This is a genomic window from Neobacillus cucumis (assembly GCF_023715505.1).
Genome location: NZ_JAMBOH010000036.1, coordinates 1 through 42359, shown reverse-complemented (window position 1 = coordinate 42359; position 42359 = coordinate 1). Strand labels below are relative to the sequence as shown.

Genomic DNA, 42359 nt, shown 5'->3' with positions numbered 1-42359 from the left:
TTAGTGGATTTGGACGGGTTACCACCTGACTTATTCATTATAAAGGACTTTTTCTTTGCACAAAATAAAATTAGTGAAGATTTAGAGTGTTTTTAATATTGAAATTTAATTAACGCAACACTAGTGAAATTGTATTAAATAATAAAAAAGGCATAAAGGACTTTTTCTACAAAAGATCCTTTATGCCTTTCGATTAATTATAAATAGGGTGATTAATATAGTACTTTTCCAATACTTCCAAGGTCGTTTCTTTTGCTTTTTTGATAACTTCTTCAGGATCCATTTGATAATATTCTGGTCGGAATAACTCAACGGATGCGACAAAATCATAATTCAATTCTTTTAATCTTTTTAAATGTGCTTCCAAATCAATCACACCGTGTCCAGGCCATACTCTATCACTATCACGCATTTGGCCAATCGGATAACCCTCAACATCGTTGATATGGAAGATAAACAATTTATCTGCTGTCTCCTCTGTTACATCTTCTAATCTTGACCCCATCCCAGTGAATTGGAAAGTATCATACACTAGACCCACATTATCTCGATCAATCGCTTTTACAATACTATATGCTTGGGCGAATGTATTCACAGTATTCTCCTGAATTCCGATAAACTCCATCGCAATCTTTACTCCGTATGGTTTTGCTAAATCAGATAGATGGGTTAAAACTCGAATACAACTTGCATTTATTTCTTCCGTCAATGTTTTTCCTTTTTCAGTCACATCAATATTAGAAGGTACCACGCAAATATATGGACAATCTATTTTTTTACAAATCTCCAAGTATTCTTTGAATTCCTCAATTATCTTCTCTTCGTCTTCTTTGGTACGATTATTAAAAAAGCATAATGCATTCAAAGACAGTGGTTTAATATGGTGGTTATCAAAATAGGCTTTTAAATCATCTAATGTATATTCTTTAAGATAATCTTTTAACTGATCGATTGAACGAATTTCGATAAAATCGTAACCGTGTTTTTCACAAAACTCTAAATTCTGTTGAAGAGAAGCACTTTCGAATGTTGTTCCTTCATTAAATGATAATTTCATGGGTAAACCTCCATTTTTTTAACTTATGTATGCGATTTCAGTTTAATAGAAAAGTTCTTTCCTTACTCTATATAATCTTGCTCTAAAATTGTGTTTTGGTGCTATTTTATAATTTATTTGATAACTTTTGGTAATGAAATGGGCGTTTGTATGGAATTCAGAGGATATTCACTGAGTTTTGTATGAAATATTGGAATAGTAGCAAAAAATAGACCATTCCCTTTTGAGTTAGTATAAAATAGATATATTATTATTGTTTACAATTAGTGAGGTGAAAAAATGAATTTCTATATTCCGAAGGTAGAACCTGGCATCAAGTCAAAAAAGGGATTATTTTTTTATGAACCTTCCGCTTTAACGAAAGAATTATATCATTATGTCCTATGGGGCGGTGAATATATAGTAGATGTACCCTACAGCATTAAGCGTGACTACATGAATTCCTTTATTATTTTTTATATAAAAAAAGGATCGATGCATTTCCACTACCTTGACCAATCATTTGTGGCCTCGAAAGATGATATTGTTCTGTTAGATTGCAAAGAAAAAAATAACTACTATGCCGCGGAAGAAACGACCTTCCAATTTTTTCACTTTACAGGTAGTCACACACAAGCTATGTATAACGAGTTATACAAAAGAAAGGGTTGTCTGTTTAAACTGCCTGCAGAAAAAAATAATATCCCGAATATTTTATCCCTTATAGCTTCAAACAGGGAAATAGACTTTAAGATATCTTTAGAAATTTATGAACTGCTGGGTAATTTAGTAGAAAGTACCCGTAATACGTTTGAAAACAGAGCTGCAAACGTGGCAAAAGCAGTACCACCCGAAATGCAAGCCGTACTGACTTATATAAGTGAGAATTACTCATCTAAAATAACCGTCGACCAGTTAAGTGAGATATCCAATTTAAGTACCTATCATTTTTGCCGTACGTTTAAAAAGTATATTGGAACCAGTCCTCACCAATATGTACTAAATTACCGATTGATCCAAGCTAAGAATCAATTAGTGGAAACCAATCTTTCGATCGAGCAAATAAGCATGGACTGTGGATTTAATAGTATTGGTCATTTTATTAAGGTGTTCTCCCAATCTACTGGAGGCATCACTCCTGGGAAGTTTAGAAAACAATGTTTTTAATAACATCTTTCTAAAAGATATCCATTTATGTGGGTATCTTTTTGTTAGATTCTGATAAACTAATTAAATTTTAGCAAGAAATGATAATTTGATAGCAATTTTTTATAATACATTGAACCTCGATTACTTATAAAATAGGGACAACCGGTTAAACAGTCCTACTTTTAAAAGGAAGAAGGTTAAACGATGGAAAATAAAAAAATTGCATGGGGGATTGCTCCGATTGGCTGGCGCAATGATGACATTCCGGAAATTGGGGCAGAGAATACCTTATCACACTTACTAAGTGATATTGTAGTTGCAGGATTTGAGGGAACAGAAGTTGGCGGATTTTTTCCAGAACCTAACGTATTGAACAAAGAGCTTCAACTTCGCAACCTAAAAATTGCGGGACAATGGTTTAGCAGTTTTATTATTCGTGACGGTGTGGAAGAAGCCTCGAAAGCTTTCCATAAACATTGCGAGTATTTGAAAGCGGTTAACGCAGCTGTTGCTGTCGTATCAGAGCAAACCTATAGTATTCAAGGTACTGATAAAAACGTCTTCAAAGAAAAACCATTCTTCACAGATACGGAATGGGATCAATTAGGCCAAGGACTAAACGAATTAGGAAAAATTGCTCAAGAATATGATTTGAAGCTAGTTTTTCACCATCATATGGGGACGGGTGTACAAACATTAGCCGAAATTGATCGTCTTATGGAAAACACCGATCCTAATCACGTTCATTTGCTGTATGATACCGGCCATATCTATGTATCAGATGCTGATTATATGACTCTATTAAATAAGCATATCAATCGTATCCATCACGTTCATTTTAAAGATGTGCGTCAAGCAGTAAAAGAACAATGTGAAAAAGAAGGAAAGTCCTTTTTACAATCCTTCTTGGCAGGAATGTTTACCGTTCCTGGTGACGGTTGCATTGATTTTACAGAAGTATACAAGAAGCTTCTTGCAACGAATTATTCAGGCTGGATTGTCATTGAAGCAGAACAAGACCCCTCAGTTGCACATCCGTTGGAGTATGCCTTGAAAGCCCGTAATTATATTAATGAAGAATTACTGCCATTAGAAAATGGTTCATTGATTAAAGCTTAATAAAAAACGAACCCTGGGGAGGGAGAATATGAGTAATCAGGCGATTAAAAAAACACGTGATTACGAAAAAGCTTTAAAAAAGATTACGGTTATATCTACATTTGGGGGACTTCTTTTTGGATATGACACCGGTGTTATTAACGGGGCATTACCTTTTATGGCAAAACCTGACCAGCTAAACTTGACACCAGCCACGGAGGGTCTCGTTACAAGTTCATTACTTTTTGGAGCTGCGTTTGGGTCTGTATTTGGCGGGCGTTTATCCGACCGTTTTGGCCGCCGCAAAATGATTTTAAATCTCGCGTTACTATTCTTTATTGCCGCAATTGGATGTACGCTTTCACCGTCAGCCGGTGTTATGATCGTCTTCCGATTCTTGCTGGGATTAGCCGTTGGGGCGGCATCCGTCATGGTGCCATCCTTTTTAGCAGAGATGTCTCCGGTCGAGAAGCGGGGCAGGATGGTTACCCAGAACGAATTAATGATTGTTTCCGGTCAGCTGTTAGCGTTTGTATTTAATGCCATCCTAGGAAATACGATTGGTGAGGGAGCTTCACATGTTTGGCGTTATATGTTAGTGATTGCGTCACTTCCGGCCGTTGTCTTATGGTTTGGAATGTTAGCGGTTCCGGAGAGCCCGCGCTGGCTTGCATCCAAGGGAAAATGGGGAGATGCACTAAGGGTCCTTAAAGAAATACGGGAAGCAAACGCTGCGGATTCTGAACTTAAAGAGATGAAAGAAAATATTGCTCATGAATCAGAAATTAAACATGCCACATTTAAGGATTTAAACGTACCATGGGTTCGCCGGATTGTTGGAATTGGAATCGGGATTGCCATTGTGCAGCAAATTACAGGTGTTAACTCGATTATGTATTATGGTACTCAAATTCTTGAAAAATCTGGTTTTTCAACCAATGCAGCGCTTATGGGGAATATTGCCAATGGGGCCATCTCAGTCATTGCCACTTTCGTTGGAATCTGGTTATTAGGGAAAATTGGCCGTCGTCCGATGTTAATCGCTGGATTGACGGGTACAACCGCTGCTCTTGCTTTAATTGGGGTGTTCTCATTAGTACTTAAAGGGTCACCAGCACTTCCGATGGTCGTACTTAGCTTGACTGTTACCTTCCTTGCATTCCAACAGGGAGCTATTTCTCCGGTAACCTGGTTAATGTTATCAGAAATCTTCCCGTTAAAATTACGTGGTATTGGAATGGGTGTAACAGTATTCTGCTTATGGATCACAAACTTCCTTGTTGGACTGTTTTTCCCAATCTTACTAAGTGCAGTGGGCTTATCGATCACATTCTTCATTTTCGCAGTGTGTGGTATTGCCGCTATTATATTTGTGAATAAGATTTTGCCAGAGACAAGAGGAAAATCACTGGAGCAGTTAGAAAGCGATTTCCGGAGCTATGGACAAAAAAGTCATAAACAAGCTTCTAATCAATAATGTTATAAAACTATAATTGAATTATGAATTAACTGAAAAATGAAAGCGTTGCCTAGGTTTATCCATTGAATATGTAAACATAAAAGGAGAGTATCAACATGACTTTAAGATTTGGTGTAGTAGGAACAGGAGCAATTGGAAGAGAGCATATTGATCGAATTACCAATAAATTATCTGGTGGAAAAATAGTAGCCGTAACAGATGTTAATCAAGAGTCTGCAAAGCAAACAGTCGAAATCTATCAATTAGATGCGATAGTTTATCCAGACGATAAAGCGCTCATTGCGGATGAGAATGTGGATGTTGTACTTGTCACAAGTTGGGGTCCTGCCCATGAAGCAACAGTTGTCGCTGCAGTTGAAGCTGGTAAATATGTATTTTGTGAAAAACCTTTAGCAACCACAGCTGAAGGCTGTATGCGAATTGTTGAAGCAGAAATGAAGCAGGGCAAAAAATTAGTTCAGGTTGGATTTATGCGCCGTTATGATAGCGGATATGTACAATTAAAACAAGTGATCGACAATAATGAAATAGGTGCGCCGTTAATGATTCGTGCTGCACACCGCAATCCAATCGTTGGTGAAAACTATACAACGGATATGGCAGTAACGGATACATTAATTCACGAAATTGATGCACTTCACTGGTTAGTTAATGATGACTATAAATCCGTTCAAGTTGTTTTTCCAAGGAAGACCAAATATTCCCATGACAAACTGCAAGATCCACAATTATTTACGATTGAAACAAACAGTGGCATTGTCATGAATGTAGAAGTATTTGTAAATTGTAAATACGGCTATGACATTCAATGTGAAGTGATTGGTGAAGAGGGAATTGTAAAATTACCTGAATTCTCCAGTGTTGTGATGAGAAAAGATGAAAAATTAAGCACAAGCATTTTAAATGATTGGAAATACCGCTTTATGGATGCGTACAATGTGGAAATCCAAGATTTTATTGATTCCATTACAAAAAAAGGTGAGCCAGAAGGACCAACTGCATGGGATGGATATATTGCAGCAGTAACATCTGATGCATGTGTAAAAGCCCAGCAAACTGGTGAAAAAGAAGCCATTACACTTCAAGAAAGACCAGCATTTTATAATGAAAAAGAACTTCAAACGGTGTAATCCTTTAGAGCATATTACAGTTAAATAGTTTATAAAAAGGAAATGGAGTAATCCATTTCCTTTTTATTGATTTGGGTTAATCTTGAAAGTTGTTTTAAATGGTATCTGCCTATTAGGAGAGAACCTCACAATTCTGCGCAAGAAGTCGATTTCAATCCATAAGTTAAATCAAACGCCCCCTTCTCGAACACCCACTACATATGCTATACTACATAAGTTATGTTGAAAAATGTGGAGGACTTCATGGTGAAAGAAGCGAAGGCAAGAATTCAAAAGGGAAAACTATTATCATTTGTTCCAACGGGCGAATATTATTTTAAGAAGGGTGTCAAGGCATACCATCGACGAGATTTTATTAAAGCCAAAAAATATCTTGGGCGGGCGATTCAGCTTGAGCCGGGTGAACCAATGATTACTTGCCAGCTGGCGATTGTATCGACAGAACTTGGCGAATTCGAACATTCCAACCGACTCTTGCATCAAATCCTTGAAGAGCTTGATCCAGAAATGGCGGAATGCCACTACTTTTTAGCAAATAATTATGCCCACATGGGATTTTTTAAAGATGCGTATCATCATAGCAAATTATATCTTCAGCTAGATCCGGATGGTGACTTTTCCGAAGACACCGAAGATTTATTAGAAGTCCTTACCTTGGAAGCGGAAGAATTCGAGGATGAGCTATATGAGCAGGATGACTTAATCTTCAAACAAGAACAGGCGCGGGAACTGCTGGAATCCGGCTATTTCCCAAAGGCAATTGAGCTCTTGAAAGATGTCGTTAAGGAATACCCGGAATACTGGTCGGCTTATAATAATTTAGCATTAGCCTATTTTTATTTAGGAAAAGTGGAAAAAGCGGAAGCGATTCTAGTAGATGTATTAGACCGTAATCCTGGCAATCTACATGCCCTCTGTAACAAGCTTGTGTTTGCCCATTACCAAGGGCAAACAGAGAAAGTGACGGAAATGCTGCTGGTTTTGAAGAAAATTCAGCCCCTTTTAAGTGAGCATCAATATAAACTTGGCGCGACTTTTGCGTTAGTGGGTGAATACGAACTGGCCTACCAATGGCTGAAAAAACTATATAAACATGGCTTTGACGGAGATGGTCCATTTTATTATTGGCTTTCTTATTCCGCTTTTTACACAGGCTACGAAAATTTTGCAAAAAGCATTTGGAAAAAGGCGCTGGAGCTTAGTCCTGGTAAAGAAGGTTCAGAACCATGGAACCTAGAAAAGACAGCAGTAAACGGATTCGAAGAACTGTCAGAATCGATTTATCAAAAGCTTGAAAGTGACTATGTCGAGGAGCGGTTATTTGCTCTTTTTTTGACAACTGTTTCAAGTAAAAAAGAAGAAATCATCAGTTCCAAGCGGCTGTTTCAGAATCAGAAGTTTACCAAGTTGGAAAAAGATTATCTCTCCATGATTCGATTGGGGAAATCATCAAAGACCGAGGATGCTCAAGAAGTGGCTGAAATATTTTATGAAAAACACCAACCCATTGGGACGATTGAGTCCGGGTTGTATCTTCTCTGGTTTTCTATTTTTGTGGAAGCTTCGAAAGCTGGAGTCGATTTAAAAAATAAACGTGCCTGGGCTGGAGCGGTTGAATATTTGTGGCATAAACTGCGGAGCGAGAAAGTTTCTCAGCAGGAAGTGGCTGACCGTTATGGCTTGTCTACTGCCACAATCGGTAAATATGTAAAATTGGTTAACAACTATCTGAACTAAGCATATTCGTGGACTATAATTCAATTGTTTTATACGATTAAGTGGGAATACTAATACTTAATCGTATTTTTTTATATAGGAGTGAGTTTTACATGACTGAAGAAAAAATTTATGATGTCATTATTGCCGGCGCTGGTCCTGCAGGGATGACGGCTGCTGTTTATACATCTCGTGCAAACATGTCGACACTTATGATTGAGCGCGGTATGCCTGGCGGTCAAATGGCCAATACCGAGGATGTTGAAAACTATCCAGGCTTTGAGAGCATTTTAGGGCCGGATTTATCAACCAAGATGTTTGAGCATGCGAAAAAGTTTGGTGCTGAATATGCTTATGGTGACATTAAAGGAATTGAAGACCATGGCGATTACAAAATTGTCAACGCTGGTTCAAAACAATATAAAGCCTACTCTGTCATCATCACAACAGGTGCAGAATATAAGAAAGTCGGAGTTCCAGGTGAAAAAGAATTAGGCGGACGCGGGGTTTCTTATTGTGCGGTTTGTGATGGTGCTTTCTTTAAAGGAAGAGAATTATTTGTAATTGGCGGTGGCGACTCTGCAGTAGAAGAAGGCGTTTATTTAACCCGTTTTGCCTCAAAAGTAACGATCGTCCACAGACGTGACCAGTTACGTGCTCAAAAAATCCTTCAGGACCGTGCCTTTGCGAATGAGAAGGTTGACTTTATTTGGAACCATACGATTAAATCGATTAATGATAAAGATGGGAAAGTCGGCAGTGTAACGCTTGTTTCAACGCAAAACGGCGAAGAACAGGAATTACCGGCAGATGGTGTTTTCATTTATGTCGGAATGGTTCCACTGTCAAAACCATTTGAGAATCTTGGCATTACTAATCAAAATGGCTATATCGAAACAAATGACAGAATGGAAACCAAGGTGCCTGGTATTTTTGCGGCGGGAGATATTCGTGAAAAAATGCTTCGTCAGATTGTAACCGCGACAGGTGATGGCAGTATCGCAGCTCAAAGTGCTCAGCATTATGTAGAAGAACTTAAAGAAGAATTGAAATTAAAAAAGTAATATATAAATTAAAAGCGTAACCTTTTTATAACTCTCCTGTAACAGTAGTGAAATATAGATGGTGTATGATAAAGGAAATTGACCCCCTTTAAAATATATACCTTTCTGCACAGGCCCAGCAGCTTGTGCTCTTTTTTTGTTTTCTAGATGTGAATTCGGGACGTTCAGCACTAGTCCATCCCTATTCTAAGAATTGTCTAGCTCCAGCGCCTAGCCCTCGATGGTCATAAGCTTATCCAGTTGCGGCTCCTTGGGACGCAAGTCTAGCCATCCCCTGAAGAAGGCAAAAGGCGCCTTCTTGCAGGGAACCTCTTAGCCTGGAGTCCCAGGACAGTCGTCTCCACATTTAGGACAATCCGTCCAAACGGTTAAAAAGCAACCTTTCGGCCGGCTCGTCTTATGCTTTCTGTACGCATTAAGAACGACTAGTTTTTGGCCTTGCTTTAACTGGGCAGTCGACAAGATGCCCTATAGCGGGCCTGACCAAGGCGCTTGCGCTTTTCTAAAATATTTAACAAAAATATCAACTTTGTATTCATTGTGGCGGTTTCCTAAAAATAGTATAATGAAAAGAATAAATTAATTTATCTAGCCAAGCTCCAAAACAAGGCGCTTGTTCTTACTAAATTTTACATGCATCAGATTGAGCATGTGCACTTCTAAAGAGGTGAAAAAAGTGCAGCGGGTTACCAACTGTGTATTAATAAGAAATGATCAAGTATTACTACTGCAAAAACCGCGCCGTGGCTGGTGGGTGGCACCAGGCGGGAAAATGGAACCGGGCGAATCGGTCCGTGATTCCTGTATTCGGGAGTTCCGTGAAGAAACGGGCATCTACTTGAAAAATCCACAATTAAAAGGAATTTTTACGATGATTATGAAGGATGCCGACGAGCTTTTGTCCGAATGGATGATGTTTACGTTTGTCGCAACTGATTCAGACGGGATTGATTTAGATGAATCAGATGAGGGTAAGCTTGCTTGGCAGCCAATTGAGCAAATCAAGAGTCTGCCTATGGCAGCGGGTGATCTACATATCATTGATTATATGATACATGGAAAAGGCATTATTTATGGTACGTTTACTTACACAAGTGATTTTCAACTAATTAGCTATCGATTAGATCCAGGTTAAAAGAATAGGGGGAATAAAAATGAGTACAGGTTCGACAAGCGAAATCCAGATGGTCATTATTACAGGAATGTCTGGGGCTGGAAAAACCGTTGCCATTCAAAGCTTTGAAGATTTGGGTTTCTTCTGTGTTGATAATTTACCTCCTACTCTTCTGCCGAAATTCCTTGAACTTATGAAGGAATCGGGGAATAAAATGAATAAAGTGGCCCTTGTGATGGACCTGCGCGGCAGAGAATTCTTTGATTATTTGTTTAAAGGATTAGATGAGCTGGCAGAAACCTCCTGGGTAACGCCACAAATTTTATTTTTGGATTCAGATGATGCCACATTAGTGCGAAGATATAAGGAGACCAGAAGGACCCATCCGCTTGCGCCAACAGGACTTCCGCTTGAAGGAATTACATTAGAGCGAGAACTGCTGGAGGAGTTAAAAGGCAGAGCACAGTTGGTTTACAATACTTCCCAGATGAAACCGCGTGAATTACGTGAGAAAATATTAACGGAATTCACAACCAATAAACAATTAATGTTTACTGTCAATGTCATGTCGTTTGGCTTTAAATATGGAATCCCAATTGATGCCGATCTTGTTTTTGATGTACGCTTTTTGCCGAATCCTCATTATATTGATCATATGCGGCCCAAAACAGGTTTGGATGAAGAGGTTTCCAGTTACGTTTTGAAATGGAATGAGACACAGAAGTTTTTGGAAAAGGTGACGGATCTGTTAAGCTTTATGCTTCCACATTACAAACGGGAAGGGAAAGCACAGCTTGTCATTGCGATCGGCTGTACTGGCGGACAGCACCGTTCTGTTGCACTAGCAGAAAATATTGGCGGCTTTTTCCAAAATGATTATAAAACCATTGTTTCGCATCGTGACATTGAGAGGAGAAAGGAAAAAACAACATGAGTGAGTTAGGACAGCCTCGCATTGTCGTAATTGGCGGTGGAACAGGATTACCCGTTCTATTACGTGGACTAAAACAGTATCCTGTGGATATCACCGCCATCGTGACAGTAGCGGATGATGGTGGCAGCTCGGGCCGCTTGCGTGAGAATCTGCACATTCCGCCTCCTGGCGACATACGCAACGTGTTAGCCTCACTTTCAGATGTTGAACCGCTCGTTGAGGAGATGTTTCAACATCGCTTTAAAACGGCGAATGAACTATCCGGTCATTCGCTCGGTAATTTAATCCTGGCAGCTATGACATCTATTACCGGTAATTTTGTCCACGCCATTCAAGAAATGAGCAAAATCTTAAATGTACGTGGAAAGGTGCTGCCCGCAGCCAACCAGAGTGTTGTCTTAAATGCTGAGATGGAGGACGGTGCTATCGTTTCAGGGGAATCAAAAATTCCTTATTCGGGGAAAAAAATCAAAAAAGTTTTCCTAACCTCTAAAACCAGTATTCGGCCTTTACCGGAGTCTATTCAAGCTATTCGTCAGGCTGATTTAATTATTATCGGACCTGGCAGTTTATATACGAGTATTTTGCCGAATCTACTTGTTCCGCGCTTAGGTGACGAGTTGTGCCGCTCCCATGCGAAAAAGGTTTATATCTGTAATCTAATGACGCAGGCTGGGGAAACGCATGGCTTTGCTGCGAGTGATCATGTGAAGGCGATCTATGACCATATGAGCTGTGCCTTTATAAATACGATTTTAGTTAATAATGAAGAAATCCCGCCAGATATCCAGCTTCGCTATAATGAAGAACTGGCAGACCCTGTTCAATATGATTTACCGGAGTTATCTGAGCTAGGTCTTGAAGTCGTTCATGCAGATATCGCTTATCAGGAAAATGGAGCATTAAGGCATGACCCGAAAAAGGTCGCCAAAATTTTATATAATTTACTGATTAATGAAACTAAAGAGCGTTATGAATCGTAATTACTAGTACACTTGTGTTTTTGCAGTTTTATAAGGTGGTGAGGGGATGTCTTTCGCTTCGGAGACCAAAAAGGAATTAACTAACTTGGAAGTGAAAACTTGCTGTAATCTTTCAGAACTATCAGCATTGATTCGCATGAATGGTTCCCTTTCCTTTTCGAATCGTAAGTTAGTTGTGGATATTCAAACTGAAAATGCGGCGATTGCCAGAAGAATTTATACATTATTAAAAAAGAGCTATCAAGTACAGGTAGAGCTTTTAGTTCGAAAAAAGATGCGCTTAAAGAAAAATAATGTTTACATTGTTCGCTTAGCCGAGCAGGCTAAGGAGATCCTAGAGGATACGAAAATACTCGGTGAAGGATTTACCTTCATTCATGATATTTCGCCTGAACTGATCAAGAAGAAGTGTTGTAAGCGTTCTTACTTACGAGGCGCGTTTCTTGCAGGCGGGTCGGTCAATAATCCTGAAACTTCTTCCTATCATTTGGAAATTGCTTCGCTTTACAAAGAACATAATGATTCTTTATGTGAATTAATGAATACATTTGGATTGAATAGTAAAACGCTTGAACGAAAAAAAGGTTTTATCACCTATTTAAAGGAAGCCGAGAAAATTACGGAGTTTCTTAATATTATTGGTGCCCATAATGCCCTGCTTCGTTTTGAGGATGTAAGGATTGTCAGGGACATGCGCAACTCCGTTAACCGCTTAGTAAATTGTGAAACGGCCAATCTAAATAAAACGATTGGTGCATCTATCAGACAGGTCGAAAACATCCGCTTCATTGACTCAATCGTTGGCCTGCAAGTTTTACCTGATAAGTTGAGGGAGATCGCTGAGCTTCGGGTTCAATATCCTGATGTCACTTTAAAAGAATTAGGGGAAATGGTATCCGGTGGTACCATTAGTAAATCCGGAATTAATCACCGCTTAAGAAAAATTGATGAGATTGCTGACAAGCTCCGTGTAGGAGAAATAAGGTCAAAAAATCCCAGTTTGTAAATGTGCAATGATTAACAAGTATAAAAAACTCGAGGAGGAATTAAGTTATGTTGGTAAAAGAAATAGAGGTTAAATTGAAAACGGGTCTTCAAGCACGTCCTGCCGCCCTTTTTGTTCAAGAAGCAAATCGCTTTAATTCAGATATTTTTCTTGAAAAGGATGGCAAGAAGGTTAATGCAAAAAGTATTATGGGATTAATGAGTCTTGCTGTCGGTTCAGGGGTTTCGATTAATATAATTGCAGATGGCGAAGATGAAGAGAAAGCTATTGTGGTGTTATCAGATTTTATTCAAAAAGAACATTAATAAAGAAGGATTCGGCACAGGCTGAATCCTTTTTTTAAAAGATAAGAAAGTATAAATGTTTTTGACTTCGAGAATTGTCCAGCTCCAGCGCCTAGCCACTCGAGGTCACAAGCTTATCCAGTTGCGGCTCCTTGGGACTGAAGTCATAAGCCACCCCCTGAAGAAGGCAAAGAACGCCTTCTTACAGGGTGCGTCTTATGCATTCGTCCCAGAACAGTCGCCTCCACATTTAAATCAATCCGTCCAAAAGGTTAAAGAGCAACCTTTCGGCCGGCTCGTCTTGTGCTTGGCTACAGAAAGCTATCGCTTTCTGTACGCATTAAGGGCGACTAGTCTTTGACCCTGCTTTCGCTGGCCAGTCGACAAGTCGCCCTATATCGGGGCTAACCAAGGCGCTTGCGCTTTTCTAAAAAAAAGAAAGCAACCGACGTGACGACGGTTGCTTTACTTTTATTTTTTCTCTATAGCATCAGTAGGTTTACGAGTGATGATGCTGTCGATAAGGCCGTATTCCTTGGCTCTTTCGGCAGTCATAAAATTATCACGGTCTGTATCGCGTTGAATCACTTCAAGCGGCTGACCTGTGCGCTCTGCTAAGATGCCATTTAATTTTTCACGAAGGAAAAGAATACGCTTGGCCGCAATTTCAATTTCAGTTGCTTGACCTTGAGCGCCGCCTAGTGGCTGGTGGATCATTACTTCAGCATTTGGCAGGGCATAGCGCTTTCCTGCTTGACCAGCTGATAGTAAGAATGCTCCCATGGAAGCAGCCATCCCGATACATACGGTTGATACATCCGCTTTAATATATTGCATGGTATCAAAAATCGCCATACCGGCTGTAATGCTTCCGCCTGGGCTGTTGATATAAAGGGTGATATCTTTTTCAGGGTTTTCGGCTTCAAGGAATAATAATTGTGCTACAATGCTGTTAGCCACATTGTCATCGATTGCGCTACCTAGCATAATAATCCGGTCTTTTAAAAGACGGGAGTAAATGTCATAGGCTCTTTCACCGCGATTAGTTTGTTCAATAACTGTAGGAATCAAATTCATTTTTCTTCCTCCTTTGATTAGAAAAGGTAAAAGCTTATGTAATAGTATCATACACTGATGGTCAATAAAGGTCAAACAGTTTGCCTTTATATTTGTTCGACAACTTTCCCAACATCAGGATAACCATTTCTGGCAAATTTAAAACCTATTCTCCCCTTGCAATTAAGAAGTATTTAGCATATAATATAAAAGTCGCTAATAAATATATGCGCTCGTGGTGCAACGGATAGCACGTAAGCCTCCGAAGCTTAAAATGTGAGTTCGATTCTCGCCGAGCGCATCATAAATTCAACATCGATAAAAAACACGAAGCATTTTGTCTGCTTCGTGTTTTTTATCGTGCTTTTATTTTTCGATAGTAGCCGTCCAGTTACCATCTGCGATAATTTGTAACAGATACACTCCGTCTGTTCCTAGTTTTTGACGCATAGAACCAGAGTAGTTGCCGATTACATTCACCATTAATCCTGAGCCGTTTAATTTAACCGCACAGTTACTTTGACCTTGGTGGGTAAAGCTGAATTTATAATTGCGGCTATTGGCATTAAAGAATACTACGTCATCGCCTGTTCCCTTTAAAGTCGTAGGAGCATTTGGTACATAACCGGGAAGGTTTGATACGGTAAAATTCCGGGTTTTCATGCAGCCATTACAAAAGGAATGACAGATAGGAATTTTGAAAAGGCAAAAGCGAAATTGTCTGTAGAACACCCCAAAAGCATTTCAGTTGGAAACGGGAATGTGGGATACGTGTTACAAGCCAAAGATGGACTTCTTGTCGCTTCGAAAGACGGTAATACTGAGGTTGCCACCTTTAAAACAATGGCAGAAGTAGATAATTACGAAAAACAAAAACTAGCACAGGCAGAAGCAGCAAAAAAAGAAGCAGAAAGAAAAAAGTTGAAGCCTCTAAGATTCCATTGAGCTGTAGAGGTGATACTGCCTCAGGTGGAATCAAGTTGAAAAAGGGCTTCGCTATCTTTGATGGCTCTCATTCAGGAAGTTCTAATTTTCAGTGAAGTTACAGAATGAAAATGGACGTTCATTCTTTATTAAAGTAACCCTTAAAGGTGTTTATATAATTACCACTTTTTTTAGAAATGTTGTGAGTGTGATATGGGAAAAGAAAAAATTTAAAAAAATAATTATATTAAAAAAGCTAACGAGGAACTGCATTAAAATTGTAGTATAGAAATTGATCGGCTTATGATCAAATAGGCCGCGTCATTGTAAGCGATTTCCAATTCTCTTCCATTAATTTCCCCGAATGACAAAAACCAATCGTCATAATGATTAGGCCTTCCATACTAATAAAATTCCGATTTTGAGTTGCTTCGTCCATTAAAATTATTTTCAGTATTATAGTTTTACTCATAAAAATTTTTCAAAAAACTAGCTTAGCGTTTAGTACAAATATTTTGTGTTGATTTCATAACATTTCATGTTAGAATAGTTAACATGAATAAATATTCTGAATTTTAAATTAAAAATTTTAGTGAATTTTCATTAATAGATTACTATTGAATACTCTTTAAGCTAAAAATTTCAATATCAATGTCAGGAAATATGACGCAGCTTTATTGAAAACTTTATAGTCCAACTTGGCAGGAGGGAATAGTAGTGGACAATAATCAAACATATCGTGATAAAAAGGTGATGGGAATCGGAATTGTGACGGAAATAACAGGGTTATCCAATCGAAAAATCCGTTATTATGAATTGCGAAAATTAATCTTTCCAGAACGAACCCCTTCAGGGACACGTAAGTACTCTTTTTCGGATGTTGAAAGACTCATGGAGATAGCCGAAAAAATTGAAGATGGTGTTCAGACGCATGAGATACGCAAAGATATAGTAAAAAAAGAAAAACATAAGATGATTATTGGACAAATCAATTCACATTTTCATCATAACGGTTATAAGTAACTACTCACGTGAAGGTTGTAACAATTTCAAAAAGGAGAAAAACCAGTGATAAGAGCTAAATCACTGGTTTTTTCTTTAGTTAACCAATCTTGAGGAATTTACGGAATTACTAATCCAGTTCTTCTGTTTCCAGTTGAGGGTTGGTAACCTAAATAATTTATACACGAATCCCCTTTCATCGTGTAGAATAAAAAAAGGAGGGGTGAGCATGATGGATTTAAAAGCGGGTCTATGGCAGCAGCAAACCTTAAAATTAGCGATGACTCAGGAGTTATCGCAGGCAATCGCCTTACTGCAGTACTCAGCACAGGAGCTGGCAGCTTTTTTAGAAGATAAGGCATTAGAAAACCCACTTCTTAAAATCGAAAATGGAAATGTCAAACCGATGAATCCCCAGATCGACCGGAACCGTCGCAAACATCAGAAGTCGGAAAAAGACTGGATTGAACAGATCGCGGACAAACCATTCTCACTTGAGGAACACCTAATCTCTCAACTTAAGATTACACACTTAACAGCTGAGCAAATGAAAGTGATTCGGTATTTAATTAAAAATTTGGATGAAAACGGTTACTTTATTGGTGATCTTACTGAAATATCTGATAGATTGCAGGTTGATCACGAAATAGTAGAAGACTGTCTAGCCATAATACAAACCCTTGAACCAGCTGGTATTGGGGCAAGGGACTTGCAAGAATGCTTAATGATGCAATTTTACTATAAAAACCCGAACAATGACCTAGCCCAAACCATTCTATCAAAATATTTTATTCCGTTTGCTGAAAAGAAGTGGAAGCTAATCGCAAAAGAATTGGGAATTAGCATGAAGGATTTACAAGATGTGTTTGATGAAATCCAGCAGCTAAACCCAAAACCAGGAGCATTACTGCGAAATGAACCAACCACCTATATTATTCCTGATGCAATCATTGAGCAAACAAATGAGGGACTAACAGTACGTATGGTTGATGAATCCCTGCCGCGGATTAGTTTTAATCAGCCATACTATCAAAAGTTTCATAATCAGAACCCGCAGGTCAGCCGTTTTTTACAGGATAAAGTCCAAGACTACCAATGGATTTTAAAAAGTATTGAGCAGCGGAAAGAAACCCTCACTAGGGTAGTGGCGAAGATTGTTGAAAAACAACCGGCCTTTTTTCAAAAAGGAAGTCAATATCTAGTTCCAATGACCATGAAAGAAATAGCGGGAGAACTTGATATCCATGAATCAACCGTTAGCCGGGCGGTTCGCGAAAAATATGTGCAAACACCAATCGGGACTTATCCCTTAAAAACCTTTTTCACTAGTACCATACAAACTCTAACTGATGAAGAAAGTACATCCTCTACCCAGGTGAAAAATGAAATCCATTCATTAGTCTCCCAGGAAAATAAACAAAAACCACTGTCGGATCAAGACGTGGTGGAGCAATTAAAGCTGCAAAAAGGAATCATTGTCTCGAGGAGAACGGTGGCAAAATACCGAGAACAGCTTGGAATTCCATCTTCATCTAAGAGAAAACGGTTTATCTAGAAAGGATAGGAAAAAATGCATACGATCACGTTATATACTAGGAACCACTGTCCTCTCTGCGACAAAGCGAAGGCTGCTATAATAGAATTGCAAGCTCAATGGAAGTTTCAACTTGAAGAAATTGATATTGAAACAAGTGATGAGTTAACAGAACGCTATGGTCTAATGATTCCAGTTGTTCATTTGGACGGAGAAGAAGTAGGATTCGGATTTGTTGACAAAAACGACATAAGTAACCGTTTGCAAGAAAAAAATCAAATTAAATGAGTTGAAATCGATTTTTACTCCTGTTACAATAAAAAACGTAATAGGGGTGATTTTTTTTAGTGTAGGTGGGACATAATATGTCTAGGGTGGACTTTTTGTGACCAACTACATATAATAAAGGAGCATGCAGTTCATGCAGTCATTTATTGATATACAAAAAAGATTATTACCCGATCTCCTTCAAGTCCTGCAGAAACGACACACAATTTTACGTTACATAGGACACATGCAGCCAGTAGGAAGAAGGAGCTTAGCTGTCAGCCTTGGGCTTACCGAAAGAATACTTCGTAGTGAAGTAGAATTCCTCAAAGAACAAAATCTTATTAATACAAACAATGTAGGAATGAGTTTAACATCGGAAGGGAAAAATTTACTTGAAGATTTAGAAGGTTTAATGCGTGAGCTAAAGGGTATAGACGTCATGGAACTAGAATTAAAACACCGGCTCGGCATTAAAAAGGTGATGATCGTCCCTGGTGATGGTGATGAATCACCGATGGTCAAAGGTGAACTCGGCAAGGCGACTGCAATTTGCATGAAAAAGCTTCTTAGCGGGAAAAATATCATCGCTGTGACTGGCGGTTCAACTATGGCTGCTGTTGCGGAAAGACTTTCACCCGATTTAACCCAGAAGGAATTATTGTTTGTTCCGGCAAGGGGAGGGGTTGGTGAAGATGTACATAATCAGGCAAATACCATTTGCTCGAATATGGCACACAACACAGATTCCCGGCATCGAGTTTTATATGTTCCAGATCAGGTGAGTTCGGAAATTTACGAATCCTTGATCAAAGAGCCTGATATCCACGAAGTCTTAACTTTAATTCAATCAGCCAGCATGGTTCTCCACGGTATTGGGGAGGCTATTACAATGGCTGAACGGCGAAAAAGCAACCCTGAAATTAAGAAGAAGCTTGAAGAAGGGAAGGCTGTCGGCGAGGCATTTGGGTATTATTTTAATGAAGAAGGCGAGATTGTTCATAAGGTATTAACGATTGGACTTCAGCTTGAAGACCTTGAGCATATCCCAAATGTAATTGCGGTTGCAGGCGGGACATCAAAAGCTAAGGCAATTAAGGCTTATTTAAAACAAGCACCAAAGTCGACGATTTTAATTACCGATGAAGGTGCAGCAAAAAGGTTATTGAAAGGGTAATTCCTTTTAAAAAATATAGCTTTACCCAAACAAAGGAGGAAATTTATTATGACAGTAAAAGTTGGTATTAATGGATTTGGACGTATTGGTCGTAACGTATTCCGTGCGGCTTTAAACAATAGTAATGTGGAAATCGTTGCAATTAACGACTTAACAGATGCAAAAATGCTTGCACATCTTTTAAAATATGACACTGTTCACGGAACTCTTTCTGAAGATGTAACAGTTGACGGTGAATACCTAGTAGTTGGCGGCCACAAAGTAAAGGTTATCGCTGAGCGCGATCCTGCACAACTTGGCTGGGGCGACCTTGGTGTAGAAGTTGTTGTTGAATCTACTGGCCGTTTCACAAAGCGTGAAGATGCTGCGAAACACCTTGAAGCAGGCGCTAAGAAAGTAATCATCTCTGCTCCAGCAGACAATGAAGATATCACAATCGTTATGGGTGTTAACCAAGATAAATATGATGCAAATAACCACCATGTAATATCAAACGCATCTTGTACTACTAACTGCTTAGCTCCATTTGCAAAAGTATTGAACGATACATTCGGTATCAAGCGTGGTATGATGACAACTGTTCACTCATATACAAATGACCAACAAATCCTTGACTTACCACACAAAGACTACCGTCGTGCACGTGCAGCTGCAGAAAACATAATCCCAACTTCAACTGGTGCTGCTAAAGCTGTTGCGCTTGTATTGCCTGAATTAAAAGGTAAATTAAACGGTATGGCAATGCGTGTTCCAACTCCAAACGTATCAGTTGTTGACTTAGTAGCAGAATTAGAAAGAGACGTTACAGCTGATGAAGTTAACGAAGCATTAAAAGCAGCTGCTGAAGGTCCATTAAAAGGCATTCTTGCATACAGCGATCTTCCATTAGTTTCTACTGACTATAATGGAGCAACTGTTTCTTCAACAATCGATGCATTATCAACAATGGTTCTTGAAGGAAATATGGTAAAAGTATTATCTTGGTATGACAACGAAGTTGGTTATTCTAACCGCGTAGTTGACCTTTGCGATTACATCGCTTCAAAAGGACTTTAATCCTTAAGATTATATAATTTAATGTTTTCCAATGGGGAGCGGGGAAGATTCCCCCTCCTTTTTTATTTGATTTATGAGCTTTCGACAATATTCGAGCGGCTGTCATGACACCGCTCATAATGGAGGTCCTTTACAGATGAACAAGAAAACACTTAAGGATATCGATGTAAAAGGCAAACGCGTTTTTTGCCGGGTAGATTTTAACGTTCCAATGCAGGATGGACAAATCACGGATGAAACACGTATTCGTGCAGCCATTCCAACCATTCAATACTTAATGGAACAAGGGGCAAAAGTAATCTTAGCCAGCCATTTTGGTCGTCCAAAGGGTCAAGTGGTAGAAGAAATGCGCCTTACTCCAGTTGGTGTAAGACTTTCTGAAATTCTTGGCAAAGAAGTCAAGAAGGCTGATGAGGCTTATGGTGATTCTGTTAAAGCTATTATTGAAACGATGAATGAAGGCGATGTTCTTCTTCTTGAAAATGTTCGCTTCTATCCTGGCGAAGAGAAGAATGATCCTGAATTAGCTAAAAACTTTGCTGAACTTGCTGATGTCTATGTAAACGATGCATTTGGTGCTGCTCACCGTGCACATGCTTCAACAGAAGGTATTGCTCATAACTTACCTGCAGTTTCAGGCTTTTTAATGGAAAAAGAACTTGATGTTCTTGGTAAAGCTCTTTCTAATCCTGAACGTCCTTTTACAGCAATCATCGGCGGTGCAAAAGTAAAGGACAAAATAGGTGTAATTGAAAACCTTCTTGAACTAGTTGATAACTTAATCATTGGCGGCGGCTTAGCTTATACATTTGTGAAAGCTCAAGGCCATGAAGTGGGTAAATCATTACTAGAAGCAGACAAACTTGACCTTGCAAATTCTTTCATTGAAAAGGCAAAACAAAAAGGCGTTAATTTCTATATGCCGGTTGATGTTGTAGTAGCGGATGATTTCTCTGCTGATGCCAATAAAAAAGTCGTATCGATTGAAGAAATTCCTGCTGATTGGGAAGCTCTTGATATCGGACCAAAAACAAGAGAAATTTATAGTGATGTTATCAAAAATTCAAAGCTTGTCATTTGGAATGGACCAATGGGCGTATTTGAAATTGATGCATTTGCCGGCGGTACAAAAGCAGTGGCAGAAGCACTTGCTGAATCAGAAGGTACATATTCTGTCATTGGCGGCGGAGACTCAGCAGCGGCAGTTGAAAAGTTCAACTTAGCAGACAAAATGAGCCATATCTCTACAGGCGGCGGCGCTTCTCTTGAGTTCATGGAAGGTAAAGCACTTCCTGGCGTAGTGGCATTGAACGATAAATAAGCTTTACATCTATGGAAATGAGATATTAACAAATTTTTTAATATATTTACAAATTCACGATAGATATTAACCATTTTTTGATAGATATTAATAATGCGCGACGAACGTAATTATGAAAGGATGTGCCACCATGCGTAAACCGATCATTGCAGGTAACTGGAAAATGAACAAAACCCTTTCTGAAGCAAAAAGCTTTGCAGAGGAAGTAAAAGGACTTGTACCTCCAACTGACACAATGGAATCTGTTATTTGTGCACCGGCTTTATTTTTACAAAGCTTAGTAGAAGGAACAGAAGGTACGAACGTAAAAATTGGTGCTCAAAATATGCACTTTGAAGAAAGCGGAGCATTCACAGGTGAAATCAGCCCGAAAGCTATCGCGGACCTTGGTGTTCAATATGTGATTATCGGACACTCTGAACGCCGTGAAATGTTCAACGAAACAGACGAATCTGTAAACAAAAAAGCTCTTGCAGCTTTTAAATATAACTTAACACCAATCATTTGCTGTGGTGAAACACTGGAGCAGCGTGAAAATGGTGAAACAAACCAATTAGTAGGCGATCAAGTAGCCAAAGCGCTTACTGGTTTAACAGATGAGCAAGTAAAGCAATCCGTAATTGCTTACGAACCAATCTGGGCGATTGGAACTGGTAAATCTTCTACTTCTGCAGATGCGAATGAAGTGTGTGCGCATATCCGTCAAGTTGTGGCAGAGCAATTCTCGCAAGACGTTGCCGATGCAGTACGTATTCAGTACGGTGGTAGTGTAAAACCAGAGAACATTAAAGAGTACATGGCACAGCCGGATATTGATGGTGCGTTAGTAGGCGGAGCAAGCCTTGAAGCACAATCATTCTTAAAGCTACTGGAGGCAGGTCAGTATGAGTAAATCTCCAGTTGCGCTGATCATCCTTGATGGTTTTGGATGCAGAAGCGAAACAAAAGGAAATGCGGTAGCACATGCGAAAAAGCCAAACTTTGACCGCTTTTGGGACAACTACCCACATTCCCATTTAACTGCATCTGGTGAGGCTGTTGGTCTTCCAGAAGGACAAATGGGAAATTCCGAGGTTGGCCACTTAAATATCGGTGCCGGCCGAATTGTTTATCAAAGCTTAACTCGTGTTAATATTGCCATTCGTGAAGGTGAATTTGAAAAAAATGAAACCTTTACCGGAGCAATGGAACATGTGAAAAAGAATGGAACCGCTCTTCATTTATTTGGCTTACTATCTGACGGGGGTGTACATAGTCATATTCAGCATATGTTTGCGCTCCTTAAGCTTGCCAAAGAAGAAGGCGTTGAAAAAGTTTACATTCATGCGTTTTTGGATGGGCGTGATGTTGGTCCAAAAACCGCTGAATCATATATTCAGCAAACACTGGACAAAATGAAGGAGTATGGCGTTGGTGAATTCGCAACGATCTCCGGGCGCTATTATTCAATGGACCGTGACAAGCGTTGGGAGCGCGTTGAAAAATCATACCGCTCCATGGTTTATGGTGAAGGACCTGCCTACACCAACCCATTAGACGTTGTTAAGGATTCTTATGAGCACGGAATTTTTGATGAATTCGTCATCCCATCTGTGATTACAAAAGAAGATGGACAGCCTGTGGCAACAATTCAAGACAATGATGCGGTTATTTTTTATAACTTCCGTCCTGACCGTGCCATTCAGATATCTAATACCTTCACAAATGAAGATTTCCGCGACTTTGACCGCGGGCCCAAGCATCCAAAGCACTTATTCTTTGTCTGCTTAACACACTTCAGTGAATCTGTTGACGGTTATGTGGCGTTTAAGCCAACAAATCTTGATAACACAATAGGTGAAGTCCTTTCACAGAATAATTTAAAGCAGCTAAGAATTGCTGAAACCGAAAAATATCCGCATGTTACATTCTTTATGAGCGGCGGACGTGAGGCGAAATTCCCTGGCGAAGAACGAATTTTAATCAATTCTCCAAAGGTTGCAACCTATGACCTTCAGCCGGAAATGAGCGCTTATGAAGTAACTGATGCGTTAATGAATGAAATCCAGAATGATAAGTTTGATGCGATCCTGTTGAACTTTGCTAACCCAGATATGGTTGGCCACTCAGGAATGCTTGAACCTACCGTTAAAGCGATTGAAACGGTTGATGAATGTTTAGGTAAAATTGTTGATTTAATCCTTAAAAAGGGCGGAACAGCCATTATTACAGCTGACCACGGTAATGCCGACGAAGTGGTAACACTTGAAGGCGAGCCAATGACAGCACACACAACGAACCCGGTACCAGTGATTGTAACAAAGCAAGGTGTTGAACTCCGTGATGGCGGTATTCTTGGCGACTTAGCGCCAACCATGTTAGACTTATTAAATGTGGAAAAGCCAGCCGAAATGACTGGAACTTCATTAATCAAATAAATTATTATTTTTAAGGAGAGAAATTAAATGCCATATATTTTAGATGTGTACGCTCGTGAAGTATTAGATTCCCGCGGTAACCCTACTATCGAGGTAGAAGTAACAACTGATTCTGGTGCATTTGGCCGCGCTTTAGTTCCAAGTGGTGCTTCAACTGGTGAATACGAAGCAGTTGAACTTCGTGATGGCGACAAAGAACGTTACCTTGGTAAAGGTGTTCTTAAAGCTGTTGAGAATGTAAACACAATTATTGCTCCACACCTTGTACAAGAAGAATTAAGCGTTCTTGACCAAGTGGCAGTAGACCGTGCGTTGATCGAATTAGATGGTACTGAAAACAAAGGTAAATTAGGTGCAAACGCAATCCTAGGTGTTTCTCTTGCTGTAGCTCGTGCTGCTGCTGACTACCTTGGCGTGCCTTTATACCAATACCTTGGCGGTTTCAATGCGAAGCAGCTTCCGGTTCCAATGATGAACATCGTAAACGGCGGCGAGCACGCTGATAACAACGTTGATATCCAAGAATTCATGATCATGCCTGTTGGTGCTCCAAACTTCAAAGAAGCACTTCGCATGGGCGCTGAAATCTTCCATACATTACGTTCTGTACTAAAAGGCAAAGGCCTTAACACTGCTGTTGGTGACGAGGGTGGATTTGCTCCAAACTTAGGATCAAACGAAGAAGCACTTCAAACTATCGTAGAAGCAATCGAAAAAGCTGGTTACAAGCCAGGTCAAGAAGTATTCCTAGCAATGGACGCTGCTTCATCTGAGTTCTACAACAAAGAAGATGGCAAATATCATCTTGCAGGTGAAGGTGTGGTAAAAACATCTGCAGAAATGGTTGACTGGTACGAAGAACTTTCTGCTAAATACCCAATTATCTCAATCGAAGACGGTTTAGATGAAAACGACTGGGAAGGCCACAAGCTATTAACAGAGCGTCTTGGCAAAAAAGTTCAATTAGTTGGTGACGACTTGTTCGTAACAAATACTAAGAAACTTGCTGAAGGTATTGAAAAAGGTATCGGCAACTCCATCCTAATCAAAGTTAACCAAATCGGTACACTTACTGAAACTTTTGATGCGATTGAAATGGCTAAGCGTGCAGGTTACACAGCTGTTATCTCTCACCGCTCTGGTGAAACAGAAGACAGCACAATCGCTGACATCGCTGTTGCAACAAATGCTGGTCAAATCAAGACTGGTGCACCATCACGTACTGACCGTGTAGCGAAGTACAACCAATTGCTTCGTATCGAAGATCAATTGGCTGAAACAGCTCAATACAATGGTCTTAAATCTTTCTATAACTTGAAGAAGTAATTCAATATATACAAAGCCCCTGTTCACTGTAGTCATTCTTCAGTAAACAGGGGCTTTTTTATGTTCAATAACGAAATTCTTGGAAAAAACAAGCAGGGAAATCACATCGCTGTGTTTAATATTAAAATAAACCAACCTATGAGATAGAACTGGGGTAAAAAAATGAAAAAGTATTTTAAACAACTATCATGGCCACAGCGTGTGATGATAATTATTGCAGTTATGGTTTTGTGTATCTTCTCTTATTATCAGACAACGGGATCGCTTCCTTCACAAAAGGATACGGTAACCGTCTCGGTAGAAAAATCGGATAACGGCCATTCCGTCATTAAAATGGATGACCCAAACAGCCAAGAAATTGAAAAAGAATTTCCGATGGATATGACCGAAGATGAGGTAATGGATGCAATCCATAAAATGTCCCATCAAAAAGTGGAGTCTAGTAAGAAGTGGGGGGCGATCCCGCTCACACCTGGGCGTGTTGATCAACTACTAAAAGTAGTTCAAAAAAATGAGAAAAACTATGTTCATTCCTCTGTATATCTAGACATTTTAGAGCGCTGGTCTGAGAGAGATTTTTCAAGTGTTGATAGAGATCATAATAAAATCTGGAATCTGCAAGGCGGCACGGTGGGGAAAGCTATAGGGATTTTATCTGCAGAAGATGAAAAGAAGTATATTGAAGCGAATTTTAAGGTTAAACAATAAGGAGTTAGTGGGGACTTCCCTTTAAGTCTGTCACAATAACGACTATTGTCTAAAGGGGAATAGTATGGTAAATTAAATATACTGTGAACTGTTCGTCTAACAGGAGGTGGCTTGCATGCATACATTAGTTGTAATATTATTAGTTATCGTAAGTATCGCTCTTATTGCGGTCGTTTTACTACAGTCTGGTAAGAGTGCTGGGTTATCTGGTGCCATTTCTGGCGGTGCTGAAACGTTATTCGGTAAGCAAAAGGCACGAGGAATTGACTTGATTCTACATCGAATTACGGTTGTATTATCCGTATTATTTTTCCTGCTTGCACTTGCGGTTACTTATTTTAAAATTTAATTAATCAAGCATACAACCTGGCCGTTAGGCTGGGTTTTTTGTTTGGTTTGATGGAATCTATTCCAGTTGCAGACACTAAAGAATAACTGCTCAAAAGAATAGATTCCCCCGAATTAATTCCAGTAGCTGAGACAAAGGAATAAAGGTTTGGCGGAATTATCCTAGAAATCGGCGGAAATAATTGAAAAACAGGCGGAATAAACAAGAAAACGCGCTGAAAAAATGCCAGAGTTGGCGGAATTAATCAAAAAGTCGGCGGAAATGCCAGGTCTTCTTACTACTCAAAAGAATAGATTCCCCCGAATTAATTCCAGCAGATGAGACCAAGGAATAAAGGTTTGGCGGAATTATCCTAGAAATCGGCGGAAATAATGGAAAAACAGGCGGAATAAACAAGAAAACGCGCGGAAAAAATGCCAGAGTTGGCGGAATTAATTAAAAAGTCGGCGGAAATGCCAGGTCTTCTAACTGCTCAAAAGAATAGATTCCCCCGAATTAATTCCAGCAGCTGAGACCAAGGAATAAAGGTTTGGCGGAATTATCCTAGAAGTCGGCGGAAATGCCGGGTCTTCTATCTGCTTAAAAGAATAGATTCCCCCGAATTAATTCCAGCAGCTGAGACCAAGGAATAAAGGTTTGGCGGAATTATCCTAGAAATCAGCGGAAATAATTGAAAAACAGGCGGAATAAACAAGAAAACGCGCTCTAAAAAAATGCCAGAGTTGGCGGAATTAATCAAAAAGTCGACGGAAATGCCAGGTCTGCGCGCCAGTACAAAAGAATAGGATCCATCGGAATCTATTCTAGCAGCAGTCGCTAAATAGGTTTGGCGGAATTATCACAGAAATCGGCGAAAAAAACCAAAAAACAGACGGAATTCTTTCCTCTTCCCGCCGAATCCACCATTCATCCCCCATCCGAATCTCCTAAATCCACACTCACAAGGCTTTTTTCTGGAATGTTACCTCTTTTAATGCTTAAACTAATAGAAGCTAATCGAAATAAAAGGAGTTTTCAAAATGAAAGTTGCACCACCGAAACCATTTACCTTTGAAGGAGGAAAACGGGCCGTCTTGCTGCTACACGGTTTCACTGGCAATTCAGCAGATGTACGGATGCTCGGCCGTTTTTTAGAAAAAAAGGGTTACACCTGCCATGCCCCGCACTATAAAGGCCATGGAGTACCTCCAGAAGAACTTGTCCATACAGGTCCAGAAGATTGGTGGCAGGACGTCATAAATGGCTATCATTTTTTAAAAAATAAAGGTCATGAAGAAATAGCCGTTGCCGGACTTTCACTTGGCGGCGTATTTTCCTTGAAATTGGGATACACTGTACCTATAAAGGGTATTGTACCTATGTGCGCCCCGATGCATATAAAAAGTGAAGAGGTCATGTACCAAGGAATTCTCGATTATGCCCGCGAATATAAAAAACATGAAGGAAAAACAGCCGAGCAAATCGAAATGGAAATGAAAGATTTCCAAAAAACACCGATGAAAACATTAAAAGCACTCCAACAATTAATTGCCGACGTACGTGAGCATGTGGATATGATCTATGCCCCGACATTTGTTGTACAGGCTCGCCACGACAAAATGATTAATATCGAGAGTGCCAACATCATTTACAACGAAATTGAATCCACCATAAAAGAAATTAAGTGGTATGAAGAATCAGGACATGTGATTACGCTGGATAAAGAGCGGGAACAACTTCATGAAGATGTATATGCCTTTTTAGAAAAGCTGGATTGGCATGATTAATAAAGCCCATATAAGGAGGGAATAGTTTGGAAGATACAATTCAAAAGCACATAGACAAGCTTTTGCAATATATGAGGGACGAAGCTTACAAGCCATTAACGGTCCAGGAACTCGAAGAAGCATTTGGGATTCAGGATTCCGGAGACTTTAAGGAGTTCGTAAAGGCCCTTGTTCAAATGGAAGAAAAAGGACTCGTGGTACGCACACGCAGCAACCGTTACGGTCTGCCGCAAAAAATGAATTTAATCCGCGGTAAATTAATTGGTCATGCAAAGGGATTTGCATTTGTTGTACCTGATGAACCAGGTATGGATGATATCTTTATCCCACCAAATGAAACGAATACTGCCATGCATGGCGATACGGTCCTTGCCCGCGTATCTTCGGAATCATCAGGAACTCGCAGGGAAGGAAGCATCATCCGAATTATTGAACGAGGTGTCCAGCAAATCGTTGGAACCTATGTCGAAAGCAAAAGCTTTGGCTTTGTGATTCCGGACGATAAAAAGTTTGCCAGCGATATTTTTATCCCGAAGAATGCCTCTAAAGGGGCTGTGGAAGGACATAAGGTAGTCGTTAAACTTGTTACGTACCCGGATGGACGAAAAAGTGCCGAAGGTGAAGTCATTGAAATACTTGGCCATAAAAATGACCCTGGCGTAGATATTTTATCAGTCATACATAAACATGGACTGCCAATGGCCTTTCCAGATGATGTATTAAAGCAGGCCAATGAGACACCTGAAACGATTGATGAAAGTGAACTAGCCAATCGCCGCGACTTACGGAACGAAACCATTGTGACGATAGACGGGGCAGACGCCAAAGACTTAGATGACGCGGTTACCGTTACAAAATTAGAGAACGGGAACTATAAGTTGGGCGTACACATTGCCGATGTCAGCTATTACGTTAAAGAGGGTACGCCTATTGACGTGGAAGCAGAGGACCGGGCCACAAGTGTTTATTTAGTTGACCGAGTGATTCCGATGATCCCGCACCGCCTCTCAAACGGAATTTGTTCCTTAAATCCTAAGGTGGATCGCCTTGTGTTGTCTTGTGAAATGGAAATTTCACCGGAGGGTATCGTTGTTTCACATGAAATTTTTCAAAGTGTGATTAAAACAACGGAGCGTATGACCTACTATGATGTGAACCGAATCCTTACTGACAAAGATGAAGAAACACGTGCAAGGTATGAGTCGCTTGTCCCTATGTTTGAACTAATGGAAGAACTCGCAGAAGTTCTAAGGAACAAACGGATGAAGCGCGGGGCCATCGATTTTGATTTTAAAGAATCAAAAGTATTGGTAGATGAAGAAGGAAAACCAACGGATGTTGTCTTACGCGAGCGGTCTGTTGCCGAACGGCTAATAGAAGAATTTATGTTAGCTGCCAATGAAACCGTGGCGGAACATTTCCACTGGATGGAAGTTCCATTTATTTACCGTATTCACGAGGATCCAAAGGAAGATAAATTACGGAGATTTTTCGAGTTCATTACTAACTTTGGCTATATCGTAAAAGGAACTGCTAACGATGTTCATCCTCGTGCACTCCAGGAAATTATTGAAGAGGTGCAAGGCAAACCAGAGGAAATGGTGATTTCGACTGTCATGCTCCGCTCGATGCAGCAGGCAAAGTATTATCCTGAGAGCCTAGGACACTTTGGTTTATCGACTGAGTTTTACACTCATTTCACCTCGCCGATTCGCCGTTACCCTGATACGATTGTCCATCGCTTAATCCGAACCTACTTAATTGAAGGAAAAATCGATGAGGCAACAAGGGAAAAATGGAATGCCCGCCTGCCTGAAATTGCCGAGCATTCTTCGAAAATGGAACGACGTGCAGTAGACGCTGAGCGTGAAACGGATGAATTGAAAAAAGCGGAGTACATGGAGGATAAGGTGGGTGTCGAATATGACGGCATCATCAGCTCTGTGACTAACTTCGGCATGTTTGTGGAACTGCCAAATACGATTGAAGGTCTTGTTCATGTCAGCTATATGACCGATGATTATTATCGTTTTGATGAGCGGCATTTTGCGATGATTGGCGAGCGAACCGGGAACGTGTTCCGCATTGGCGATGAAATTACCGTTCGTGTTGTAAAAGTGAATAAAGACGAACGTTCGATTGATTTTGAAATTGTCGGAATGAAAGGAACTCGCCGCGAAAGATCAGAAACGACAAGAGTCTTTAGTACAGGCAGCGATACACGGAAACCGCGCCGAAATAAACAGCAAGGCGAAGCCAAACAAGGTCGAAGCAGAAATGGACAAAAGTCTGAATCTGGCGGCAGTCAGGGCGGCAAGGCCAAGAATAAACGCAAGTTTTACGATAATGTACCGAAATCCAAGAGCAGAAAGAGAAAAAATAAATAATAGGCAGAGGGGCCTTACTGCAAGGCTCCTTTTCACTGTCCAGGTCCCGCGCCTAATGGGGTTCCAGGTTCACAAGCAGGCTAAAGAACAGCCTTCTCCTCAGCATCCTTGCGCCTCTAGGAAAAAGCCTGTTCAAGATGCTTCCGCCTTTCTAATTGTACAGGCTATTATATTCTGCTAAAATAAATCCATAGAGTTGAGGTGATATAAATGCCAAAAGGTGCAGGAAAGGTAGTCGCGCAAAATAAAAAGGCTTACCACGACTATTTTATCGAAGAAACGTACGAAGCGGGAATTGTTCTTCAGGGGACTGAAATTAAATCAATTCGTGCCGGGAAAGTCAATCTGAAGGATGCTTATGCACGGATCCAAAACGGTGAAGCGGTTCTGTTTGGAATGCACGTGAGCCCTTATGAGCAGGGAAACATTTTTAATCACGATCCATTGCGAACGCGCAAACTGTTACTTCATAAACGTGAAATTAATAAACTGCTTGGAGAAACAAAAGAAGCAGGTTATGCTCTTGTGCCGTTAAAGTTATATTTAAAAAATGGCTTCTGTAAGGTTTTAATTGGTCTAGCAAAGGGTAAAAAGAATTATGATAAGCGCGAATCGTTAAAGCAGAAAGAGGCAAAGCGTGAGATTGAAAGAGCCTTCCGTGATCGTCAAAAGATGTAATTGGAAATGAATTTACAAATAGTTACAATTGAAAAATGTTCTGAGTGTGTTATAATAAGTTTGTCGCTAAATAAGCGGCACAATCTTTTGCTCTAACATTCGTTCGAGCATCCTAACGTCTGTTGCTAAATCTTTAAGTAGATTTCAGCACATTTTATAATGGGGACGCTACGGATTCGACAGGGGTAGTTTGAGCTTAGGTTGCGAGTCGAGGGGATCGGCCTCGTTAAAACGTCAAAGCCATAACTGGCAAAACTAACAACAATCTCGCTTTCGCAGCTTAATACTGCATAGCGGTTCCTCCCTCCATTGCCCATGTGGTAGGGTAAGGGACTCACTCTAAGTGGGCTACGCCGGATTCCACCGCCTGAGGATGAAGGAAGAGAACAACCAGGCTAGCTGACCGGACGCCGGTCGATAGGCAAAAGGATCAGTGAAACGCCAATATATCGACTACACTCGTAGATGCTTAAGTGCCGATATCTTTGGACGCGGGTTCGATTAGTAATTAGTCGCCTTGTGTGGTAACACACAAGTGATAATCTGGCTTTATCGGTGAAACCTAAGTCGCTTTTGGCGATAGGGCAATGCCGAGCGGTATGTGAAGTAATTCAACAGCCGTGTATCGACTTATAGGCTGCCTTGCAATAAGGTAGTACTAGGATGCGAATCCTTCCTTGAAAAGGAAAATTCATGTTTCGCATAAGACGCCAGAGGGCCTGTTTTTGGACAGGTTCAAGATATAGTCAGTGCCATGTCGAAAGCATGGAAGAGCACGTCCCGCCGTCTCCACCATACATAGGTGGATAACAAGACTAGCAGAAATTGCTGGTCTTTTTTTATATTTGAAAAAAATTTTTTCTTCAAATATGATTTTTTTCCTCAATAAATTAGCATTGTACTTTCCATTCCGTGAAGTAATCTTTTCATAATTCTCTAATATCGATGGTTTTCATCCTAGAAGAATTTTAACAAATCATTAGACTTGGAAACCCTCCAAGTCTTTTTTAGTGTCTATTAGTACTTGAAGCGGAGGCGGTTGCTCCCCAATTAAAGAAAAGACATGCAAGTAGTAGTAACAACAAATATATTTTAATATTAGATTAGGATAAGCACTAGTTCAATGCAAAAATAATAGGGAGGAAGAGTAATTTGAAACGGGCTGTTATTTCTTGGAGTGGCGGAAAGGATTGCTGTATGTGTTTAGATAAAGTTATCAAACAAGGTTACCAAGTTGTAGGATTAATCACCATGGTTTCTGATGTTTTTAGGCGAACATGTGCGCATGGTATTCCGATAGATGTGGTAAAAACACAAGCTGAAGCATTACAAATACCTATCACTTTTATAAATTCTACACCTGATTATGAAAATCAATTAGTCAATGCTCTTAAAGACCTGAAGGAAAATCAAAATGTCGATACGGTGATTTTTGGATCCCTTTATGTAGAGACGGATCGACAGTGGAACGAGCATGCTGCTGCAAAAGCGGGACTTAACTCGGAGTTTCCACTTTGGATTCGTACAGAAGAAGTAGGTGAACTAGTCAAAGAATGGTTGCAGTTAGGTTATAAGGCCATTATTTGTAGAGTGAAAGATAGTTATTTAGACAAGTCTTGGGTAGGAACAAATCTAAACGCTAATTTCTTCTCTCATACTAGCGATTCGGATGTTTGCCCGATGGGGGAAATGGGGGAATTTCATACATTTGTTATTGATGGGCCCTTATTTAAAAAGAGATTAGGAGTGACTTATACCGATATTGTATTAAACAGTGGCCTCTGGTCATTAGATATTAAAGAGTCAAATTTAGTAGCTAAATAATCTACCAAATGGAGGAGCTCTTGTTAGAGGAAAAAGGTTGCATTCGTTGAAAAATTTGAATAGTAGAAACTAACTATAATGAATAACTTTTTACCTAATTGAAGTTACCTGTAACTATTTGCCCTTTTTTAGTATAATTTATTAAATGTCAGATTAAATAATATATTTTTATTATTGGAAGGTAATCGTTATGGGGAAAATAGTTGTAACTGGATATGGGATCAAAGCACCAAAAATAAGTAATGTTCAACAATTCTTATACAATTTAGAAAATGGAATCAACTGTTTAGAAACAGTAACAAATCTTTCACCTCATGGTGAGGAAACAATTGTTGGAAAAATAAATGAAAATTTACAAGAATTTGAGTCTGATAGCCGGTACAAAAGATTTCCAAAAGTTACCCTAATGGGGATGGCAGCAGGTAAAGAAGCAATAAACCAAGCTGCCTTGACAAATCTAAAAGATAAAAAAGTCGGGGTCTTTTTTGGTACTTCCTTAGGTTCTATCGGGGAGAAAGATTTCCAGAAATCCATTCTGAATGTTCATCAATCAAATTATCGAGATATTCCGATTACGTTTTCTCACTTTGCTAATTATCATAGTATTACCTCGGCCATTGCTTACTATTTGGGATCAAAAGGTATTGCAAAAACAATTACGACTGGATGTACCTCGAGTTTAGAAGCGATTCAAGACGCCATCGCGTATTTAAACTGTGGTATTATTGACATAGCGATAGTTGGCGGGACAGATAGTTTGATTGATAAAATGGCAACGTATGGATTCGCCAAAACTAAATCGATTGCTTTGAATCAATCATTGCATGAGGGAGCTGTTCCCTTTAGTCAAGATAGCATGGGTTTAGCTGTTTCTGAAGCTGCAGGGGTAATCATTTTGGAAAGAGAAGAACATGCGTTAAAACGATCTAGTACAATTTTAGGGGAAATCGAGAATGTTATCTCAAATAATGACGGAGTTTACCTGTACTCTATCGATGAAACAGGGGAACAAATGGTTAATGCTTTAAAAGAGGTAATAAAAGGTAGAAAACCTGATTATGTAAATAGTCAGGCTATGGGAGTTAACGTAAACGACAGAATCGAGAAACATTGCTCAAAAGAACTATTTAATCACAGTGTTCCATATACCTCCATAAAAAGTATGATTGGAAATCCTTACGGAGCTATTGGAATCTTACAAGTCATTTCAGCTTTATTAAGTATTCAACATGGCTTCATTCCTCCGACTATTCGAACAAACAAAAAAGGATACGAAGAAATGAACATCGTTACCGAAACGTGGTTCCAAGAAATAAATGAAGTAGCAGTAACGAATCATGGACATGGTGGAAATAATGCTTGTGCATATATAAGAAGATATAAATAGAGTGGTGAATGGGTTGATCATTGGATTTTTAATCGCTATTATTGGAATGATTCCTGTGGTATTAGCGACTTGTGTTTTAAAAATATATAAAGGTTCAGAATTAGCGTCTGCCCTGTTGCTTTACATGCTCGCCATCAGCATTTGGCAATTGGATGTAGCCGTTTTGTATTTAAAAGGAATATTTTCAAAAGATCTAATCTTGTTGCTTTTCAGGCTGTTTAGAATGGGGACAACCTTTATTGTTCCCATCGTATTTTACTTGGCTTATATACTAATAAAAAAACATACGGCCAATTTTAAAAACAAGACAGGTTATCAGTTTCTATTATCTATTTTTAACCGAAAAATAATGTTCGCTTTAGTTCTATGGAGCTCCATTATTTATCTGATCAACATGACAAAACTTGGAATAGTAGATATAAAGGAGGTTAAAGTATTACATACTACTACTTATTTTTATTTTCCAGAGTATGGACCACTCCAATTTTTATATCTTTTCCATACGGGGAGTTTTATCATTTTTGTCATTTTTACTTTTATTATTTCTAGACAAATTCAGAATATCTATTTAAAGGATTTTTTAAGTACATTTTCCTTTTGTACTTTTTTATTGTTTGTTTCTGGTTTTTTAAATTTTATACCAGGAGCCGGAGCTTTATTTAGCAGTTTAGGTATTATCATCTTTTCCGTTATTATTGTTTTTTCGTTTATAAGAATGCATACCATGCTGACAGTGAACTTTAATCGTTTAATGGAGCGTCAGAAGAAACTGGATAATGCCGGGAATCTCACCGCCAGTTTAGTTCATGAAGTTAAAAATACACTGCAAATTATAAACGGATTTTCTAAATTATTAAGTGAGTTAAAAACCCTACCTAGCGAAGGTAAAAAGATGAATGAAATGATTCAATCCGCTGCACTGCATTTGGATGAATTAATAAAAAATTACACCGGATTTTTGAAATATAAATCGATTGAATTTAATATGGTGGATCTAAATGAAATTATTGAACAAGCAATCGAAATATCTGAAGAATTTTTACAAAGAAATTCTGTGAAAATTACTTTTGAAAAAAAATATAGAACTCTAAAAACATACGCAAACCAAACATATTTAAAACAAGTATTCGTTAATTTAATAAAAAATAGCTCGGAAGCTTTTCCGAAAGGAAGATCGATAAGAGAGATAATCATTTCTACCGATATCCAAATAGATCGTATCTTTATTCATTTGATCGATACCGGAAATGGAATACCGGAAGACAATTGGGAAAGTATTTTCGATCCTTTTACTTCTTCTAGAAAAGAAGGGTTAGGTTTAGGACTACCATTTGTAAAAAATATCATTATGGAACATCGTGGAGAAATAAAAGTGGTGGATAGTGGTCCAAAAGGAACCCATATTCAAATTATTTTACCCCAGTATTCTTTTAGTGATTTTTAAAAGAAAAATTTAATAATGTTAATAAATCTGAGTTTAGCAGCCAGTTATGTAACCAAGATAATAAACAGAGAAAAACTATACAAGCTGCAAAAGATATTATACTCTTTAAGAAGGTTTGTTTTATAAACGGAAATAAGAAAGACACACATAAACTAAACCAAACAATAATAGATAAAATAATTAAGCTGTCCCAGAGGTAATAAGGAAATACTTCAAAATAAATGAATCCACCTAGGATACTGCTAAGTAAGAGAGGAACAAAAAAATCCCTTCTATTTTTTATAACAGGTTCACATGCTTGAGCTAGTGACTTTCCCAAATATATCGGATAAAGAAAATAGGGGAGAACAAAACCAAAGCAAATACCTGTTATTAATCTTCTTCCGTTATTACTTTGAAATAAATGGGTATATGACCCTAATCCATCGAAGATCATAGGAATCATAAATAATAATAGAAGAAAGCTAACTTTCATTGTAGGTATGGAGATTTTTGATTTCCTTTTCACTATATGTAAATACAATAAGGTGGAAAAAATCCCGATATAGATCCCGGTATCTCGTGCACAAACGGAAAGTGCTGCTCCTGAAACATGAAGAGATCGTTCTTCTAATTGATGACAAATGGCACTTCCAAAAAAGTTTAAAATCTCATGGATCAAATTATATTCACCCCCTAAGTGAAGAACCCAATTTTATCATTATGTAAAATTGGGTTCTTGAGCATCTGTTTAATGCCTTATCTTTAATACCCCGAAAACGCCGGCATTATTGACAATGCCGATGCGGCAAACCAACAAATACAGCTTAAAACCATTACAACAATCGCGATAATTAAACAGTTCTTCCCGACAACTTTCTTCTCAGGATCCTGATCATTCATCCAAAAAATCCCGACAATAATCCCAACAATCGGAATAAGAATCGATAGAATATAAAAAAGTGCTTTTTGTCCACCTGACACTCATTTCACCTCCAGCAAGATGCATATGATTATAGAATAGGAGAAAAATCTTGTTTCAATGATATGTATGTTAAAGGGTAGTGTAATTTGCTTGTCCTCCTTTGGAAATTTCAGATTTATTTCTCCTTTATCCCCTTTTTTTATTTTTAATTGGTATAATATGTTAGTAAAACTTGTAATATGTAAAAGTGAATAAATACCTGTGATAAAAGTACGATTTAATTGAAATGTAATATTTTTAATAGATTTGAAACAATTATTTGGGAATTTCGTCTATAATGGGAAAGTGAAAAAACATCAAAGAGGGTATGTAAAATGCGAAATCTAAAAAAAGGGTGGTCCAAAGGGACACTTATCGTCCTGCTGGCTATTGGATTCGTATGCATAGGGGTATTCTTGAGCCATCATTTTCAGGAAAGAACGATAAATAAACCTATTAATCATTCAAAAAATGAAACTATTAAACGTGCGATAGCGAAAGGACCGGCACCGGAGGAAAACATTTGGGACACCGATGAGATTAAACTTGAAAAAGAACGAATACGCAAGCAGCAAGTGCAAGCGATTGCGTGGAGAAATCAACAAGAGCGAGAGAAAAGTAACGTAAAAGAACCGACTACTACAGAACCTGCCGCGGCAAAACCTGCCACAAACGATACCGCTTCTTCAGAGCAACCAACTAAGGAACCAAAACCAGCACAGTCTGAACAACCGATTACACCGCCAGCTAATCCAGTTCCGCAGAAAACTGTTTATTTAACATTTGATGACGGCCCGACAGTATTTTCCGGCCAAATTATTGCCCTGCTGGAAAAATATCGTTATAAAGCCACCTTTTTTATGATTGATGGCAATATTCGCCGTTATCCAAATGCAGTTAAATTAATGGTTCAGTCTGGAGAAACGGTAGGCTTGCATAGCGTATCGCATAATCCGAAGATTTTTTATGCATCTGTTGCATCGATCATGGCGGAATTAACGCAAAACCGTAATACGTTAAAAGAAATATCCGGTGTAGATTCCTATATAATGAGAACTCCATATGGCAGTGTTCCGTATATGACAGAGGAATATCGAAAAGCAGTTCATGATACTGGATATATGATGTGGGATTGGAATATTGACAGCAGGGATTGGGATTATAAAGATGCAAGATATGTGAACAGTGTTATCACACAATTAAATCGGCTTGCAAATCATAATGGTCCTATCGTCATTTTGCTGCACGAACGGAAGGAAACGTTAGCCCATTTACCGCAGCTGCTTGATTTTCTATCAAACCAGGGCTGGATGAGTAAAGCAATTGACAGTTCGATGACACCGGTTCAATTTAAACCATAAAAGATGACTAAAACCGACAAAATGCGGTAAAGATTTGATATAATTAAAAAAAGTGTAAAAACTTTTACTAGTATATATAATGGGGTTCGATCAGTATCTATGATAAATAAACTTATGCAGAGCAGTGGATTTAAGAGAATTTCTATTTTTGTTCTCATTGCCCTTGTTTTATATGCAATGAGATCGATGATTAATTTAATTTTACTTACCTTTATTTTTACCTTTTTAATGAATCGCTTAGTTCAATTTATTGAAACAAAGATCCCGCTCAATCGCCGGTTAATTGTGGTCATCTCCTATGCCTGCATTGTCGGATTACTTTCCTACTGTTTGGTCATGTATTTGCCAATGATTATTCAGGAAATAACTGCCCTAATCAAGCAGTTAACGGCTTTTTACACATCCAAGCACGATAATATTATTTTGAATTATATCGTGAACAGGATGGAAGAGGTTAAGATTTCCAGCTATCTTGAGCAAGGATTTCAATTTTTAATTAAGTATTTTACTGATATCAGCAGTGTGACCATACAAGTCTTATTGGCCTTGCTGCTAAGTATTTTCTGCTTACTAGAAAAGCCTCGCTTAATTGAATTTACAAAGAAATTTAGGAACAGTAAAATCTCTTCCATTTATGAAGAAGTTGAGTTTTTTGCCCGGAAGTTTGTTGGGACATTCGGTAAGGTGATTGAAGCACAATTAATTATCGCGGTAGTCAATTGTATCTTAACGACGATTTCCCTATGGTTGTTAGATTTTCCGCAATTAGGCGGCCTATCAATAATGGTGTTTGTTTTGGGATTAATCCCTGTTGCTGGGGTTATTATTTCATTAATTCCGCTTGTGATTATCGCTTATAGTATCGGTGGATTCATGAAGGTTTTTTATGTGGGAATCGCGATTTTTATCATTCATGGAATTGAGGCTTACATCCTAAATCCAAATTTAATGAGTTCAAAAACGAATCTTCCTGTTTTCTATACCTTCATTGTCTTGATTTTCTCCGAGCACTTTTTTGGGGTATGGGGCTTAATTATCGGTATCCCTGTTTTTGTTTTCCTTTTGGATGTTTTAGAAGTGACAGATCATAAAAAAGTTTAATCAAAAAAGCCCAATCACGGGCTTTTTTCTTTTAGAACATTTCTGCTATGCTAGATGTACATGGTTGAGAGGAGAGATAACATGAGCGAATGTAAACTGAATCACTCGCAGGAAGATGTAAAAGGTAAATACGAATCCCAAGTGGCTTTTTTACCGGAAAATATGAAGGAATTATTTAAGCAATTTTTTTCAAAAGAACACTCACAAGAACTATTGAATGAAGTGTTTCATTTATTGAAAAAATATGATTTAGCACACTCCGAAGAAAAAAACGAGCGAAATCACCGTTTATATATGGTGCTAAAAAACGTTTAAGAAATGAGGATAGGATGGGAGAATTATTTCAATTATTAAAACGAGGGAATAAATCAGCTTTTCTGGCTGCCATTATAAATACAATCATTGCCATTATCAAAGGGGTTGCCTTTCTTTTTACAGGGAATGTGGCCATGTTTGCTGAAACGATGCATAGCCTTGGTGATGCGGCTAATCAGTTCTTTGTGTTTGTCGGTTCGGCATTAAGTAAAAAGGCACCGACAGAGAAATATCCTAATGGGTTTGGCCGCTTGGTTAACCTGGTTCTATTAGGGGCAGTGTTAATTGTAGGGGTTATGGCGTTTGAAACCATTAAAGAAGGCTACCACCATATTATTCATCCAACGGAGTCCAGTGGTTTTCTGATTAATATTCTTGTGTTAGCATTAGCAACCCTGCTCGAAACCTTTGTCTTGTTTAAAGCGATGAAAGAAATTTTACACGATTTAGAGATAGAGGCAAAAGGCTTAAACGTATTTACAATGGCTTTTGCCAATTTGGGACGTGCAAAGCCGGCAACAAAGCTTGTGTTTATGGAAGATATGGTGGCGACTTTAGGCGGTTTGTTAGCCATCATTGCTGTTGTTTTAGCCCACTATACCCCTTTACATCAATCAGAAGGTGTCGCCTCTGTTTTAATTGGTGTGATGATGCTCTTTGTTGTTGGAAAGGTCTTTTTAGATAATGCAGCCGGGGTTATTGGGCAAGCTGATGAGGAAATGGAAAATAAAATCGGTGTACTCGTGATGGAAGACCCGGATGTAAAGGATATTCAAGATATAACCGTTATTAAAGAGGGTGAAGACCTGCACGTTGAGCTGGAAATTGAGATTGACCCTCAAATAACCGTTGCTGCCGCCGATGATATTAAGGACAGAATACATGAAAAAATTATGGCAGAAAAAGGTGTTGTTGATGTCACGATCGAGATCGATGAAGCGGATGATGTCATGACATGGAAAAAATCAGAACCAACAAAACAAACATAAAAAAGGTTCACGAGCCGATCGTGAACCTTTTTTTCTTGCGCTTCAGCCCTTAAGAAAAAATCAACTACTTTTCCCTGGTCAAGGTACTTCCGCTTTTCTTTATTCCCAGGGCTTATGCGTAGTAAAGACACTGGCGAGTTCTTTACTGTTTTTTCGATGTTCTTTCCGCTTTTCTGCTCGGTCCTTACCGGTTTCGTATAGCTTTTTCTCTTCTTCTGTTTCCGGAATGATCGCAGGAACCCTTGTTGGTTTTCCGTTGTTATCTAGGGCAACAAAGGTTAAAAAGGCTGTCACAGCTATTTTTCGGCTGCCGGACATAAGATTTTCAGCAATCACCTTAGCGAAAACTTCAATCGAAGTCGTTCCCGTATACGAAACAAAGGTTTCAATGCAAACAGAATCTTTCGGTGTAATCGGACTAAGGAAATCCACTGAATCAATGGACGCTGTTACACACTCTGCTCTTGAATGACGTACAGCGGAAATCGAAGCAATCATATCAATATCACTGATTAGCTTTCCACCAAACAAGGTATTATGGTTATTTACATCGTTTGGAAAAATTCGGCTTGTTCGAACAACTCTTGTTTCATTGCATGTTTTTGCTTCCATATGATCCCTCCAAGTTTTATTTTGTCCACAAACTTATTTTTCTTGTTTCATTTTAGTGAAATGAAGTTAAATGTGGTACATTACATATATCAGTTAATTGGTGAGGAGGTCAACAAATGAGTTTGCAAGCACAAATTATGAAAGATTTACATGTGAATCCCAGCATTAATCCTAAGGAAGAAATTCGCAAGAGGATAGATTTTTTAAAAAATTATTTAGTAAAAGCGAAGGCAAAAGGGTTTGTACTAGGGATTAGCGGAGGACAGGATTCCACATTAGCGGGTCGTCTTGCTCAGCTGGCTGTCGAAGAATTACGTACAGAGGGAACAGCTGCAACATTTATTGCAGTGCGCCTGCCATATGGAGTTCAACAGGACGAGGAAGATGCTATGCGCTCGTTAGCCTTTATAAAGGCAGATCGCGAGGAAGTTTTTAATATTAAAAGTGCAGTTGATGAAGTACAAAATGAATATAATGCCAGCATTAAAGAGGATCAGCTAAGTGACTATCATAAAGGGAATGTCAAAGCGAGAATGAGAATGATTGCCCAATATGCCATCGGCGGCATGGAAGGTCTTCTCGTCATAGGTACAGATCATGCTGCAGAAGCCGTAACAGGTTTCTATACTAAGTATGGGGATGGGGGCGCGGATATCTTGCCGCTCACAGGCTTAACCAAGCGACAGGGGAAGGCTTTGCTTAAGGAGCTAGGCGCAGATGAACGACTATATTTAAAGGTTCCGACTGCTGATCTCCTCGATCAAAAACCAGGACAGGCAGATGAGACCGAATTAGGAATTACCTATGATGAACTCGATGATTATTTGGAAGGGAAACCTGTGTCACCAGAAATTGCAGACAAAGTCGAGAAACGGTATATCCTCACTGAGCATAAACGGAGACTTCCGGCCAGCATGTTTGATGAGTGGTGGAAATAATAATTCTAAAAAAGATTAAATAGGAGCTGTCATGCTGGAGAAACGGTTTCCTTTCATAGTACTTTAAATTCCATTAGTAAATGTAATAAAAAACGTTTAACAAAAAGCATCGCATTTGCGGTGCTTTTTCTAATGGTGAAAAGCCCCCTATTATCTAAGTTATTTAATGTAATTATATTATTTTAATTAAGAAAGAAATCACGACCCGTGAATTAATCAGAGCTTATTGACGACCGAAAAAGGAAAAAAGGAGGCACGAGGGTAGCCAATAGAGCTTATTGACGACCGTAAAAGGAAAAAATGAGGCATGAGGGTAGCCAATAGAGCTTATTGACGACTGAAAAAGAAAAAAAGGAGATTAAGTCCGTATAATTGTGTAAAAAGAAAAGGAGTCAAATTAATTCCTCTTGTCAACAATGTTAACAGCGACGAAAACAATGAGGAGGAATTAATCATGACTCAAATTCAGTTTAACCTAAATAT

Annotated in this window: 40 protein-coding genes, 1 tRNA gene and 1 other RNA gene; 36 read left to right on the top strand and 6 right to left on the bottom strand. The window is 39.0% G+C overall.

Going from position 1 to position 42359, the window contains the following annotated elements; all coding sequences use genetic code 11:
- Positions 1–193: 193 nt before the first annotated feature.
- A complete protein-coding gene (locus tag M3226_RS27845; RefSeq protein ID WP_251572288.1) occupies positions 194–1057 on the bottom strand; it encodes a sugar phosphate isomerase/epimerase family protein in 864 nt (287 codons plus the stop codon).
- A 279-nt stretch (positions 1058–1336) separates the two neighbouring features.
- Between M3226_RS27845 and M3226_RS27840 the strand changes: the two genes are divergently transcribed.
- The 11 genes from M3226_RS27840 to M3226_RS27790 all read left to right on the top strand — a co-directional run bounded on the left by M3226_RS27840 (position 1337) and on the right by M3226_RS27790 (position 13015).
- Positions 1337–2203, top strand: coding sequence for a helix-turn-helix domain-containing protein (locus tag M3226_RS27840; protein WP_251572286.1), 867 nt, complete (start codon positions 1337–1339; stop codon positions 2201–2203).
- Between the two features lie 186 nt (positions 2204–2389).
- The gene (iolE, locus tag M3226_RS27835; protein WP_251572284.1) at positions 2390–3304 is read left to right on the top strand and encodes a myo-inosose-2 dehydratase; all 915 of its coding nucleotides are present in this window, start codon (positions 2390–2392) and stop codon (positions 3302–3304) included.
- Positions 3305–3332: 28 nt separating this feature from the next.
- Positions 3333–4760 carry a sugar porter family MFS transporter gene (locus M3226_RS27830; RefSeq protein ID WP_251572282.1) on the top strand — a complete coding sequence of 476 codons (1428 nt, stop codon included), beginning with the start codon at positions 3333–3335 and terminating at the stop codon, positions 4758–4760.
- A gap of 98 nt (positions 4761–4858) precedes the next feature.
- Positions 4859–5893, top strand: a complete 1035-nt coding sequence (locus tag M3226_RS27825) for a Gfo/Idh/MocA family protein (protein WP_251572280.1) — start codon at positions 4859–4861, stop codon at positions 5891–5893.
- A 243-nt stretch (positions 5894–6136) separates the two neighbouring features.
- Positions 6137–7630 carry a tetratricopeptide repeat protein gene (locus M3226_RS27820; RefSeq protein WP_251572278.1) on the top strand — a complete coding sequence of 498 codons (1494 nt, stop codon included), beginning with the start codon at positions 6137–6139 and terminating at the stop codon, positions 7628–7630.
- Between the two features lie 92 nt (positions 7631–7722).
- Entirely contained in the window at positions 7723–8673 is a 951-nt protein-coding gene (trxB, locus tag M3226_RS27815; RefSeq protein WP_251572276.1) for a thioredoxin-disulfide reductase, read from the top strand.
- 676 nt (positions 8674–9349) lie between these two features.
- Complete coding sequence (locus M3226_RS27810) at positions 9350–9808, top strand: NUDIX hydrolase (RefSeq protein ID WP_251572274.1); 459 nt, start codon at positions 9350–9352, stop codon at positions 9806–9808.
- A 19-nt stretch (positions 9809–9827) separates the two neighbouring features.
- Positions 9828–10721 (top strand): RNase adapter RapZ, encoded by an 894-nt coding sequence (gene rapZ / locus M3226_RS27805; RefSeq protein ID WP_251572272.1) that lies wholly within the window; start codon positions 9828–9830, stop codon positions 10719–10721.
- Positions 10718–11704 carry a gluconeogenesis factor YvcK family protein gene (locus M3226_RS27800; protein WP_251572270.1) on the top strand — a complete coding sequence of 329 codons (987 nt, stop codon included), beginning with the start codon at positions 10718–10720 and terminating at the stop codon, positions 11702–11704. The genes rapZ and M3226_RS27800 overlap by 4 nt, the downstream gene beginning before the upstream one ends.
- 46 nt (positions 11705–11750) lie before the next feature.
- On the top strand, positions 11751–12710 hold the full coding sequence (whiA, locus tag M3226_RS27795; RefSeq protein ID WP_251572268.1) for a DNA-binding protein WhiA: 960 nt from the start codon (positions 11751–11753) through the stop codon (positions 12708–12710).
- A gap of 47 nt (positions 12711–12757) precedes the next feature.
- The gene (locus M3226_RS27790; protein ID WP_251572265.1) at positions 12758–13015 is read left to right on the top strand and encodes an HPr family phosphocarrier protein; all 258 of its coding nucleotides are present in this window, start codon (positions 12758–12760) and stop codon (positions 13013–13015) included.
- Between the two features lie 450 nt (positions 13016–13465).
- Here M3226_RS27790 and clpP read toward each other — a convergent pair whose 3' ends face one another.
- Complete coding sequence (gene clpP / locus M3226_RS27785; protein WP_251572263.1) at positions 13466–14071, bottom strand: ATP-dependent Clp endopeptidase proteolytic subunit ClpP; 606 nt, start codon at positions 14069–14071, stop codon at positions 13466–13468.
- A 208-nt stretch (positions 14072–14279) separates the two neighbouring features.
- Here clpP and M3226_RS27780 point away from each other — a divergent pair.
- Positions 14280–14351: transfer RNA gene (locus tag M3226_RS27780), tRNA-Arg, on the top strand.
- Between the two features lie 65 nt (positions 14352–14416).
- Here M3226_RS27780 and M3226_RS27775 read toward each other — a convergent pair.
- Positions 14417–14713, bottom strand: coding sequence for a hypothetical protein (locus M3226_RS27775; RefSeq protein WP_251572261.1), 297 nt, complete (start codon positions 14711–14713; stop codon positions 14417–14419).
- An 18-nt stretch (positions 14714–14731) separates the two neighbouring features.
- Between M3226_RS27775 and M3226_RS27770 the strand changes: the two genes are divergently transcribed.
- The 19 genes from M3226_RS27770 to M3226_RS32585 all read left to right on the top strand — a co-directional run bounded on the left by M3226_RS27770 (position 14732) and on the right by M3226_RS32585 (position 35617).
- Positions 14732–14995 (top strand): hypothetical protein, encoded by a 264-nt coding sequence (locus M3226_RS27770; RefSeq protein ID WP_251572259.1) that lies wholly within the window; start codon positions 14732–14734, stop codon positions 14993–14995.
- Positions 14996–15727: 732 nt separating this feature from the next.
- Positions 15728–15997, top strand: a complete 270-nt coding sequence (locus tag M3226_RS27765; protein ID WP_251572292.1) for a MerR family transcriptional regulator — start codon at positions 15728–15730, stop codon at positions 15995–15997.
- Positions 15998–16208: 211 nt separating this feature from the next.
- Positions 16209–17531 carry an RNA polymerase factor sigma-54 gene (gene rpoN, locus M3226_RS27760; RefSeq protein WP_251572290.1) on the top strand — a complete coding sequence of 441 codons (1323 nt, stop codon included), beginning with the start codon at positions 16209–16211 and terminating at the stop codon, positions 17529–17531.
- Between the two features lie 15 nt (positions 17532–17546).
- Positions 17547–17798, top strand: a complete 252-nt coding sequence (locus M3226_RS27755; protein ID WP_251572257.1) for a glutaredoxin family protein — start codon at positions 17547–17549, stop codon at positions 17796–17798.
- Between the two features lie 133 nt (positions 17799–17931).
- Positions 17932–18954, top strand: coding sequence for a sugar-binding transcriptional regulator (locus M3226_RS27750; RefSeq protein WP_251572256.1), 1023 nt, complete (start codon positions 17932–17934; stop codon positions 18952–18954).
- A gap of 48 nt (positions 18955–19002) precedes the next feature.
- Positions 19003–20010, top strand: a complete 1008-nt coding sequence (gene gap / locus M3226_RS27745; RefSeq protein WP_251572254.1) for a type I glyceraldehyde-3-phosphate dehydrogenase — start codon at positions 19003–19005, stop codon at positions 20008–20010.
- A gap of 136 nt (positions 20011–20146) precedes the next feature.
- Positions 20147–21331 (top strand): phosphoglycerate kinase, encoded by a 1185-nt coding sequence (locus M3226_RS27740; protein WP_251572252.1) that lies wholly within the window; start codon positions 20147–20149, stop codon positions 21329–21331.
- Between the two features lie 130 nt (positions 21332–21461).
- Positions 21462–22223 (top strand): triose-phosphate isomerase, encoded by a 762-nt coding sequence (gene tpiA, locus M3226_RS27735; protein WP_251572250.1) that lies wholly within the window; start codon positions 21462–21464, stop codon positions 22221–22223.
- Positions 22216–23748 carry a 2,3-bisphosphoglycerate-independent phosphoglycerate mutase gene (gene gpmI / locus M3226_RS27730; protein WP_251572248.1) on the top strand — a complete coding sequence of 511 codons (1533 nt, stop codon included), beginning with the start codon at positions 22216–22218 and terminating at the stop codon, positions 23746–23748. The genes tpiA and gpmI overlap by 8 nt, the downstream gene beginning before the upstream one ends.
- Positions 23749–23775: 27 nt before the next feature.
- The gene (gene eno, locus M3226_RS27725) at positions 23776–25074 is read left to right on the top strand and encodes a phosphopyruvate hydratase (RefSeq protein ID WP_098530335.1); all 1299 of its coding nucleotides are present in this window, start codon (positions 23776–23778) and stop codon (positions 25072–25074) included.
- A gap of 162 nt (positions 25075–25236) precedes the next feature.
- On the top strand, positions 25237–25782 hold the full coding sequence (locus M3226_RS27720; RefSeq protein ID WP_251572230.1) for a DUF6241 domain-containing protein: 546 nt from the start codon (positions 25237–25239) through the stop codon (positions 25780–25782).
- A gap of 115 nt (positions 25783–25897) precedes the next feature.
- The gene (secG, locus tag M3226_RS27715; RefSeq protein WP_098530333.1) at positions 25898–26131 is read left to right on the top strand and encodes a preprotein translocase subunit SecG; all 234 of its coding nucleotides are present in this window, start codon (positions 25898–25900) and stop codon (positions 26129–26131) included.
- 1019 nt (positions 26132–27150) lie between these two features.
- Complete coding sequence (locus M3226_RS27710; RefSeq protein WP_251572228.1) at positions 27151–27897, top strand: alpha/beta hydrolase; 747 nt, start codon at positions 27151–27153, stop codon at positions 27895–27897.
- 26 nt (positions 27898–27923) lie between these two features.
- A complete protein-coding gene (gene rnr / locus M3226_RS27705) occupies positions 27924–30284 on the top strand; it encodes a ribonuclease R (protein WP_251572226.1) in 2361 nt (786 codons plus the stop codon).
- Between the two features lie 210 nt (positions 30285–30494).
- Complete coding sequence (smpB, locus tag M3226_RS27700) at positions 30495–30962, top strand: SsrA-binding protein SmpB (protein ID WP_251572224.1); 468 nt, start codon at positions 30495–30497, stop codon at positions 30960–30962.
- Positions 30963–31131: 169 nt separating this feature from the next.
- Positions 31132–31466, top strand: a transfer-messenger RNA (tmRNA) gene (ssrA, locus tag M3226_RS27695).
- 648 nt (positions 31467–32114) lie between these two features.
- Positions 32115–32786, top strand: coding sequence for a diphthine--ammonia ligase (locus M3226_RS27690; RefSeq protein WP_251572222.1), 672 nt, complete (start codon positions 32115–32117; stop codon positions 32784–32786).
- Between the two features lie 190 nt (positions 32787–32976).
- Entirely contained in the window at positions 32977–34173 is a 1197-nt protein-coding gene (locus tag M3226_RS27685) for a beta-ketoacyl synthase N-terminal-like domain-containing protein (protein WP_251572220.1), read from the top strand.
- 1 nt (position 34174) lies between these two features.
- Positions 34175–35617 carry a sensor histidine kinase gene (locus tag M3226_RS32585; protein WP_251572218.1) on the top strand — a complete coding sequence of 481 codons (1443 nt, stop codon included), beginning with the start codon at positions 34175–34177 and terminating at the stop codon, positions 35615–35617.
- On the opposite strand, the gene M3226_RS32885 is transcribed toward M3226_RS32585, so the two are convergent.
- Positions 35604–36278: a DUF2085 domain-containing protein gene (locus M3226_RS32885; RefSeq protein ID WP_374110695.1), complete on the bottom strand. Its 675-nt coding sequence runs from the start codon at positions 36276–36278 to the stop codon at positions 35604–35606. The genes M3226_RS32585 and M3226_RS32885 overlap by 14 nt on opposite strands.
- An 83-nt stretch (positions 36279–36361) precedes the next feature.
- Complete coding sequence (locus M3226_RS27675) at positions 36362–36580, bottom strand: hypothetical protein (protein WP_251572216.1); 219 nt, start codon at positions 36578–36580, stop codon at positions 36362–36364.
- A 315-nt stretch (positions 36581–36895) separates the two neighbouring features.
- Between M3226_RS27675 and M3226_RS27670 the strand changes: the two genes are divergently transcribed.
- From M3226_RS27670 to M3226_RS27655, 4 genes are all read left to right on the top strand, one after another.
- Positions 36896–37921 carry a polysaccharide deacetylase family protein gene (locus tag M3226_RS27670; protein WP_251572214.1) on the top strand — a complete coding sequence of 342 codons (1026 nt, stop codon included), beginning with the start codon at positions 36896–36898 and terminating at the stop codon, positions 37919–37921.
- A 99-nt stretch (positions 37922–38020) separates the two neighbouring features.
- Positions 38021–39022, top strand: a complete 1002-nt coding sequence (locus tag M3226_RS27665; protein ID WP_251572212.1) for an AI-2E family transporter — start codon at positions 38021–38023, stop codon at positions 39020–39022.
- Positions 39023–39103: 81 nt separating this feature from the next.
- Positions 39104–39337, top strand: a complete 234-nt coding sequence (locus M3226_RS27660) for a group-specific protein (RefSeq protein ID WP_251572210.1) — start codon at positions 39104–39106, stop codon at positions 39335–39337.
- A 14-nt stretch (positions 39338–39351) separates the two neighbouring features.
- A complete protein-coding gene (locus M3226_RS27655; RefSeq protein ID WP_251572208.1) occupies positions 39352–40326 on the top strand; it encodes a cation diffusion facilitator family transporter in 975 nt (324 codons plus the stop codon).
- Positions 40327–40425: 99 nt separating this feature from the next.
- Here the strand turns inward: M3226_RS27655 and M3226_RS27650 are convergent, their stop codons facing one another.
- Positions 40426–40938, bottom strand: coding sequence for an acyl-CoA thioesterase (locus M3226_RS27650; protein WP_251572206.1), 513 nt, complete (start codon positions 40936–40938; stop codon positions 40426–40428).
- 116 nt (positions 40939–41054) lie between these two features.
- On the opposite strand from M3226_RS27650, the gene nadE reads away from it, so the two are divergent.
- Complete coding sequence (gene nadE, locus M3226_RS27645) at positions 41055–41876, top strand: ammonia-dependent NAD(+) synthetase (protein WP_251572204.1); 822 nt, start codon at positions 41055–41057, stop codon at positions 41874–41876.
- Positions 41877–42359: the final 483 nt, after the last annotated feature.

Coding starts and splice junctions, on each gene's coding strand:
- M3226_RS27845 (WP_251572288.1), bottom strand. CDS start 1,057: ATGAAATTATCATTTAATGAAGGAACAACATTCGAAAGTGCTTCTCTT.
- M3226_RS27840 (WP_251572286.1), top strand. CDS start 1,337: ATGAATTTCTATATTCCGAAGGTAGAACCTGGCATCAAGTCAAAAAAG.
- iolE (WP_251572284.1), top strand. CDS start 2,390: ATGGAAAATAAAAAAATTGCATGGGGGATTGCTCCGATTGGCTGGCGC.
- M3226_RS27830 (WP_251572282.1), top strand. CDS start 3,333: ATGAGTAATCAGGCGATTAAAAAAACACGTGATTACGAAAAAGCTTTA.
- M3226_RS27825 (WP_251572280.1), top strand. CDS start 4,859: ATGACTTTAAGATTTGGTGTAGTAGGAACAGGAGCAATTGGAAGAGAG.
- M3226_RS27820 (WP_251572278.1), top strand. CDS start 6,137: ATGGTGAAAGAAGCGAAGGCAAGAATTCAAAAGGGAAAACTATTATCA.
- trxB (WP_251572276.1), top strand. CDS start 7,723: ATGACTGAAGAAAAAATTTATGATGTCATTATTGCCGGCGCTGGTCCT.
- rapZ (WP_251572272.1), top strand. CDS start 9,828: ATGAGTACAGGTTCGACAAGCGAAATCCAGATGGTCATTATTACAGGA.
- M3226_RS27800 (WP_251572270.1), top strand. CDS start 10,718: ATGAGTGAGTTAGGACAGCCTCGCATTGTCGTAATTGGCGGTGGAACA.
- whiA (WP_251572268.1), top strand. CDS start 11,751: ATGTCTTTCGCTTCGGAGACCAAAAAGGAATTAACTAACTTGGAAGTG.
- M3226_RS27790 (WP_251572265.1), top strand. CDS start 12,758: ATGTTGGTAAAAGAAATAGAGGTTAAATTGAAAACGGGTCTTCAAGCA.
- clpP (WP_251572263.1), bottom strand. CDS start 14,071: ATGAATTTGATTCCTACAGTTATTGAACAAACTAATCGCGGTGAAAGA.
- M3226_RS27775 (WP_251572261.1), bottom strand. CDS start 14,713: ATGAAAACCCGGAATTTTACCGTATCAAACCTTCCCGGTTATGTACCA.
- M3226_RS27770 (WP_251572259.1), top strand. CDS start 14,732: ATGACAGATAGGAATTTTGAAAAGGCAAAAGCGAAATTGTCTGTAGAA.
- M3226_RS27765 (WP_251572292.1), top strand. CDS start 15,728: ATGGGAATCGGAATTGTGACGGAAATAACAGGGTTATCCAATCGAAAA.
- rpoN (WP_251572290.1), top strand. CDS start 16,209: ATGGATTTAAAAGCGGGTCTATGGCAGCAGCAAACCTTAAAATTAGCG.
- M3226_RS27755 (WP_251572257.1), top strand. CDS start 17,547: ATGCATACGATCACGTTATATACTAGGAACCACTGTCCTCTCTGCGAC.
- M3226_RS27750 (WP_251572256.1), top strand. CDS start 17,932: ATGCAGTCATTTATTGATATACAAAAAAGATTATTACCCGATCTCCTT.
- gap (WP_251572254.1), top strand. CDS start 19,003: ATGACAGTAAAAGTTGGTATTAATGGATTTGGACGTATTGGTCGTAAC.
- M3226_RS27740 (WP_251572252.1), top strand. CDS start 20,147: ATGAACAAGAAAACACTTAAGGATATCGATGTAAAAGGCAAACGCGTT.
- tpiA (WP_251572250.1), top strand. CDS start 21,462: ATGCGTAAACCGATCATTGCAGGTAACTGGAAAATGAACAAAACCCTT.
- gpmI (WP_251572248.1), top strand. CDS start 22,216: ATGAGTAAATCTCCAGTTGCGCTGATCATCCTTGATGGTTTTGGATGC.
- eno (WP_098530335.1), top strand. CDS start 23,776: ATGCCATATATTTTAGATGTGTACGCTCGTGAAGTATTAGATTCCCGC.
- M3226_RS27720 (WP_251572230.1), top strand. CDS start 25,237: ATGAAAAAGTATTTTAAACAACTATCATGGCCACAGCGTGTGATGATA.
- secG (WP_098530333.1), top strand. CDS start 25,898: ATGCATACATTAGTTGTAATATTATTAGTTATCGTAAGTATCGCTCTT.
- M3226_RS27710 (WP_251572228.1), top strand. CDS start 27,151: ATGAAAGTTGCACCACCGAAACCATTTACCTTTGAAGGAGGAAAACGG.
- smpB (WP_251572224.1), top strand. CDS start 30,495: ATGCCAAAAGGTGCAGGAAAGGTAGTCGCGCAAAATAAAAAGGCTTAC.
- M3226_RS27685 (WP_251572220.1), top strand. CDS start 32,977: ATGGGGAAAATAGTTGTAACTGGATATGGGATCAAAGCACCAAAAATA.
- M3226_RS27670 (WP_251572214.1), top strand. CDS start 36,896: ATGCGAAATCTAAAAAAAGGGTGGTCCAAAGGGACACTTATCGTCCTG.
- M3226_RS27665 (WP_251572212.1), top strand. CDS start 38,021: ATGATAAATAAACTTATGCAGAGCAGTGGATTTAAGAGAATTTCTATT.
- M3226_RS27660 (WP_251572210.1), top strand. CDS start 39,104: ATGAGCGAATGTAAACTGAATCACTCGCAGGAAGATGTAAAAGGTAAA.
- M3226_RS27655 (WP_251572208.1), top strand. CDS start 39,352: ATGGGAGAATTATTTCAATTATTAAAACGAGGGAATAAATCAGCTTTT.
- M3226_RS27650 (WP_251572206.1), bottom strand. CDS start 40,938: ATGGAAGCAAAAACATGCAATGAAACAAGAGTTGTTCGAACAAGCCGA.
- nadE (WP_251572204.1), top strand. CDS start 41,055: ATGAGTTTGCAAGCACAAATTATGAAAGATTTACATGTGAATCCCAGC.